54 protein-coding genes and 1 tRNA gene (2 of these 55 cut by a window edge) are annotated in these 57,671 nt (G+C 61.1%); 4 read left to right on the plus strand and 51 right to left on the minus strand.

Annotated features, from left to right (window positions below):
- From ABHU32_RS00990 to pyrR, 5 genes are all read right to left on the minus strand, one after another.
- Nucleotides 1-710 carry the 5' portion of a dihydroorotate dehydrogenase gene (locus ABHU32_RS00990; RefSeq protein WP_346978574.1) on the minus strand. 199 nt of this gene lie to the left of the window's left edge, so the window shows 710 of its 909 coding nt (coding positions 1-710); its start codon is at nt 708-710; its stop codon lies off the left edge, out of view.
- A 14-nt stretch (nt 711-724) separates the two neighbouring features.
- Entirely contained in the window at nt 725-1,492 is a 768-nt protein-coding gene (locus ABHU32_RS00995) for a dihydroorotate dehydrogenase electron transfer subunit (RefSeq protein WP_346978575.1), read from the minus strand.
- Nucleotides 1,493-1,608: 116 nt separating this feature from the next.
- Nucleotides 1,609-2,898, minus strand: a complete 1,290-nt coding sequence (locus ABHU32_RS01000) for a dihydroorotase (RefSeq protein WP_346978534.1) — start codon at nt 2,896-2,898, stop codon at nt 1,609-1,611.
- Nucleotides 2,882-3,826 carry an aspartate carbamoyltransferase catalytic subunit gene (locus ABHU32_RS01005; RefSeq protein WP_035138537.1) on the minus strand — a complete coding sequence of 315 codons (945 nt, stop codon included), beginning with the start codon at nt 3,824-3,826 and terminating at the stop codon, nt 2,882-2,884. Before ABHU32_RS01005 ends, ABHU32_RS01000 begins: the two co-directional genes overlap by 17 nt.
- A gap of 4 nt (nt 3,827-3,830) precedes the next feature.
- Nucleotides 3,831-4,415: a bifunctional pyr operon transcriptional regulator/uracil phosphoribosyltransferase PyrR gene (pyrR, locus tag ABHU32_RS01010; RefSeq protein ID WP_006236123.1), complete on the minus strand. Its 585-nt coding sequence runs from the start codon at nt 4,413-4,415 to the stop codon at nt 3,831-3,833.
- Nucleotides 4,416-4,866: 451 nt separating this feature from the next.
- Here pyrR and rpmB point away from each other — a divergent pair, with 451 nt between their 5' ends.
- Nucleotides 4,867-5,055 carry a 50S ribosomal protein L28 gene (gene rpmB, locus ABHU32_RS01015; protein WP_022094725.1) on the plus strand — a complete coding sequence of 63 codons (189 nt, stop codon included), beginning with the start codon at nt 4,867-4,869 and terminating at the stop codon, nt 5,053-5,055.
- Between the two features lie 186 nt (nt 5,056-5,241).
- Here the strand turns inward: rpmB and ABHU32_RS01020 are convergent, their stop codons facing one another.
- Entirely contained in the window at nt 5,242-5,679 is a 438-nt protein-coding gene (locus ABHU32_RS01020; RefSeq protein ID WP_346978535.1) for a hypothetical protein, read from the minus strand.
- 326 nt (nt 5,680-6,005) lie between these two features.
- Here ABHU32_RS01020 and adhE point away from each other — a divergent pair, with 326 nt between their 5' ends.
- Nucleotides 6,006-8,654 (plus strand): bifunctional acetaldehyde-CoA/alcohol dehydrogenase, encoded by a 2,649-nt coding sequence (adhE, locus tag ABHU32_RS01025; protein WP_346978536.1) that lies wholly within the window; start codon nt 6,006-6,008, stop codon nt 8,652-8,654.
- 88 nt (nt 8,655-8,742) lie between these two features.
- Entirely contained in the window at nt 8,743-9,507 is a 765-nt protein-coding gene (locus ABHU32_RS01030; protein ID WP_346978537.1) for a phosphotransferase, read from the plus strand.
- 178 nt (nt 9,508-9,685) lie between these two features.
- Here ABHU32_RS01030 and ABHU32_RS01035 read toward each other — a convergent pair whose 3' ends face one another.
- The 26 genes from ABHU32_RS01035 to rpsP all read right to left on the minus strand — a co-directional run bounded on the left by ABHU32_RS01035 (nt 9,686) and on the right by rpsP (nt 36,312).
- Nucleotides 9,686-11,407: a proline--tRNA ligase gene (locus ABHU32_RS01035; protein ID WP_346978538.1), complete on the minus strand. Its 1,722-nt coding sequence runs from the start codon at nt 11,405-11,407 to the stop codon at nt 9,686-9,688.
- Complete coding sequence (gene ispG / locus ABHU32_RS01040; RefSeq protein ID WP_346978539.1) at nt 11,408-12,490, minus strand: flavodoxin-dependent (E)-4-hydroxy-3-methylbut-2-enyl-diphosphate synthase; 1,083 nt, start codon at nt 12,488-12,490, stop codon at nt 11,408-11,410. It abuts the gene before it with no gap.
- A 13-nt stretch (nt 12,491-12,503) separates the two neighbouring features.
- Nucleotides 12,504-13,865, minus strand: a complete 1,362-nt coding sequence (locus ABHU32_RS01045; protein WP_346978540.1) for a M50 family metallopeptidase — start codon at nt 13,863-13,865, stop codon at nt 12,504-12,506.
- Nucleotides 13,866-13,890: 25 nt separating this feature from the next.
- Entirely contained in the window at nt 13,891-15,078 is a 1,188-nt protein-coding gene (gene dxr, locus ABHU32_RS01050; RefSeq protein WP_346978541.1) for a 1-deoxy-D-xylulose-5-phosphate reductoisomerase, read from the minus strand.
- Nucleotides 15,078-15,977 carry a phosphatidate cytidylyltransferase gene (locus ABHU32_RS01055; RefSeq protein WP_233504656.1) on the minus strand — a complete coding sequence of 300 codons (900 nt, stop codon included), beginning with the start codon at nt 15,975-15,977 and terminating at the stop codon, nt 15,078-15,080. The genes dxr and ABHU32_RS01055 overlap by 1 nt, the downstream gene beginning before the upstream one ends.
- 2 nt (nt 15,978-15,979) lie before the next feature.
- Nucleotides 15,980-16,774: an undecaprenyl pyrophosphate synthase gene (gene uppS / locus ABHU32_RS01060; protein ID WP_195520377.1), complete on the minus strand. Its 795-nt coding sequence runs from the start codon at nt 16,772-16,774 to the stop codon at nt 15,980-15,982.
- 1 nt (nt 16,775) lies between these two features.
- Entirely contained in the window at nt 16,776-17,312 is a 537-nt protein-coding gene (gene frr / locus ABHU32_RS01065) for a ribosome recycling factor (RefSeq protein WP_089573404.1), read from the minus strand.
- A 2-nt stretch (nt 17,313-17,314) separates the two neighbouring features.
- Nucleotides 17,315-18,037, minus strand: coding sequence for a UMP kinase (gene pyrH, locus ABHU32_RS01070; protein ID WP_035138557.1), 723 nt, complete (start codon nt 18,035-18,037; stop codon nt 17,315-17,317).
- Between the two features lie 117 nt (nt 18,038-18,154).
- Nucleotides 18,155-19,024, minus strand: a complete 870-nt coding sequence (gene tsf / locus ABHU32_RS01075; protein ID WP_022094736.1) for a translation elongation factor Ts — start codon at nt 19,022-19,024, stop codon at nt 18,155-18,157.
- 45 nt (nt 19,025-19,069) lie between these two features.
- Nucleotides 19,070-19,798 (minus strand): 30S ribosomal protein S2, encoded by a 729-nt coding sequence (gene rpsB, locus ABHU32_RS01080; RefSeq protein ID WP_006236109.1) that lies wholly within the window; start codon nt 19,796-19,798, stop codon nt 19,070-19,072.
- Nucleotides 19,799-20,017: 219 nt separating this feature from the next.
- A complete protein-coding gene (locus ABHU32_RS01085) occupies nt 20,018-20,938 on the minus strand; it encodes a tyrosine recombinase (protein ID WP_346978576.1) in 921 nt (306 codons plus the stop codon).
- A complete protein-coding gene (trmFO, locus tag ABHU32_RS01090; RefSeq protein WP_260698842.1) occupies nt 20,935-22,272 on the minus strand; it encodes a methylenetetrahydrofolate--tRNA-(uracil(54)-C(5))-methyltransferase (FADH(2)-oxidizing) TrmFO in 1,338 nt (445 codons plus the stop codon). The genes ABHU32_RS01085 and trmFO overlap by 4 nt, the downstream gene beginning before the upstream one ends.
- Nucleotides 22,273-22,286: 14 nt before the next feature.
- Nucleotides 22,287-23,222: a DNA-processing protein DprA gene (locus tag ABHU32_RS01095; RefSeq protein WP_346978542.1), complete on the minus strand. Its 936-nt coding sequence runs from the start codon at nt 23,220-23,222 to the stop codon at nt 22,287-22,289.
- A complete protein-coding gene (locus tag ABHU32_RS01100) occupies nt 23,219-24,742 on the minus strand; it encodes a YifB family Mg chelatase-like AAA ATPase (protein ID WP_346978543.1) in 1,524 nt (507 codons plus the stop codon). Before ABHU32_RS01100 ends, ABHU32_RS01095 begins: the two co-directional genes overlap by 4 nt.
- Nucleotides 24,742-25,227: a YraN family protein gene (locus ABHU32_RS01105; RefSeq protein WP_055285132.1), complete on the minus strand. Its 486-nt coding sequence runs from the start codon at nt 25,225-25,227 to the stop codon at nt 24,742-24,744. The genes ABHU32_RS01100 and ABHU32_RS01105 overlap by 1 nt, the downstream gene beginning before the upstream one ends.
- Before the next feature lie 189 nt (nt 25,228-25,416).
- Nucleotides 25,417-26,205 carry a ribonuclease HII gene (rnhB, locus tag ABHU32_RS01110; RefSeq protein WP_055250018.1) on the minus strand — a complete coding sequence of 263 codons (789 nt, stop codon included), beginning with the start codon at nt 26,203-26,205 and terminating at the stop codon, nt 25,417-25,419.
- 93 nt (nt 26,206-26,298) lie between these two features.
- Complete coding sequence (gene rplS / locus ABHU32_RS01115) at nt 26,299-26,640, minus strand: 50S ribosomal protein L19 (protein WP_006236098.1); 342 nt, start codon at nt 26,638-26,640, stop codon at nt 26,299-26,301.
- A gap of 209 nt (nt 26,641-26,849) precedes the next feature.
- Entirely contained in the window at nt 26,850-29,600 is a 2,751-nt protein-coding gene (gene ppdK, locus ABHU32_RS01120; protein ID WP_346978544.1) for a pyruvate, phosphate dikinase, read from the minus strand.
- A 249-nt stretch (nt 29,601-29,849) separates the two neighbouring features.
- The gene (locus tag ABHU32_RS01125; protein ID WP_161115629.1) at nt 29,850-30,716 is read right to left on the minus strand and encodes a pyruvate, water dikinase regulatory protein; all 867 of its coding nucleotides are present in this window, start codon (nt 30,714-30,716) and stop codon (nt 29,850-29,852) included.
- Nucleotides 30,717-30,750: 34 nt separating this feature from the next.
- Complete coding sequence (gene glyS, locus ABHU32_RS01130) at nt 30,751-32,847, minus strand: glycine--tRNA ligase subunit beta (protein ID WP_346978546.1); 2,097 nt, start codon at nt 32,845-32,847, stop codon at nt 30,751-30,753.
- 3 nt (nt 32,848-32,850) lie between these two features.
- Nucleotides 32,851-33,762 carry a glycine--tRNA ligase subunit alpha gene (locus ABHU32_RS01135; protein ID WP_006236091.1) on the minus strand — a complete coding sequence of 304 codons (912 nt, stop codon included), beginning with the start codon at nt 33,760-33,762 and terminating at the stop codon, nt 32,851-32,853.
- Nucleotides 33,763-33,821: 59 nt separating this feature from the next.
- Nucleotides 33,822-34,385, minus strand: coding sequence for a signal peptidase I (gene lepB, locus ABHU32_RS01140; RefSeq protein ID WP_035138578.1), 564 nt, complete (start codon nt 34,383-34,385; stop codon nt 33,822-33,824).
- Nucleotides 34,386-34,387: 2 nt separating this feature from the next.
- Nucleotides 34,388-35,146, minus strand: coding sequence for a tRNA (guanosine(37)-N1)-methyltransferase TrmD (trmD, locus tag ABHU32_RS01145; protein WP_055285126.1), 759 nt, complete (start codon nt 35,144-35,146; stop codon nt 34,388-34,390).
- 10 nt (nt 35,147-35,156) lie between these two features.
- Nucleotides 35,157-35,648, minus strand: coding sequence for a ribosome maturation factor RimM (gene rimM, locus ABHU32_RS01150; RefSeq protein ID WP_226812527.1), 492 nt, complete (start codon nt 35,646-35,648; stop codon nt 35,157-35,159).
- A 34-nt stretch (nt 35,649-35,682) separates the two neighbouring features.
- Nucleotides 35,683-35,928 (minus strand): KH domain-containing protein, encoded by a 246-nt coding sequence (locus ABHU32_RS01155; protein WP_171021534.1) that lies wholly within the window; start codon nt 35,926-35,928, stop codon nt 35,683-35,685.
- A gap of 42 nt (nt 35,929-35,970) precedes the next feature.
- Nucleotides 35,971-36,312, minus strand: coding sequence for a 30S ribosomal protein S16 (rpsP, locus tag ABHU32_RS01160; protein WP_022094749.1), 342 nt, complete (start codon nt 36,310-36,312; stop codon nt 35,971-35,973).
- A gap of 201 nt (nt 36,313-36,513) precedes the next feature.
- Here rpsP and dinB point away from each other — a divergent pair, with 201 nt between their 5' ends.
- On the plus strand, nt 36,514-37,767 hold the full coding sequence (gene dinB / locus ABHU32_RS01165) for a DNA polymerase IV (protein WP_346978547.1): 1,254 nt from the start codon (nt 36,514-36,516) through the stop codon (nt 37,765-37,767).
- 100 nt (nt 37,768-37,867) lie between these two features.
- Here dinB and rsfS read toward each other — a convergent pair whose 3' ends face one another.
- The 19 genes from rsfS to ABHU32_RS01260 form a co-directional block, all read right to left on the minus strand.
- The gene (gene rsfS / locus ABHU32_RS01170) at nt 37,868-38,323 is read right to left on the minus strand and encodes a ribosome silencing factor (protein WP_346978548.1); all 456 of its coding nucleotides are present in this window, start codon (nt 38,321-38,323) and stop codon (nt 37,868-37,870) included.
- A 27-nt stretch (nt 38,324-38,350) separates the two neighbouring features.
- Nucleotides 38,351-38,884 carry a bis(5'-nucleosyl)-tetraphosphatase (symmetrical) YqeK gene (yqeK, locus tag ABHU32_RS01175; protein WP_346978578.1) on the minus strand — a complete coding sequence of 178 codons (534 nt, stop codon included), beginning with the start codon at nt 38,882-38,884 and terminating at the stop codon, nt 38,351-38,353.
- An 87-nt stretch (nt 38,885-38,971) separates the two neighbouring features.
- A complete protein-coding gene (gene nadD, locus ABHU32_RS01180; RefSeq protein WP_346978549.1) occupies nt 38,972-39,649 on the minus strand; it encodes a nicotinate-nucleotide adenylyltransferase in 678 nt (225 codons plus the stop codon).
- 3 nt (nt 39,650-39,652) lie between these two features.
- On the minus strand, nt 39,653-41,110 hold the full coding sequence (obgE, locus tag ABHU32_RS01185) for a GTPase ObgE (protein ID WP_346978550.1): 1,458 nt from the start codon (nt 41,108-41,110) through the stop codon (nt 39,653-39,655).
- Between the two features lie 85 nt (nt 41,111-41,195).
- Nucleotides 41,196-41,453, minus strand: a complete 258-nt coding sequence (gene rpmA / locus ABHU32_RS01190; protein WP_089573443.1) for a 50S ribosomal protein L27 — start codon at nt 41,451-41,453, stop codon at nt 41,196-41,198.
- A gap of 33 nt (nt 41,454-41,486) precedes the next feature.
- Nucleotides 41,487-41,861 (minus strand): 50S ribosomal protein L21, encoded by a 375-nt coding sequence (rplU, locus tag ABHU32_RS01195; RefSeq protein ID WP_035138585.1) that lies wholly within the window; start codon nt 41,859-41,861, stop codon nt 41,487-41,489.
- Nucleotides 41,862-41,928: 67 nt separating this feature from the next.
- Nucleotides 41,929-42,741: a TIGR03936 family radical SAM-associated protein gene (locus ABHU32_RS01200; protein ID WP_346978552.1), complete on the minus strand. Its 813-nt coding sequence runs from the start codon at nt 42,739-42,741 to the stop codon at nt 41,929-41,931.
- On the minus strand, nt 42,738-44,615 hold the full coding sequence (locus tag ABHU32_RS01205; RefSeq protein ID WP_346978553.1) for a TIGR03960 family B12-binding radical SAM protein: 1,878 nt from the start codon (nt 44,613-44,615) through the stop codon (nt 42,738-42,740). The genes ABHU32_RS01200 and ABHU32_RS01205 overlap by 4 nt, the downstream gene beginning before the upstream one ends.
- A gap of 9 nt (nt 44,616-44,624) precedes the next feature.
- Nucleotides 44,625-45,554, minus strand: coding sequence for a YcjF family protein (locus ABHU32_RS01210; RefSeq protein WP_346978555.1), 930 nt, complete (start codon nt 45,552-45,554; stop codon nt 44,625-44,627).
- Nucleotides 45,555-45,572: 18 nt separating this feature from the next.
- On the minus strand, nt 45,573-46,799 hold the full coding sequence (locus ABHU32_RS01215; protein WP_346978557.1) for an FtsW/RodA/SpoVE family cell cycle protein: 1,227 nt from the start codon (nt 46,797-46,799) through the stop codon (nt 45,573-45,575).
- 9 nt (nt 46,800-46,808) lie between these two features.
- Nucleotides 46,809-48,878 carry a penicillin-binding protein 2 gene (gene mrdA, locus ABHU32_RS01220; protein ID WP_346978558.1) on the minus strand — a complete coding sequence of 690 codons (2,070 nt, stop codon included), beginning with the start codon at nt 48,876-48,878 and terminating at the stop codon, nt 46,809-46,811.
- A gap of 13 nt (nt 48,879-48,891) precedes the next feature.
- Nucleotides 48,892-49,458, minus strand: coding sequence for a rod shape-determining protein MreD (locus ABHU32_RS01225; RefSeq protein WP_343006990.1), 567 nt, complete (start codon nt 49,456-49,458; stop codon nt 48,892-48,894).
- Nucleotides 49,459-49,469: 11 nt separating this feature from the next.
- A complete protein-coding gene (mreC, locus tag ABHU32_RS01230; protein WP_346978579.1) occupies nt 49,470-50,411 on the minus strand; it encodes a rod shape-determining protein MreC in 942 nt (313 codons plus the stop codon).
- Nucleotides 50,412-50,489: 78 nt separating this feature from the next.
- The gene (gene mreB, locus ABHU32_RS01235) at nt 50,490-51,521 is read right to left on the minus strand and encodes a rod shape-determining protein (protein WP_006236061.1); all 1,032 of its coding nucleotides are present in this window, start codon (nt 51,519-51,521) and stop codon (nt 50,490-50,492) included.
- A 127-nt stretch (nt 51,522-51,648) separates the two neighbouring features.
- The gene (locus ABHU32_RS01240) at nt 51,649-52,944 is read right to left on the minus strand and encodes a tetratricopeptide repeat protein (protein ID WP_346978559.1); all 1,296 of its coding nucleotides are present in this window, start codon (nt 52,942-52,944) and stop codon (nt 51,649-51,651) included.
- Between the two features lie 11 nt (nt 52,945-52,955).
- On the minus strand, nt 52,956-53,498 hold the full coding sequence (locus tag ABHU32_RS01245; RefSeq protein ID WP_346978560.1) for a peptidylprolyl isomerase: 543 nt from the start codon (nt 53,496-53,498) through the stop codon (nt 52,956-52,958).
- A gap of 105 nt (nt 53,499-53,603) precedes the next feature.
- Nucleotides 53,604-54,758 carry a zinc ribbon domain-containing protein gene (locus ABHU32_RS01250; RefSeq protein ID WP_346978561.1) on the minus strand — a complete coding sequence of 385 codons (1,155 nt, stop codon included), beginning with the start codon at nt 54,756-54,758 and terminating at the stop codon, nt 53,604-53,606.
- 114 nt (nt 54,759-54,872) lie between these two features.
- A complete protein-coding gene (locus ABHU32_RS01255; RefSeq protein ID WP_346978562.1) occupies nt 54,873-57,593 on the minus strand; it encodes an HAD-IC family P-type ATPase in 2,721 nt (906 codons plus the stop codon).
- Between the two features lie 76 nt (nt 57,594-57,669).
- Nucleotides 57,670-57,671 (minus strand) — tRNA-Arg (locus ABHU32_RS01260) (it continues 75 nt past the right edge of the window).

Here is a 57,671-nt window from a genome sequence, read left to right on the forward strand (position 1 = left end):
GGGATATCGACGGCCTGGGCAACCTCCCAGACCATACGCACGGCGATGTGGTGGCACAGCGGGCCCGAGAGGCCGCCCTTGGGCTTGGCCACGCGGGACTTGCGGGTATGAACATCGATGGCCATGCCCTGGATGGAATTGATGACCGAAAGGCCGTCGGCTCCCGCGGCCTCAAGAGCCTTGGCAATCTCGGCGACGTTGACCGGAGCCATCTTTACGAACAGCGGCTTATCGGTCACCTTGCGGCAAGCAGCCATAACGGCAGAGGCGCCCTCGGGCGTGGAGCCCATGGCGGCACCGCCGGCGGCGATATTAGGGCAGCTCACGTTAATCTCGTAGCCGGCAGCCCAGGGGCACAGCTCGACATACATCTCGAGCGCGCGGACAAACTCCTCGACGGAGTGGCCGGCAACCTGACAGATGACCTGACAGCCGTCCTTGGACAGCTGTTCGAGCCACGGACCGGACTCGCGGGCAAAAGCGGCCACGCCGGGGTTCTGAAGGCCCACGGAGTTGATCATGCCGCCGGGAATCTCGGCCATGCGGGGCGCGGGGTTGCCGGGCCAGGGCTCGGCAGCGCAACCCTTGGTGGTGATGGCGCCCAGCTGGGAAACATCAAAGAAGTTCTGGAACTGCCAACCGTAGCCAAAGGTACCGGCTGCGGTGTTGATGGGGTTCTGCATCTTGACGCCGCCGAAATCGACGGCCATGTTCACGGTACCCACTAGAAGACCACCACCTTGGAAGCATCGAACACGGGGCCGCACATGCAAGCGCCCTTCATACCGTCGACCGTCTCGACATTGCAGGTGTTGCAGGCGCCAAAGCCACAGCTCATCATGCGCTCAAGCGACACCTCACAGTACGCACCGGCCTCGGCGGCAGCGGCGGCGACCTTCTTCATCATGACAGCGGGGCCACAGCTGGCCGCATAGTCGTAGCCGCCCTCGCCGAGCAGCTCAGCTGCCGGGTCGGTGCAAAAACCGTGCGTGCCCAGCGTGCCATCATCGGTGCACACGTTAACTGTAGCGCCCAGCGCGCGGAACTCATCGACACCCACGGCCTTGGAAGCGGTGCCAAAGCCCAAGCAAACGTCGACATCCACGCCCTGCTCGGCAAGCTTGCCGGCAAGGCACAGCACAGGCGGAACACCGATGCCACCCGCCACGAGCAGCGCCTTCCTGGTGCCATCGGGAACAAGCCAGCCGCGGCCGCCAGGGCCCAGCAGATTAGAGGTGGAACCGGGGGCCATCTGCGACAGGCGACGGGTGTCGTCGCCCACGACGGCGTACCACAGCTCGACGGTGCCGGCCTCGGCGTCGGCGCGGTAGTAGCTCAGGGGCACGCGAAGCAGCGAGGACGCATCGCCGGGCACGGCAATGTTCACAAACTGACCGGGCTTGAGCGCACTTGCAAGCTTGGGGGCCGAGATGACGAGCGAGAAGATGCCGTCGGCGATCTCCTGGTTCGATACGACCTCGAAGTCGTGCATGCGTGCAGTGGAAGGTGTGGGCATAGACGCTCCAATCCCCCATGCGGTTGCATGGTCAAAACGAACAGAAAGCGCGGCACCGCAAGGGCACCGCGCACAAAAACGATAAGGCTATGCTAGCAGATGCAGCCGTCGGCGAGCGTCTGCTTGCCGCCGACAAACACATCGGTGGCACGACCGGTGAGCGTGCGACCGGCAAAACCGGAGTTCTCGGCACGCGACTCGTAACCGTCCTCGCCGACCGTCCAGGTGGCAGCGGGATCGAACACGGTCAGGTCGGCAACGGAGCCCGCCTTGACCTGAACCTGATCGAGGCCCAGGATCTCACGCGGCTTGATGGCCATGAGCTCGACCATGCGGCCCACGCCCATCTTGCCCGTGTTGACCAGCTCGGTGAGCACGAGCGACAGCGAGGTCTCGAGGCCGATCATGCCAAAGGGCGCAAGCTCGAACTCGCGGGCCTTCTCCCACGGGGTGTGGGGAGCGTGATCGGTAACGATAACGTCGACGGTGCCGTCGATGACACCCTGACGGATAGCCTCGGCGTCCTCGTCGGTGCGCAGCGGCGGGTTGACCTTGAGCGAGGTGTTGTAGGTCTCGTCCAGGTCGTTCTCGGTCAGGAACATGTGGTGCGGGGTGGCCTCGCAGGTAACCTGAACGCCGGCGGCCTTGCCGGCACGCACGATCTCCAGGCCATGGGCGGTGGAGATGTGCTGGATGTGCAGCTTGGCACCGGTCAGCTTGGCGATCTCGATGTCGCGGGCGATCTGGAGCTCCTCGCCGGCAGCCGGCCAGCCCTCGAGAGCCAGACGGGTCGAGACCTTACCCTCGTTGATCTGGCCGTGGCCGACCAGATCCTCGTCCTGGCAGTGGCTCATAAAGACCTTGCCGAACATCTTACCGTAGTCCATGCAGCGACGGAGCATGCCCGCGCCCTGCACGCCGCGACCGTCGTCAGTGAAGGCGACGGCGCCGTGGGCGACCATATCGCCCATCTCGGACATGGCCTCGCCCTTAAGACCGCGGGTCATGGCGCCCGACGGATAGACACGGCAGTGACCGACCTCGGCAGCGCGGGACTTGACGAACTCCACGACGGTGCCGTTATCGGTAACGGGATCGGTGTTGGGCATGGCGCACACGCCGGTAAAGCCACCCTTGGCAGCTGCGCGGGTGCCGCTCTCGATGTCCTCTTTGACCTCGTAACCGGGCTCGCGAAGGTGAACGTGCATATCCACCAGGCCGGGGACGAGGTACTTGCCGGAAAGGTCGAGGACCTCGGCTCCCTCGACGGCGAGATTCTCGCCGACCTCGGCGATCTTGTCGCCGTCAATCAGGACGTCAACGACACCGTCAAGCTCGACGGACGGGTCGACGACGTGGGCATTCTTAAGAAGCAAGGCCATTATCGGCACCTCCAAGCAGCAGATACAGGATAGCCATACGCACGCAGATACCGGCGTAGACCTGCTCCAGGATGACGGAGCGTTGCGGGTGGTCGGCCATATAAGAGTCGAACTCGACGCCGCGGTTGATGGGGCCCGGGTGGCAGATGATCGCATCGGGCTTCATGAGCTTCTCGCGGTCCTTGGTCAGGCCGAAGAGCTTGTGGTACTCGCGAATGGTCGGGAACGGGGCACCCTCGAGGCGCTCCTGCTGCACGCGCAGCATGTAGACGACGTCCAGCTCGGGCAGGACGGAATCGAGGTCGCTCGTCACGTGGTCGCAGCCCAGGACCTCGGGCGCCGGCGGCAGCAGCGTGCCGGGGGCGACGGCGTAGGTCTCGCAGCCCATGATCTTAAGGGCGGGGATCAGCGAGCCGCACACACGGGAGTGCGCGATATCGCCGACGACGGCGACCTTCAGACCGTGGAAGTCACCCTTGTGCTCCCAGATGGTGTACAGGTCGAGAAGGGCCTGCGTGGGATGGTTGTGCTTGCCGTCACCGGCGCAGATGACGCTCGCGGGCGAGTTCTGCGTGACGATGTAGGGAGCGCCGGCGTGCTTATCGCGAACGACGATGCAGTCGATCTTATAGGCGTTGAGGGTCTCGACGGTGTCGACGAGGCTCTCGCCCTTAACCGTGGAGGTCGAGGAGCCACCAAAGTTAAGGCTGTCGGCCGAAAGACGCTTCTCGGCGAGCTCGAAGGAGCTGCGGGTGCGCGTCGAGGGCTCGTTGAACATGTTGACGATGGTCTTGCCCTTGAGCGTGGGGACCTTTTTGATCGCACGCTCGTTGACCTCGGAGAACGCCTTGGCGGTCTCGAGGATGAGCTTGATGTCCTCTTCGGAGTACTCGGTAATGTCGATCAGGTGCTTATGGTTGAACGCCACGGTACTACTCACCTCCCAGCGGCGCGGAGCCCACATGGGAACCCGGCGCGACGTCGTTAATCTCGACAGCGGTGTGGCCGTCGACTTCCTTCATATATAGGTGCACGTTCTCCTCATGCGACGAGGGAACGTTCTTGCCGACAAAGTCCGGCGAGATGGGGAGCTCGCGGTGGCCGCGGTCAACGAGGACTGCCAGCTCAATGCGGCTCGGACGGCCCAGGTCCATGACGGCGTCGAGAGCGGCGCGAATGGTACGGCCCGTATACAGGATGTCGTCCACCAGCACGACGCGCTTGCCGTCGACGCTAAAGGGAATGTTGGTGGCGTGGATCGCGGGAGCGAAATTGGTAGCGTAGTCATCGCGGTAGAAGCTGATGTCGAGGCTGCCGAGCGGAACGTCGACGCCCTCGATCTCCTTGATCTCCTCGGCAAGTTTCTTTGCCAGAAGGTCGCCGCGCGTGACGATGCCGACCAGAGCGAGGTCTTCACAGCCCTCGTTGCGCTCGAGAATCTCGTGCGCGATGCGGGTCATCGCTCGATTGACGGCGGTCTCGTCCATGATGACCGCCTTGGGGGAAGTCGTGCCCATCGATCTCCTTCCTCACATGTCTTGACTGCTGACACAGTCAAAAAAATAGATGCCCGACCGCTCAAAGCGGACCAGACACCCACAGGAAAGACTGCTCTTTGGCAGCTATGTAATTCCATGTGGGTATCTCGTACCCCTTTAATGGTCAACGGATAGTGTAGCCAACCTCGAGCTTAATTGCGAGCATAAATACAGAGCAATCCGTAAACGGAGCCCAATGCTCAATAAACCTATATATATTTGTGGGACGAGCTTGAAAACGCACGCACGAGCTGGCATAATCCCCTCTGCTGCACGCAAATCGGATCTACGTCCAGGGCCGTGGCGTGAGCACTATCGCCAAAAGAGGAATATCTCTGTGTAGATTACGCACAGGGAGCTGCTTCTGTGCTATAGTTCAGGCTTGTTTGTTAACGCGACATGTTCGTTTGTCGCCCAAGGAGGGTCAGTTATGTCCAAAGTTTGCGAAGTTTGCGGTAAGCACCCCGTTGCCGGTCGCTCCATCAGCCACTCTCACCGCGTCACCAACCGTAAGTTCCGCCCCAACATCCAGCGCGTCTACGTCGTCGTCGATGGCCACCGTCGCAAGATGAACGTTTGCTCCACCTGCCTCAAGTCCGGCAAGGTTGCGCGCTCCTAAATAAGGTCTTACCAACAAGTACCTCGGACTCTCCGGGTCAAAGACCTCGCGTTCACATAGAACTTACCAAAGGCGCCCTCCCCTACGGAGGGCGCCTTTTTGTACTCATTGGGGACAGACTTACATGAGTGCTTTCACGCATTTGGGACAGACATAACGCGTGCCGGCATCGGTTCGCCCCCTGCCTCACGCAGCCTCCTTCCAGCCTGTGGTGGCCTTGGTTACGCTTGAAGAGCCGATACCAGTGATACGGGCAATTTGCTTGACCGTGAGATGTGCCCGCCTAAGCCTCAGCAGACAGGCATCGCGTTCGGGGCGTGGCAAGGCCTTGAGCAGCGCAGGATCTATGCTGGGCAGGACTTCGCGCGCAACAGAAAGAGCATCCTCATCGGGGATCCGTCGGCGCGGAAGAATCTCCTCTGACCAGATGCGCCCGGCAACTTCCTCGATATGCTCGCAATAGCAACGGGAACCTCCGACAATATCGAGCATAGGGGCCGCATCACAAATATCAAAGGGATCGTAGCCCAGCTGATATGCCTTGTAACTTGACCAGCGGTACGCCTCAAGCGAGTCGAGCACACCTTTCACGGGATTGAGATGGATATAATCGAGCAGCTGCACTGCCTGCGTGTCCAACTCAACCGCGACCCGCGAATAGCGATTGTCGAAATGCCTGCAATCTATTTATAACCAATGAGCAATGAGCGGCAATAACAGGCCCAGAACGGCAAAATGGCAAATCGATGTCTGTCCCAAATGAGTGAAAGCACTCATGTAAGTCTGTCCCCAATGAGCGGGGCGATGCGCAGGGCAGATAGATTTAGTTGAAACGGTTCATTTGATTGAAGCGTTTTAGTTTGTCTTTTACGGGAATCTGCCCGTTCACCGAATTATTTCTTGCTATCATGCATCTTGTAGGGTAAATCTCCGATCGCAAGGAGACACAAATGGTGAAAAAGTCACCGGAAAACACTACTCCCGCCATCGTGGACAACGTGGAGGCGCTTGAGGCCAAACTCAAATCTATGCGTGAGGCCCAGGCTAAATTCGCTGAGTACACTCAGGAGCAGGTAGACAAGATCTTCTACGAGGCTGCTATGGCCGCCAACAAGGCTCGTATTCCTTTGGCCAAGCTCGCCATCGAGGAGACCGGCCGTGGCGTTCTCGAGGACAAGGTCATCAAGAACCACTACGCCGCTGAGTACATCTACAACGCTTACAAGAACACCAAGACCTGCGGTGTCATCGAGCGCGACGACGCTTACGGCATCACCAAGGTCGCCGAGCCGATCGGTATCGTTGGCGCAGTCATCCCGACCACCAACCCGACCTCCACGGCCATCTTCAAGACGCTCATCTGCCTGAAGACCCGTAACGCCATCATCATCTCCCCGCACCCGGCAGCCGCCAAGTGCACCATCGCCGCCGCCAAGCTCGTTCTCGACGCAGCTGTCAAGGCCGGTGCTCCTGAGGGCATCATCGGCTGGGTCGACAAGCCGTCCATCGAGCTGACCAACATGGTCATGCGCGACGTCGACATCATTCTCGCAACCGGTGGCCCGGGCATGGTCAAGGCTGCTTACTCCTCCGGTAAGCCCGCACTCGGCGTCGGCGCCGGCAACACCCCGGTCATCATCGACGATACCGCGGACATCAAGCTCGCCGTCAACTCCATCATCCACTCCAAGACGTTCGACAACGGCATGATCTGCGCTTCCGAGCAGTCCGTCACCGTCCTCGACTCCATCTACAAGGATGTCAAGGCTGAGTTCCAGCGTCGCGGCTGCTACTTCGTCAAGCAGGGTGCCGAGATGGAGGCCCTGCGTGCCGCCATGTTCAAGAACGGCGCACTCGACCACCGCATCCCGGGTATGGCTGCAGCAAAGATCGCTGAGCTCGCAGGCATCAAGGTCCCCGAGAAGACCAAGATCCTGATCGCCGAGGTCACCTCCACCAATCCCGAGAAGGAAGAGTTCTCCCACGAGAAGCTCTCCCCGGTCCTCGCTATGTATCACGCCAAGGACTTCCAGGAGGCCGTTGACAAGGCAGAGCACCTCGTCCTCGCAGGTGGCCCGGGCCACACCGCCTCTCTCTACGTGCACCCGGCACAGAGCGAGAAGATCGCTAAGTTCCAGCACGTCATGAAGGCCTGCCGCATCGTCATCAACACCCCGTCCTCGCACGGCGGCATCGGTGACCTCTACAACTTCGGCATGAAGCCGTCTCTAACCCTGGGCTGCGGCTCCTGGGGTGGCAACTCCGTCTCCGAGAACGTTGGGGTGAAGCACTTGATCAACGTCAAGACCGTGGCAGAGCGCCGCGAGAACATGCTGTGGTTCCGCGCACCCGAGAAGGTCTACTTCAAGAAGGGCTGCACGCCCGTCGCACTCGACGAGCTCGGCACCGTAATGGGCAAGAAGCGCGCCTTCATCGTTACCGACCAGTTCCTCTTCAAGAATGGCAACACGCGTGCCATCGAGGCCAAGCTCGATGAGATGGGCATCGCTCACGACTGCTTCTACGACGTTGAGCCCGATCCCTCCCTGCAGTGCGCACGTCGCGGCGCCAAGCAGATGACGCTCTTCGAGCCGGATGTCATCATCGCCGTCGGCGGCGGTTCCGCAATGGACGCCGGCAAGATCATGTGGATGATGTACGAGCACCCCGAGGCGAACTTCGAGGACATGGCCATGGACTTCATGGACATCCGCAAGCGTATCTTCACCTTCCCCGAGATGGGCAAGAAGGCTTACTTCGTCGCCGTCCCGACCTCTTCGGGCACTGGCTCCGAGTGCACGCCGTTCGCCATCATCACCGACAAGGAGACCGGCATCAAGTGGCCGCTCGCCGACTACGCGCTGCTCCCGAAGATGGCAATCGTCGACGCTGACAACTGCATGACCGCCCCGAAGGGCCTCACCGCAGCTTCCGGTATTGACGTCATGACCCACGCCATCGAGTCCTACGTCTCCATCATGGCTTCCGATTACACCAAGGGCCTCTCCGAGCGCGCCGCAAAGCTCGTCTTCGAGAACCTCCCGAGCTCCTTCACCAACGGTGCCAAGGATCCGCACGCTCGCGAGGAGATGCACAACGCATCCTGCATGGCCGGTATGGCATTCGGTAACGCCTTCCTGGGCCTCAACCACTCCATGGCCCACAAGCTCGGCGCTTTCCACCATCTGCCCCACGGCCTCGCAAACGCAGTCATCCTGACCCGCGTCATGCGTTACAACGCCGCCGAGGCTCCTGTCAAGATGGGAACCTTCTCTCAGTATCCTTACCCCAACGCGCTGCACAACTACGCCGAGATGGCTCGTTACTGCGGCATCGACGGCAAAGACGACCGTGAGGTCTTCGAGAACTTCATCACCAAGCTCACCGAGCTCTGCGACTTCATCGGCGTCAAGAAGACCATCGCCGACTACGGTGTCGACGAGAAGTACTTCCTCGACACCCTCGACGAGATGACCGAGCAGGCATTCAACGACCAGTGCACCGGCGCTAACCCGCGCTACCCGCTCATGAGCGAGATCAAGGAGCTCTACCTGGACGCCTACTACGGCCGCGAGCCTCAGGATTACGCCGTCTGCTAGTTTTAGCACGGTTTTTAACGGCGGGGGTGCACGGGTGTTTCACACACCCCCGCCGTCGCTTCTATCGCATCGTTGAAAGGATGCAACCATGCTGCTACCCGATTCCAAGACCGAGCTCGTCCGCCGTGGCAACAAGGTCGTTTACGACCTGGGCGACAAGATCGTCAAGGTCTTTAACGAGACCAAGCCCGTCTCCGACGTGTTCAACGAGGCTTTGAATCTTGCCCGCATCAATGAGTGCGGGATCCGCAGCCCCAAGGCTCTCGAGGTTTCCCAGCTCGAGAACGCCAACGGCTGGGCGCTCGTGACCGAGAAGGTTCCGGGCACTACCCTTGCCGAGAAGATGACTGCCGAGCCCCAGCGCTTTGGTGAGTACCTCGAGATGTTCGTCGACCTCCAGATTGAGATCCACGGCTACACCTCCCCGCTGCTTAACCGTCAGCGCGACAAGTTCGCCCGCATGATCGACAGCCTTGAACAGCTCAATGCCACCACGCGCTACAACCTTCAGGAGCGTCTGGACGGCATGACCAAGGAGTTCAAGGTCTGCCACGGCGACTTCAACCCCTCCAACGTCATCGTCGGCGACGACGGCCAGCTGTACGTCTGCGACTGGGCACACGCCACCCAGGGCTCTCCTGCTGCCGACGTTGCCACCACCTACCTGCTCTTTGCCCTCAACAGCAAGGATCAGGCCGAGGCCTACCTGGAGCTCTACTGCGACCGCGCCGACATGCCCATGCAGGTCGTGCGTCAGTGGACGAGCATCGTCGCCGCTTCTGAGCTCGCTCGTAAGCGCAACGTGAACGATGAGTTCCTGAAGAACTGGATCGACGTCGTCGATTATCAGTAATATCTGAGCGATTAATTTCGCATCGGAGGCACAAAGGAAAACCCCGCAGCTCATATGGGCTGTGGGGTTTTCCTTTGCTCGTTAAGCTGATTCACGCACCAAAAAGGACTGCCCCGCATCTCATCCTAAGAGAGATACGGGGCAGTCCTGCAATTACATCAAATAGCAGAAACGTCGATTAGCGACGTGCAGCCTTCACAAGCTCGGCGACCTTACCGACGATCTCATCAATCGCCACGTCTTCACGCTCACCGGTAGCACGATCCTTGAGCTCCACCGTGCCATTCTTGAGACCACGCTTACCCAGAACGACCTGATACGGGAAACCCATAAGGTCGTTGTCGGCAAACTTAAAGCCGGGACGCTCGTTGCGGTCATCCACGACGACCTCGATACCAACGGCGCACAAGCCCTCGACGATTTGGTCGCAGACGGTCGCGCACTCCTCCTTCTTGGGATCGAGCGGAATCACCGCCACCTCGTACGGAGCGACAGAGACCGGCCAGACGATGCCATGCTCGTCATTGTGCTGCTCCACGACGGCAGCAAGCGAGCGAGACACGCCCACGCCGTAGCAACCCATGATGAGCGGTTTTTCCTTGCCGTCCTCATCCATAAAGGTGGCACCCATGGCCTCGGAATACTTGGTACCCAGTTGGAAGACCTGAGAGACCTCGATGCCGCGGGCAGCAGAGAGCGGCTTGCCGCAGTGCGGGCAGGGATCGCCGGCAACGATGGTGACCAGGTCGGCCCACTCATCGACGGTAAAGTCGCGCTCGGGGCAGGCGCCGGTAAAGTGATAATCGACCTCGTTGGCACCGCAAGCCCACTGCTTGGACTCGCGCAGGCTCTCGTCGCAGACCAGACGAATGCCATCGGGCAGGTTAACCGGTCCGATAAAGCCCTTGTGCAGACCGTTCGCCTGAAGCTCCTCGTCGGTCATCATGCGATAGCCCTTGCCAAAGACGTGCTCGGCCTTGCAATCGTTGAGCTCGTGATCGCCCGGAACAATGGCCACGACCGGCTTGCCCTCGGCGTCGATGAGTGCCAGCGACTTGCGCGTGCCGTTCTCGGGGAACCCAAAGAACTTAGCAACTGCCTCAATGGTGCCCATGCCCGGAGTCTCAACCTTGGTGAGCGTACCGTCACCAGGACCCTCGGTCACGACGACCTTGGTGCTTGCAGCCTCGTCATCGGCAGCGAAGCCGCAATCGTCGCAGTAGACGAGCGAAGCCTCGCCGGCGTCAGCCAAAGCCATGTACTCGACGGAGGTATCGCCACCGATCTCGCCAGAATCGGCGACGACGGGCAGAGCCTTGATGTAGCAGCGCTCGCAGATATTGGCGTACGCCTGCTTCATCTTGTCGTACTCCTCCTGCAGGCTCTCCTGCGTGGCGGAGAAGCTGTAGGCGTCCTTCATGATGAACTCGCGACCGCGCATCAGGCCAAAGCGGGGGCGGAACTCGTCGCGGAACTTGTCCTGAATGTGGTACAGGTTGACGGGCAGCTGCTTGTAGGAGCGCAGCTCGTTGCGCACCAGGGCCGTGACGGTCTCCTCGTGCGTGGGGCCCAGGACGAACTCGCGACCATGACGGTCGTCAAAGCGCACAAGCTCCTTGCCATAGGCGTCGATGCGCCCGGACTCGCGCCACAACTCGGCGTCGACCATGATAGGCATCATAAGCTCCTGGGCGCCGGCAGCGTCCATCTCGTCGCGCACGATATTCTCGATCTTACGGATCGAGCGCCAAGCAAGCGGCAGGTAGGAATACAGGCCGGCGGCCTCCTTGCGGATCATGCCGGCACGGAGCAGCAGGCGGTGACTGGCGAGCTCAGCGTCCGCCGGATCCTCTTTAAGCGTCGGCGCATAGAGCTTAGACATGTACATTGCTCGGGTCATTTATTTCTCCTCAATAAGTTTGTCGACCTCGGCCATCAGCGCGTCGACAATTTGGTCCTCAGCTACTTTACCAATGATCTGGCCATGCGAAAAGAGCAAGGCCTGACCACGTCCGCAAGCAACGCCCAGGTCGGCATCAGAAGCCTCGCCGGGGCCATTAACGGCACATCCCATCACAGCGATCGAAAGCGGCGCGGAGTAGTTCTTAAGCCGCTCGGTAACCTCCTCGGCAATGGGAATAAGGTTAACCTGGCAGCGGGCGCATGTGGGGCACGAGACAATCTCGGGGCCACGGCGACGCAGGCCCAGCGACTGCAAAATCCCCCAGGCGACCGGCGGCTCCTCAACCGGATCAGCTGTGAGCGACACACGCATGGTGTCGCCAATGCCTTCGGAAAGCAAGATACCCAAGCCTACAGAGCTCTTGATGGTGCCCTGGAGCTTGGTCCCCGCCTCCGTCACGCCCAGGTGAAGCGGAACGTGTGGAATCTCACGCGACAGGGCTCGATAGGTATCGAGCGTCGTTTGCACGCTATGGGCCTTGGCCGAAAGCACAATGTTCTTAAAGCCGCGGTCCTCAAAGTGCTTGACGAAACGCTCGCTCGACATCACGAGCTTTTCGGGCTGCGTGAGGTCGTCGCGCTCGGCGATATCCTGCTCGAGCGAACCGGCATTGACGCCGATACGAATCGCGCACCCAGCGGCGCCCGCGGCATCGATCACGGCATCGACCTTAGCCCAATCGCCGATATTGCCGGGATTGATGCGAAGCTTGGCGGCACCAGCCTCGACGGCGCCGATGGCGAGCTTATGGTTAAAGTGAATATCGGCGACGATCGGCACCGGAGACTCGGCACAGATGATGCGGAAACCCTCAAGCGCGGCCTCGGTGGGCACGCTCACACGCACGATATCGCAGCCAGCCTGCGCCAACGCGCACACTTGCGCAAGCGTTGCCTGGGCGTCAGCGGTATCGGTGCAGGTCATGGATTGGACCACCACCGGCGCGCCGCCACCGATCTGCACACCGCCCACATGCACGGGGCGCGTCAACTCGCGAGGCAAAGGATGGGATAAAGACAATCCAAACACTCCCCTACAGGATAAATCGAAGGACGTCGGAACGAAGCATATAGACAAACAGCAGCGCAAAGAGCGCGATGCCCACATAGCTCACAATCGTCTGGACCTTGAGCGGAAGCTCGCGGCCAGCAATCTTTTGAATGATCTCGATGACCAGCTTGCCGCCATCGAGTGGTGGGATGGGCAGCAGGTTCATAAAGCCAAGCGAGAACGAAATGAGGGCGGCAAACGAAAGGAACGTGGCAGGGCCGGCAGCAGCAGCCTGTGAGGACATAACGCTAATGCCCACGATTGAAGAAGACTGATCGAGAATCTCCATCGTATGCTGCGGCTGGAGCAGGCGCATCACGCCCTCCGCTGTCTGCACGACATAAGAGAACGAAAGGCGAGCCGACGTAATGGGGTCTAAACGGACCACCTGCGTAGAGGCATACACACCTAGGCGCTCATCCTCTTTGAGCGCAACCGAGGTCGAATGCTGCTTGCCGTCGCGCTCATACTCAATGGCGATATCGTCCTTACCGGCGGCCTTGCCGATGGCATCGTAAACGTCCATCCAGGTAGAGCACGATACTCCGTCAACCGAAAGGATCGCGTCGCCGCCCTCGATACCCGCCTTGGCGGCAATAGACCCCTCGTCAACCTGACCGATCACGTTGGTATCCATCGGCACGGTGACACCCGCAATAGAGTAGATGCTCATAAGCAGCAAAAAGCCCGTCAGGATATTGACGAGAATGCCCGCGAGCAGCATAAAGGCGCGCTTGAGAAAACCCTGGCCCAGATAGGTATGCGAACGCTCTCGCGCAAGGAACTCGGCTTCGCCGCACGGCAGCTCCCACACATCGCCCTCGGTAGTCGCATGCTCTCGATCGAAACGGCGGCCGTCAAAGGTGGTGTAACCCGCCGCATCTCGTGGCAGCGTCTGATACTTGGTGGGATAGTAGCTCGGCGAGGGCTTCTCCCCTTCCTCATACCAAGGCGCGATAGAGCCCCAACCCAATAGCAAGGCGCATGCCTCGAGCACAACCTCCTCGGATAGCTCGAGCTCGGCGGCAAGGTCGGCCACGGTCACGCGACCATGACGATAGATAGCCGCGAGCACGCGATCGGCGCACGAGACGTCGGTCGGATCCATACCGCAGATGGCAGCGTAGCCACCCAGCAGCAGCGGGGTCACGCCAAACTTGGTTCCAATGCGACGTGACGTGTAATGGATGTCAAAGCGACACGGCAGGCCCAAAAAGAACTCGGTTACACGGACGCCGCAGGCACGCGCCGCCAAAAAGTGGCCGCCCTCGTGCAAAAACACAAGGACGGAAAGCATCAGCAGGCCCCAAAAGACCGATGAGAGAACGCTCAGAACAGTATCCATAAAACGAAAAAGCAATCCTTATGGGCTAGGAACGGGTTGCGGCGAGCACCTGCGCAGCCTTTTCACGCGCCCATGCATCGATGTCGCGAAGCTGCTCAAACGAATCGACCGCCTGCATATCGTGGGAATCCATGCAGGATTCCACAATGCGATCGATATCGGTAAAGCTGCAGCCATCGTGCAGGAAGGCATCGACGGCGACCTCGTTGGCGGCATTGAGCACGCACGGCATGGTGCCACCCGTCTTGCCGGCACGTTCGGCTAGTGCCAGACAGCGGAAGGTATCCATGTCGGCAGCATCAAACGTGAGCTGCCCCAGCTCGCGGAAATCGATACGAGGCGCCGGGGTATCCCAACGCTCGGGATACGAGAACGCAAACTGGATGGGAATACGCATGTCGGAAGCACCGAGATGCGCCATCACGGAGCCGTCGGCGAACTCGACCATAGAGTGAATCTTGGACTGACGCTGCACGACCACGTTAATGAAATCGAGGTCGCAGTTAAACAGATGCATGGCCTCAATGCGCTCCAGGCCCTTGTTCATGAGGGTGGCGGAGTCGATGGTGATCTTGGCACCCATGGCCCACGTGGGATGTGCGAGGGCATCGGCACGCGTCACGCGATTGAGCTCGTCGCGGGTGCGGCCAAAGAACGGACCGCCCGAGCAGGTGAGCCAAATACAATGAGCCTCGCGTGGGTTCTCCCCCAGATAGCACTGGTAGATGGCGGAGTGCTCAGAGTCGACTGGAATAAGCTGGCCCGGTTGCGCCAACGGCATAAGCAAGTCGCCGCCGACGACGAGGGACTCCTTGTTGGCAAGGGCAAGACGCTTATTCGAGGTCAAGGCCGCATGGCTCGCCTCGAGACCGGCGGCGCCCACAATAGCGACGAGCACGCAGTCGACATCGTCGCGACGCGCGAGCTCGCAAACCGCCTGCGCGCCAACGCCGAGCTTCGTTCCCTCGGGCAACTCCTGCAGCACGGCGTCATCGCCATGAGCGACATCGGCCACGGCAACCGCCGGAACCGAGAACTCGCGGGCAGCGGCAACGAGCTCGGAGGTACTGGAGTTAACGGACAGCGCCGTCACCTGCAGGCGATCGGCATGCTGGCGGCACACATCGAGCGCCTGGGTGCCGATAGAGCCCGTACAACCCAGGATGGCAACACGGAGACGTCCATCGGGGCCATACGTCGTCTGGAAGGACATTACAGCACGCCTCCGATCATCAAAAGCAGCTGCGCGGTAATGCAGCCAAAGATAAGCGAATCGCTACGATCGAGCATGCCGCCGTGGCCCGGGATAAGGTTACCGGAATCCTTAACGCCCACACCGCGCTTGATGCGCGACTCGATGAGGTCTCCGATAACGCCCAGGACGGACACGACCACGCCGCACAGCAGCGCATAGGGCAGGCTGAGCTTGTAGAAGTGCGTCGCCCACAGGATGAGCCAAATCAAAACCGAGCCCAGGATGCCGCCGACAAACCCCTCCCAGCTCTTTTTGGGAGAGATCTTGGGAACCATCTTGTGCTTGCCGATACGGCTACCCACGATGTAGGCAAACGAATCGGAGACCCAAAGGGACGCGCAAACGCCCACCGAAAGCAGGGCGCCGGCAAAACCGGGCACGGCATCGCGCAGCAGCACGATAGCCGACAGCATAAAGCCAGTGTAGATGGGACCCATGAGCGTCACGGCCACATCAGAGATGCGGGTACGCGGCGACCAAACATACCAAATGCCCACAGCGAGCATCAGGGCAAAAAGCAGGGCATTCAGCAACATCGAATCGCCCAACGCCGACAGCGGAAAGAGTACGGCGGCAGCGATACCCATGCGCTCGTTAGCCATCTTGCCATCGAGCCTCGTCATACGGAAAAACTCATAGCAGCACAGACCGCTCATGACAGAAACAAAGATGGCCGTGGGCACAATACCCAAAACCAGGCACAGGATAAAGACAACGGCATAGACGATACCGGCGGCGGCACGGGTGATAAAGCCGGCAAGCCACGAACCGGTGCCATTCTTCGCTGCGGGCGCTCCCGCAGCGACAGCCTTGCGCTCAGATGTCTTGGGAGCAATTGCCTTGGGACGATCGGACACGATTAAGCCTCCTCGGTCTTGCTCAGACCACCAAACCTACGGTCACGGCCCTGATAGGCCAAAATGGCGTCGACAAGACCCCAACGATCAAAGTCGGGCCAATAGGTATCGGTGACGTAGAATTCGGAATAAGCCACCTGCCACAGCAGATAGTTCGAAAGGCGCAGCTCACCAGAAGTGCGAATCACAAGCTCAGGATCGGGAAGGCCAGCGGTATAGAGGTGGGAAGCCACCATGTCGTCATCAATTGCGGCAGGATCGATCTTACCGGCGGCAGCGTCGAGTGCGATCTGACGGACAGCGCGGGTAATCTCGGCACGCGCGCCGTAGTTGACGGCAAGCGCCAGCGTCATGCCGGTGTGATTGGCGCACTCGGCAAGACCTCGCTCAAAGACATCGCGGGTCTTCTTAGGCAGTGCGGAAATATCGCCCAAAAAGACAACGCGAACGTTTTCGCGCTTAAGCAGCGGCAACTCATCGATAAACGTCTTAGCAAACAAATGCATCAAAACGTTGACCTCGTGCTGCGGACGATTCCAGTTTTCGGTGGAAAACGCATAGGCCGAAAGGACGTCGACACCCAAGCGCACGCATGCGGTAATGATCTCGCGCAGGGAGACGATACCCGCTTTGTGGCCCTCGGTGCGTGCAAGACCGCGCGACGTGGCCCAACGACCGTTACCGTCCATGATGCACGAGATATGGTGCGGAATGTTATTGAGGTCAAGGTCGGAAAAACCGACGCCCGCAGGGGCGTCGGCAAAGTACTCGACCAGTTTATGCTCGTCGTATTGCACCTTAGATCTCCATGACCTCGGCTTCTTTTTCCTTCAGAAGCTCCTCGACCTTGGCGACATACTCATCAGTGTGCTTCTGGACCTTGGCCTGCTCGCGACGGACATCGTCCTCGGTGAGCTCCTCATCGCGCTCGAGCTTGTTGTTGAAGTCGCGACGGATGTTACGGATAGACACCTTGGCCTGCTCGGCGTACTCACGGCACTCCTTGACGAGCTCGCGACGGCGCTCCTCGGTGGGAGCCGGGAACGGCAGACGAACGACGGTGCCATCGGAGTTGGGGGTAATACCCAGATCGGAAGCGCCGATGGCCTTGACGATAGCGTTGATAAGCGCCTTGTCCCACGGCTCGATGAGCAGCATGTGGGCCTCGGGGGTCTTGACGGCGGCAATCTGCGTGACCGGCGTGGGAACACCATAATAATCGACGGTGATGTCGGACAGAATGTTGGCATTGGCGCGGCCGGTACGGACCTTGGAGAAGTTATGCTTGAGGGACTCGAGCGACTTGTCCATATGGGCGGTGATGTTCTCTGCCATGCTTAATCCTCCTGATAGACGAGCGTGCCGACGGGCTCACCCGAAAGCGCGCGCTTGACGGTGTCCTCGCCATCGATGTTGAGGACCAAAATCGGCATACGGTTATCCTGGCACAGAGCCGTAGCCGTGGAATCCATAACCTGCAGGCCGCGGACGAGCACCTCGTGATAGGTAATCTTGTCAAAACGGACGGCATCGGCGCACTTGACGGGATCCTTGTCGTAGATGCCGTCAACCTTGGTGGCTTTAATCAGAATCTCGGCGCCGATCTCGCACGCACGAAGAGCCGCGGCGGTGTCGGTCGTAAAGTACGGATTGCCCGAACCGGCAGCGAAGATGACGACGTTGCCCTTGGATAGATGGTTGATAGCGCGGCGACGAATATAGGGCTCGCAGATCTCGTTCATCTGGATAGCGCTCATCACGCGGCAGGGAACATCGTTATGCTCGAAGGCATCCTGCAGGGCGAGCGCGTTCATAACGGTTGCCAACATGCCCATGTAGTCGGCCTGTGCACGCTCCATGCCACCGGCAGCGCCGGCCATGCCGCGGAAAATATTGCCGCCGCCGACAACGACGCCGACCTCATGGCCAACGGCGAGCAGCTCCTTGACCTGCTTGGCAAGATGGTCGGTAACCTTGGGGTCGATGCCATATTGGCCGTCGCCCATCAGTGCTTCGCCGGAAAGCTTAAGAAGCACGCGTTTATATCGGATGTCGGACAAAGCGATCCTCCTTTAATTAGACTCTCAATATGATATCAAAGGCTCTAAGAAGAGCCATGAAAAAGCAGGCTGTGAGTAAAACCCACAGCCTGCTCATTACCAGCTACAAGAGCTTATTTACTCGCCACGGACCAGACGGTCAAAGGCAACGACGGTAATGGTGTCGCCGAGCTCCTTGGAGACCTGCTCAGCGTACTTCTTGATGGTGAGGGAGCTGTCCTTGATGAACTCCTGCTCGGTGAGCACGGACTGCTTGTAGAACTTCTCCAGACGGCCGACAGCCATCTTCTCCTGGATAGCCTCGGGCTTACCGGACTCGGCAGCCTGAGCCATGTAGATCTGCTTCTCGTGCTCGACGGTCTCGGCCGGAACCTGATCGCGGGTAGCGCAGATCGGGGCGACGGCGGCAACCTGAAGGGCAACGTCGTGAGCGAAGGTCTTGAAGGACTCAGCCTGAGCGGTCTCGGCCTTCTCGAAGGCGAACTCGACGAGGACGCCGATCTTACCACCCATGTGGATGTAAGAAGCGAGCGCGCCGTTCTCAGCCTTACGGGCAGCGAAGCGGGAGATCTTCATGTTCTCGCCCATGATGTGAATCATCTCGGTGAGCTCGGAGGAAACGGTCTCCTCGCCCATCGGCTTCTCGAGCAGAGCGTCGACGTCAGCAGGCTCGGTGGTAGCGACAACCTCAGCGACCTTGGAAGCAAAGCCAGTGAACTTGGCGTTGGAGCCAACGAAGTCGGTCTCGCAGGAGAGCTCGAGCAGAGCGCCGGTCTTGCCATCCTCGGAGACGAACGCGGCGACAGCGCCCTCGTTGGTCTCACGGCCAGCCTTCTTGGCAGCCTTGGCAAGGCCGTTCTTACGCAGAACGTCGACAGCGGCGTCCATGTCGCCGTCAGCCTCGACGAGAGCCTTCTTGCACTCCATCATCGGGGAGTCGGTCATCTCGCGGAGCTGCTTGACCATAGCGGCGGTAATCTGGGCCATTGTGGTTCCTTTCAAAGAGATGAAAAAGAATTAACTAAGACTGATTTACTCGGCCTTGGGCTCAGCGGCCATCTCGGCCTCGGAGACCTGCTCCTTACCAGAGCCAGCGAGGCAGGCGTCAGCCATGAGCTCGCACATAAGGGTGACAGCGGAGATAGCGTCATCGTTGCAGGGGATGCCGTACTCGACCTCGTCGGGATCGGAGTTGGTGTCGATCAGGGCGACGACGGGGATGTTCAGGCGCTGAGCCTCCTTGATGGCGTTCTCCTCGCGCTTGGTGTCGATGACGAAGAGAGCCTGGGGCAGACCCTTCATGTCGCGGGCGCCACCGAGGTTGGTCTGGAGCTTAGTGAGCTCCTTGCCGAGAACAGCCTGCTCCTTCTTGGGCAGAACAGCCATGCGGCCGTCCTCGACCATGGCCTCGAGCTCCTCCATGCGGTTGATGCGGGAGCGGATGGTGACGAAGTTGGTCAGCATACCGCCGAGCCAACGCTGGTTGATGTAAGGCATGTTGGCGCGCTCAGCAGCGTTCTTGACGGCCTCCTGAGCCTGCTTCTTGGTGCCGACGAACAGCACGTTGCCACCCTTGGCGACGTTCTTGACGAAGGTGTAGGCCTGGTCGGCGTCGAGGATGGTCTGCTTGAGGTCGAGGATGTAGATGCCGTTGCGCTCACCGAAGATGAACGGCTTCATCTTGGGGTTCCAGCGACGGGTCTGGTGACCGAAGTGGCAGCCGGCCTCGAGCAGGGTGCGGATATTAATCTTGGTAGCCATGTTAAACCTCCTGTGGTTTGCCTCCGCGCGGGGTCATCCTCCAAAACCAACCCGGACATGTGCTACCAAAGCCCGGGCACCACGGTATGAAGTAGCCGCGCGTGCGTGATAAAAACATGTTGCCGTGAAGCAACCCGATGAATGATAGCAGGAATGCATCTTCCTGCCAACCCGCAATCAAAACCACACACCTGAGTGCGGCGCGGGACGTCCCAGCCACTATTCGCCGCGGGGATGGGCTTGAGCCACAGCCCGCTTAAGCCGATCGGGTGTGAGATGCGTGTAGATCTGCGTCGTGGACAGGCTCGCATGACCCAGCAGCTCTTGAACCGAGCGCAGGTCCGCACCGCCCTCGAGCAAGTCGGTCGCAAAGGTATGGCGCATCGCATGCGGGGCGATGTCGGCCGGAATGCCGGCGAGCGTCGCCAGCGTATGGAACCGCCGCCGGAGCATGGCGGCGCTCATGCGATTGCCGTGCGCCGATATAAGCAGCGGATGCGGCCCGGTAGCGAGGTCAAGGCGCTTTGCACGAGAGAGCAACTCCGGCCTCCCCTCCTCAATATAGAGACGCGTCACTTCGAGCGCACGACGATACAGAGGGACGATACGTTCCTTGCCCCCCTTGCCCCACAGGCGCAGCGTGCATTCGGACCAAGCGATGGACTCCACATTGAGTGCCGCGAGCTCAGAGATACGGGCGCCGGATGCATAGAGCAGCTCGAGCATCGCCGCATCGCGCAGTCCCGCGGGCGTCGAGGTATCAGGCGTCTTGAGCAGCGCCTCGACCTGCTGGGTCGTAAGGACGCCCGGCAGGTCACGCGGCAGCTTGGGCGATGCGATAGCCGAGACCGCATCACCCTCGACAATCCCCTCGGCAGCCATCCAGCGATAGAGAGATCGGATAGCCGACAGGTGCGCCGCAAGCGTTCGGGGAGCCACCTGCTCACGCGAAAGCTCGGCAAGATAGCGACGAATGGTGCGCACGTCGGCAGCGAAAGCATCAATATCCTCGCGCTCGCACCAGGCAGCAAAGCGCTCTAGCCTCGAGCCATAGGCCGTCACCGTGTTGGGAGAAAGCCCCTCGACGCGTGCGATATAGGCGATAAACGAGTCGACGGTGTCGTACAGGTCAAAGGCTATGACCGGTCGCCTCCAAACAAGTCGGAGCGCGTGGCCAAGTAGGCATCAAGGGCCTCGAGGGCGCGATCCGCATAAGCCTGATAGCGGTCGCGTTTGCTGCGGCGCTTACCATCCTCGAGTGGCGGCACCAGGCCAAAGTTGACATGCATAGGCTGATAGCCCACGGTGGCAGGATCGGTCGCATAGCCCACGAGCGCACCCAGGGCGCCCACACGCGGCAACTCGACGCCCGCGGCACCGATAGCCTCGGCATAGGTGTTGAGCGCCGCGAGCAGACCTGTCGCCACGGCTTCCATGTACCCCTCGGTGCCGGTGATCTGACCGGCCAGGCGCACGCCGGTACCGGGCACGGCAAAGGTGCCATCGAGCACGTGAGGGGCGTCGACAAAGGTATTGCGGTGCATGACACCGTAGCGGAAGAACTCAGCGTTCTCCAGGCCCGGCACCATATGGAAGACGCGCTTCTGCTCGCCAAAGGTCAAGTTGGTCTGGAAGCCCACCAGGTTATAGGCGGTCTTCTCCTTGTTCTCGGCACGCAGCTGAATCGCCGCCCAGGGGCGACGTCCGGTACGCGGGTCGGTGAGGCCGACGGGCTTCATGGCGCCAAAGCGAATGGCGTCCTTGCCGGTGCGCGCAACTTCCTCGGCAGGCTGGCAGGCCTGGAACAGATCGCCGCCCTCAAAGTCTTTGAGCACCACGCGGTCGGCCGTGGTAAGCGCCTCGATAAAGGCCTCGTACTCCTCCTTATTGAGCGGAGCGTTGAGATAGTCGCCGCTCCCCTGCTCCTCGTAGCGCGACTGCGAGAACAACACGTCCATATCGAGCGTGGAGGCATCGACGATCGGCGCCGCCGCATCAAAGAATGCCAGGGCATCGCCACCGACGAGCTTCATAACCTCTTCGCTCAGCGCCGGTGAACACAGCGGGCCCGCGGCAATGACCACGTGACCCTCGGGAATCTGCGTGACCTCGCCGTGCACGACCTCGATATTGGGACGAGCGGCAACCTCGGCCTCGACAAGCTCGGAAAACTTGACGCGGTCGACCGCCAAGGCGCCACCGGCGGGAACAGCCGCGCGATGGGCGCAATCGAGCAGGACTGAACCCATGCGCTCAAGCTCGGCCTTCAGCAAACCAGCCGCGGAATCCGGACGGGTCGACTTAAACGAATTGGAGCAGACGAGCTCTGCCAGATGATCGGTATGGTGGGCCGGGGAGCTCACCTGGGGGCGCATCTCGCACAGCTTTACGGCAAACCCGCGATCTGCCAGCTGGATCGCGCACTCCGAACCCGCCAGACCGCCACCGATAACCGTCACCTGATCGAACTGCATCTGCAAACACCTTTCTAATTGACACGTTTTCCATTGTGACCGAAGGGTGTCTGGGCGTGAAGGGCAAACTTGGAGGGCGCATACCTTCCATCCATCATGCGCTCGATAAGGCCCTCGAGTTCAAGCGAACCCAAGAGTTTGAGTACGCCGACAGCATCGAGCGAGACGAGCGCCGCGATGTCGTCGACCTTGAGTGGAGAGGCGATGAGCGCATGCATCACGGTCTGCTGCGTTGGATCCAGGTCGGCAATGCCGGGAGCATCGGGGCGCGAGTAGCGCAGGGTGCCGTAGATGCGTGAGATAGCCATCTCGATAGATTCCTCGTCGATGATGCAGCAGGCACCGTTCGCAATGAGGTAATTCGTGCCACGCGACTCGGGCGATAGGATCGACCCCGGCACGGCAAGAAGTTCGCGCCCCAAATCCATAGCAGCCTCGGCTGTAGAAAACGTGCCGGAAGGCATACCTGCCTCGGATACAAAGAGGGCTTGCGACAGGGCCGCGATCACGCGATTGCGGCGCGGAAAGGCGAACTTGCGCGGACCCATGCCCCACGGAGAGATCGACACGACCGCGCCGCCCGTATCAAGCGTGCGAGTAATAAGCCCCGCGCTCGAACGCGGGTAGACCACGTCGGCGCCCGTCCCCAGCACCACGACGTGTTTGCCGCCGGCGTTGACCGCAGCCCAACCCGAGGCCTGGTCACAACCGACCGCGCCGCCCGAAACAACCGTCACGCCCGCCTCGACCGCCACCTTCGCCGCAAGCTCTGCCACGGCAAGACCATACGGCGAGGCCTTTCGCGCACCGATGATGGAGAGCGCGGGCGTCGAAAGCGCCTCGGGGTTGCCGCGCACATAGAGCGTCTGAGGTACATCAGAAAGCTCCAAAACGGTCTCGGGATACAACGCGTCACCTGGATGCAGCTCGAAGGTCCCCTCAGCCATCATTGGTCCCTCCTTCCCTGGTACATCGCCGCCTCGAGCACGTGGTCCTGCGTCACCTGCTCGCTCTCGGCGACATCTGCGATCGTGCGCGCAATGCGAACAAGGCGCACGATGCCACGCCCTGTGAGATGTGTGCGCTTCGACAGGCCGAGCACACACTTCTCCGCCGCATCATCGAGCTCAAAGGTCGAAACGACGCCGTCAATGGACCGTGTCTCGTCATCCTCGGCCTCGGCATCCGCATCGTCCATACGGGACTCGCGCCAGGCGCGAAAGGCGCGACCGCGCACAACGTAGTCACGTAACTCGGCCGACGACATACCCTCCGCGCCCTCGATAATCACCTGAGGGTCGGGACGGGTCACATCGATCATCATGTCGATACGGTCGGCCAAAGGACCGCGCAGTTTAGACCGATAGCGCTCGACCATCGCCGCCGAGCAGCGACACGGTACCTCGCGATCGCCCAAAAAGCCGCAGGGGCAGGGATTGCTCGCAGCCAGCAGCTGAAAGCGCGACGGGAAGGAAAAAGCCCCGTCGACGCGTACGATCCTGACGTAGCCGCGTTCGATAGGCTGACGCAGCGTCTGCAGCACACCCGTGGGAAACTCGGCAAGCTCGTCCAAAAATAGCACGCCGCCATGAGCAAGGCTGATCTCACCCGGGTGCACCGGGCGTCCGCCGCCGATAAGGCCTGCGGTCGAAATACTGTGATGGGGACTGCGGAAGGGCCGGTGCCCCGCCAACAAGCCATCAATGTTCTCGCCCAAAACCGAATGGATGCACAGCGCCTCCTGTTGATCCTCGACGGAAAGCTCGGGCAGGATGCCGGTCATACGGCGTGCGAGCATCGTCTTGCCCGATCCCGGGGACCCAATCATGAGCAAGCCGAGTTCTCCTGCCGCCGCAAGCGCCATGCCGCGTTTAGCGACTTCCTGCCCCAGCACGTCTGCATAGTCGAGCTCGGGCTCAAAGGTCGCCTCGACACCCTCGGAATCCAAGTAGTGCCGTGCGGCATCGCCCATGCCGTGAGCAAGCTGAGACAGATGGTCGATAAAGCCGCAATCCACGCCCGCGAGTGGCACATGCTGGTCGGACCTGCCGGCGATAAAAGACAGCCCCATGTCGCGAGCCAATAGCTGAAACGCCACCTCGCCTTTGACAGGAAGCACCGTGCCGTCCAAGCCGAGCTCGCCGGCGATAAGACAACGATCGAGGTTGTCGCGGGGAATCTGACCATCGGCCGCTAGAACCGCGATGGCGATGGGCAGATCAAAGCCGCTACCGGTCTTGCGAATATCGCCGGGCGCCAGATTGACCGTAATGCCCGAGCGCGGGATCTCAAAGCCGGCCGAGCGCATCGCACAGCGAATACGACCACGTGACTCCATCACCTCCATACTCGGGATGCCGAGCATCTGAATGCCCGGAACGCCGCCGGCAAGCGAGACCTCGACCGTGACGTGAATCGCCTCGACACCGCGGATGCAGGCCGCGTGAACGGCAAACGTCTCGAACGCCATCACGACACCTGCCAATCGAACGCGTTGTACTGATGCTCGATCTCGGCGATATGCCCGCCGCGAATGGTGACACCCACTGCATCGAAGCGGATCGCCTTGAGCGGATAGTGCTCCATGAGATAGCAACTTGCGATACGGCGATACCGACGCTGCTTTTGGGCATCCACGGCCTCCTCGGGAAAGACCCGCGTGGTGCAATCCAGGGCGACGCGCCTGGTCTTGACCTCGGCCATCACCACGACATCGTCAAGCTCATCGAGCAGCACCAGATCGGCTTCGCCCTCGGTGCAACGATAACCCTGCTCCAGCAAGGTGTAGCCGCGCTCGTTAAAGTAGTCGATGGTGATCAGCTCGCCCAGCATGCCCAGCTCACGGGGACTGAGTCCCTTGATAAACTCGGGCGTCATCGCCCCGCAGTCGAGCTCGCCGTTTTCCCAACGCTCCTTGAGCTGCTGCGTCTTGCTCTTTTTGCTTGCGGCACTCATGGGGTCTCCTTTCCCGCACACTGCATTGCCCCGATGATGAGGGCACCTTTCATGCGGGTAAGTACAGGAAGCAAACCAAAAGCTGACCAAATGCCGTCAAAAAACGGGCCGTACGCAGCAATGGTGTTGCATACGGCCCGCTACCAGCAGGTTTATAAAACCCCAGAGGTCCCTGTCTCCACAATTGGCCTAGAAAAGGCGCTCAGTCTGCAGAAAGTTTCCGCAAAAGCTCACGCGGTGCAGCGGACAAAGTCCATGTTTGCGAATGGCCTCGATATGCTCGGGGCTTGCATAGCCCTTCGACTCGGCCAGATGGTACTCGGGGTACTCGGCGTCGTACTCGACCATCATCTCGTCACGCGTGACCTTGGCCATGATGGACGCCGCGGCGATGCAGGCGATCTTGGCATCGCCCTTCACCACATCGCGCTCGTTAGGAACGGCGCCCAAGGGGTTGCCATCCATAAGCACGCAATCGGGCTCGAGCCCTGTATCGGCCACGGCGCCTGCAACGGCGGTACGGATAGCACGGGCCATGCCCATCTCATCGATATCCTTAGGCGCGATATGGCAAAAACCGATCGCCGTCGCCACCTCGGCAATCTTCACTGAGAGCAACTCGCGGCGCGCCGGCGTGAGCTTTTTGGAATCGTTGATGCCCCAGACGCGCGGCTCCATAGGAAGGCAGACAGCGCATACCGTCAAAGGACCGGCCACCGATCCGCGACCCACCTCGTCGACACCAACGACCACCCCATCGCCGCCAAGCTCATGCATAAGCTCGTACATGTCATTGACGCGCTCGCGCTCGGCAAGCTCTTTGGCATGGCGTTTGAGGGCGCGTTCGCAAGCCTTGATCACCTGCTGGCGCGGATCCTCGCGATAATGCTCCACGAGGGCGGGAATCTCCTCAAACGTAGCGCTCGCCAGCTCGCCAGCAACTTGCGATGCCGAAACCGAGCTCGTCATATTGGCCATACCAGGCCCTCCTTGCATGCAAATCGGATAAAAAGAAGGGCCACCCGAAGGTGACCCTTACGTCCAAACGAGTGGACAGACGCTGCGATCTTCTTAGCGCTTCTCGGGGATGCGAGCAGCCTTGCCCACCTTGTCGCGGAGGTAGTACAGCTTGGCGCGACGGACGCGACCATGACGAACGACCTCGAGCTTGGCGATCTTGGGGCTGTGAAGCGGGAAGGTACGCTCAACACCGACACCGAAGGACATCTTGCGGACGGTGAAAGTCTCGCGGGCACCGGCGCCGGCCATGCGGATGACGTCGCCCTGGAAGACCTGGATGCGCTCGCGGTCGCCTTCCTTAATGCGGTAGTGAACCTTGACGTTGTCGGCGACGCGAACCTGAGGAATGTCCTCGCGGATCTGCTGACGCTCGATTGCGCGGATGTAATCCATGTGCAATTCCTTACTCTTCTAGAGGTGCCGTACCACCTTGGCCGGCACGTAGTTGAACAAACGTATTCGAGTATACACGCGCGGGTTTCTGCTGCAAGAACTATTTTTTACGCAGACAAAAAGACAAAACCCGCACATGATAACCGCCAGCCTCACGAATGAGACGGGCGGCATGAAGGGGGCTACGCTAGGCGTCTAAACCCAAAACGTTAGGCGGAACGCTTGCCCTCGAGCTTGGCCTGAGCGGCAGCCAGGCGTGCGAGGGGCACGCGGTAGGGCGAGCAGGACACGTAGTCCACGTCGGCCACGTTAAACAGGCCTTTGATGGACTTGGGGTCGCCGCCGTGCTCGCCGCACACGCCAAAGTGCATGTCGGGGTTGGTGGCGCGACCCTTCTCGACGGCCATACGCACCAGCTCGAGCACCGCTGTGTCGATGGTCTCGAAGGGATTGTCCTTCAAGATCTTCTTATGCATGTACAGCGGGATGAACTTAGCCTCGGCGTCATCACGCGAGAAACCGAAGGTCGTCTGGGTGAGGTCGTTGGTGCCAAAGCAGAAGAAGTCTGCGTGATGGGCGATCTCATCAGCGACCATGCAGGCGCGCGGCAGCTCGAGCATCGTGCCCACGGGAATATTGAGCTCGACGCCCTCTTCGTCGGAAACCTCGGCGATCACGCGCTCGATAACCTCGCGGGTCTGAACATGCTCGGCCGTAATGGAAACGAGCGGGACCATAATCTCGGGACGCGGATCGACGCCCTCCTTGATGAGGCGAGCGGCAGCCGTGGCGACGGAGCGGACCTGCATGAGCGGCAGATCGCTAAAGACGATGGACAGGCGCACGCCGCGTAGGCCGAGCATCGGGTTGGACTCGACCATGCCGTCGATACGACGCAGGCGGGCGCGCAGGACGGCAAGCTCTTCCTCGCTGGCGCCAGCGGCTTCCTTCTTGGTGATGGCGACCTCGAGCTCGCGAGGATTATCCAGGAACTCATGAAGCGGCGGATCGAGCAGGCGGACGACCACATCGCGACCGGACATGGTCTTGAACATCGCCAGGAAGTCCTCGGTCTGAACCTTGAGCAGGTCGGCCAGGGCCTGCTGCTTCACGGCCTCATCGTCAGACAGGATAAAGCTCTGGATGATGTTCTTGCGGTCGCCCAGGAACATGTGCTCGGTGCGGCACAGGCCGATGGCCTCGGCGCCAAACTCGAGCGCGAGCGCGGCATCCTCGGGGTTGTCGGCATTAACGCGCACATGGTTGGCATGGCCACCGGTCTCGTCCAGGCGAATCTCGTCGGCCCAGGATAGGATGGTGTCCAGATCGCCGGTGAGCTCGGCGGAGACCAGGTCAACGGCGCCGTCGACGACGATACCCTGGGTGCCGTCGATGGAGATAACGTCGCCCTCGTGCAGCACGCGGTCGCTGCCCTCGATGCGCACGACCTTCTCGGCGGCGTCGATATGGAAGCGCTCAACGCCACAGACGCAGGGCGTACCCATGCCGCGGGCGATAACGGCGGCATGGCTCGTCTTGCCACCGTGGCTGGTCAGGATGCCCTCGGCGGCTACCATGCCCTTCAGGTCATCGGGGTTGGTCTCCCAGCGAACCAGAATGACCTTGTGGCCCTCGTTGGCGCGCGCGACGGCGTCGTCGCTCGAGAACACGACCTCGCCCACGGCGGCACCGGGGCTGGCGTTCAGACCGCTGGCCAGCGTCTCGTACTTCTTGGAGGCGTCAAACTGCGGGTGCAGGAGTTGGTCGAGCTGCGCGGGATCGATGCGGCTCACGGCCTCCTCGCGGGTGATCAGGCCCTCCTCGACCATTTCGATAGCGATGCGCAGGGCGGCGGTGGCGGTGCGCTTGCCCACGCGGGTCTGGAGCATCCAGAGCTTGCCCTGCTCGATGGTGAACTCGATATCGCACATATCGCGATAATGATCCTCGAGCGTCAGGAACACGCGCTCGAGCTCCTCACCTGCGGACTCGAGGCCCGGGGTGGTCTTGAGGTCGGCGATGGGCTCGGTGTTGCGGATACCGGCGACGACGTCCTCGCCCTGAGCATTAACCAAAAAGTCACCGTAGAACTCCTTGGTGCCGTCGGCCGGATTACGCGTAAAGGCGACGCCTGTCGCAGAGGTCTCGCCCTTGTTGCCAAAGGCCATGGCCTGCACGTTGACGGCGGTGCCGAGGTCGTCGGAAATGCCATGCTGCTTGCGGTAGATGCAGGCACGCTCGTTCATCCAGCTGCCAAAGACGGCCTGAATTGCAAGGCGTAGCTGAAGCTCCGGGTCGTGCGGGAAAACGGGCTTGCCGTCAGCGACCTCGAGCTCGGGATACAGGGAGGCATCGACGTTCTCGGAGAAGATGCCCTTAAAGGTCTCGACGAGTTCCTGCAGGTCCTCGGCCGAAAGCTCGGAATCGATGCGAACGCCGGCGACCAGACGGGCCTGGGTCAGGGCGTTCTCGAACAGGTCGGCGTCAACGCCCATGACGACATTGGAAAACATCTGGATAAAGCGGCGGTAGCTATCCCAGGCAAAACGCGGGTTCTGCGTCTGCGCGATGAGGCCCTGGACGGAATCGTTATTGAGGCCCAAGTTGAGGACCGTGTCCATCATGCCGGGCATGGAGAACGGAGCGCCCGAACGAACCGACACGAGCAGCGGGTCGTTGGCGTCACCGAGCTTCTTGCCGCAGCGGGCCTCGAGGTCCGCCTCGGCAGCAACGATCTCATCGAGTGCGTCTTCGGGCCAGACGTTGCCGGCACCGGAGTACTCGACACAGGTCTGGCAGGTAATGGTAAAGCCACCGGGAACCGGCAGGCCGATACGACTCATCTCGGCAAGGTTAGCGCCCTTGCCACCAAGCACGAAGTTCATGGACTTGTCTCCCTCGGTGACACAGGTGCCCTGGGCGTCGGTTCCAAAACGGTAAACCCTCTTGCAATCGCTCACGATACTTCCCCTTCCATGCACTTACGCGCACGACCGTGGTAACGAATCGACCCGCCAGATGCGGGCCGTGAGGGAACTATACGGCGGGTTTTGAGCAGGCTTAAGCAGAGGATGCGCGGTTTGGTAAACGTGCTAAAACTGGCGGTAAACGGTAGGTAAAGGTGGTTACATTATGAAGATACCACTGTAAGAACGTGCAGGTCAGATGCGATATTTTTGCTAAATCGCTTTATCAAAATGCTGCTACTATTAGGCTCGACGGGCGGCGCGGCGGGCACGGGCTTCTTGGATTTCCTCCAAGTGGCTAATGATCTCGGCAGCGCTTTCTTCGATGGCCTTGCCGTCGGTACGCACCACAAAGCAGCCTAGGCGCTTCATGAGCGCACGGGCTTCCTCGAGCTCGCTGTGCACGCTCTCGGGCTCGGCATAGGAGCCGGCAACGGCACGAGCGTAGTCATCGCCCAAGCGGCTATCGCGAATTTCGGAAATCACATCGACGGTCGAAATCAGGCCGAACAGGCGCATCGGGTCGACCTCGTAAATCGACTTGGGCGGCTCCATGCCATGCGCCAGTGGGACATTGGCGACCTTGTAGCCCTGATAGGCCAAATACATCGACAGCGGCGTCTTGGACGTACGCGATACGCCCAGCAGCACGATATCGGCTCCCGACAGATCGTCGCAGCCGCGCCCGTCATCGTGCTCAACGAAATACTCCATGGCCTCGATGCGATGGAAATAGCGGTCATCGGTCTTGTGAATCACACCCGCGACGCCCTTGGGCGGCACACCGATGAGCGACGACAGCACGGCAAGCGTCGGGCCAATCAGGTCGACCGAACGAATATGCAGCATGCCCAGGTAATCGAGCACGCGGGCGCGAAGCGCCGGATCGACAATGGTGTGGAACACGGCAATATCGCGATGGTCGGCATCGACGCGCGGGCCCACAAACGACTCCACCTGCTCCACCGAGGTCACCTTGGGCAGGCGCAAGAGAAGAAAAGCCCCTTCATCAAATTGCCCGGACGCCGCAAGCACCACCTCACAAGCGGTATCACCGAGCGAGTCGGAGATAACGATAACGGTGGGACGAGCGGTGACCGGGCAATCCATGCGGGGCTCCTTTAGCGCTTATGCGCAGGCTGGCTTACTTTTTGCGGGCAAGCTCACCGATGTTGGCGATGCCGGAGAAAACGGCCTCGAAGCGGTTGAGCAGCTTAAGGCGATTATCGCGGAGCTGCTCGTCCTTGTCCATGACCATGACCTCATCGAAGAAGCGGTCGATGGGCGCGCGCAGGGCGGCAAGGGCGGCAAATGCGGCCGGGTAATCCTCGGCAGCAAGGGCGGCATCGACAGCGGTCTGAGCAGCCTCGGAGGCATCGGCAAGCGCGAGCTCGACCTCGCCCATCAGGCCGCGGTCGTACTCCGCACCCAGCTCGGGCTTGGAGATGTGTGCGGCGCGGGCATAGGCGGTCGCAAGGTTGTCGAACGTCTCGGCGTCGTTCTTGCGGGCCTCGTCGAGGGCGGCGCAGCGGGCGAAGAAGACGGACGGGGCGATGATGTGCACCGCGGAGACGGCGGCAACGGTATCGGCCGGGATCTTTTCGTCGCGGGCCATGCTCACCAGGCGGCCATGGAAGAAGTCGCGAACCTGCTGGGCGGCCTTGGCGGCGTCGAACTCAATGCCCAGCTCGCTATAGAGCTCGAGGGCGAAGTCGATGAGCGACGTGGGGTCGATCGGCAGACGGTCGCGCAGGATGTTGATGATGCCGATAGCGGCACGACGCAGCGCGTAGGGGTCGGAGGAGCCGGTCGGGGGCTCGCCAATGGCAAAGATACCGGCGATGGTATCGAGCTTGTCGGCGCAGGCCACGATGCAGCCAGCGGTGCCCTCGGGCAGCTCGTCACCGGCAAAGCGGGGACGATAATGATCGCGAATGGCGTGGGCAACCTCGTCGTTCTCCCCCATCGCGGTGGCGTAGTAACCGCCCATCACGCCCTGCTGGCTCGTGAACTCGACGACGGCGTTGGATACCAAGTCGGCCTTGCACAGGTGCGCGGCGCGAGCGGCATCGGCGGCCAGGTGGGCGCCCAGATGGGCCTCGCGAGCGATGGCAAGCGCGAGTTGCTCAATGCGCTCGGACTTGGCGAGCACGCTACCGAGCTTCTCCTGGAAGGCAACCTTGGCCAGACGCTCACGGAACTCGTCGAGGGAGATCTTCAGGTCCTCCTCGTAGAAGAACTTTGCGTCGTCCAGACGGGCGCGCACGACGCGCTCGTTGCCGTCGATCACGCGCTCGGCGTTCTCGGGCTTGCTGTTGGAGACGACCACGAACTCACGCGTGAGCTTGCCCTCGCCGTCATAGATCGGGAAGTAACGCTGGTTGGTGAGCATGGACTCGCAGATGATCTCGTGCGGGACCTTGAGGAACTCCTCATCGAAGGTACCGACGAGCACCGTCGGCCACTCGCAGAGGTTAATGACCTCCTCGAAGACCTTCTTGGGCGTGTCGACATGACAGCCGGGGCGAGCGGCCTCGACCTCGGCGATGCCGGCTAGGATGGCCTCGCGACGACGCTCGGCAGAAAGCACGCCGGCGTCCTCGAGCACCTGCTCATAAACAGCGGGGCTGGCAACAACATGGTCGCCAGGGCCAAGTACGCGATGACCGCGCGTGGTGTTGCCGCTCGTCACGTCGGCAAACGACACGGGCACAACATCCTCGCCCAAAAGGCAGCAGACCCAGCGGACCGGACGAACAAAGGTCGCATGCTCGTGACCCCAGCGCTGGCTGCGGTAGTTGGGCCACTGCAGGCCGGCGATGGTCTTCTCGCACAGAGCGGTCAGAATCGGCGTAGCCGGTGCGGAGGGAATGTTCTTCTCGGCGAACACATACTCGCGACCGTCAGTGTCCTCGCGACGGACCAGGTCCTCGGCAGCCACACCGCACTTGCGGGCAAAGCCCTGGGCGGCCTTGGTGGCGTTACCGTCAGCGTCGAAGGCAATGTTGGCCGCGGGGCCACGCTTGACCTCATGGACTTCATCGGTCGCGGTGGCGACGTTAGCCACGAGCGCAGCCAGGCGGCGCGGGCTCGAGATCACACGGACCTCGCCGTGGGCCAGACCGGCCTCGTCGAGACCCTTGGCAATCATGGAGCCAAGCTGCTTGACGGCATTGTTCAGCGGCGCGGAGGGCATCTCCTCCGTACCGATCTCAAACAGGAAATCCTTAGCGTCTGCCATGGCTTACGCCACCTCGCCTTCCTGGTCGGCATTCTCGTTGACTCCGGCGACCTCGGCCATGTAGGCCTCGCAGCACGCCTTGGCGACGGCGCGGACGCGCAGGATGTAGTTGGCACGCTCGACCGCGGACAGGGCGCCGCGAGCATCGAGCAGGTTGAAAGCGTGGCTGCACTTCATGACGCAGTCATATGCCGGCAGCGGCAGCTTGCGCTCCAGGCAGGAATGGCACTCGGCCTCGTAGTCGTCAAACTTCTGACGCATCATCTCGACGTTGGCGACCTCAAAGTTATAGGCACTGAACTCGCGCTCGTTCTCGAGGAACACGTCGCCGTAGGTCATGGGCGTGCCGTCGGGCAGGTAGCTCCACACCAGGTCGTAGACCGAGTTGACGCCCTGGGCGTACATGGCGATACGCTCCAGGCCGTAGGTAATCTCAACGGGCACGGGGTCGACCTCGATGCCTCCCACCTGCTGGAAGTACGTAAACTGCGTGACCTCCATGCCATTGAGCCAGACCTCCCAGCCAAGGCCCCAGGCGCCAAGGGTCGGGCTCTCCCAGTCATCCTCGACAAAGCGGACGTCATGGTCGTTGGGATCCAGACCGATAGCGGCAAGAGACCCCAGGTAGAGCTCCTGGGCGTTAACCGGAGAAGGCTTGATGAGCACCTGGAACTGATAGTAGTGCTGCATGCGGTTGGGGTTCTCGCCGTAGCGGCCGTCGGCGGGACGGCGGCAGGGCTGCGCATAGCAGGTGCGCCACTCGGCGGGACCGAGCGAGCGCAGCGTGGTCGCGGTATGGAAGGTACCGGCACCGACCTCGGAGTCATAGGGCTGCATAATGACGCAGCCCTGCTCGCCCCAGTACTGCTGGAGGCGCAGGATGATGTCTTGGAAGGAAAGCGATGAAGCGTTCATGCCTCTAATATCCCCTCGTCGAAACGATTACACGGTTAGGTACTGTACTATAGCGGTTTTTAGTCGATAGCGCCGATGCGGTTGAGCGGCCAGTAGCGCACAAGCGCCACAGCGATCAAATCAGAGCGATCGACGGGACCAAAGTAGCGTGAGTCGGCAGAGTTTTCGCGGTTGTCGCCCATCACCCACACGCACCCGTCGGGAACGGTGTAGGGATAGCTTACCTGAGCACCGGGCGCTTGGACCGAAAGTGGCCAGCTCATGCCCGTCGTATAGTCCTCGTCGAGCGCTTGGCCGTCAACGACCACCTTGCCATCCTGCAGGTCGACCGTCTGGCCGGCCGTGGCAATAACACGCTTGACAAGAACATCATGCTCGGAGGTGCCATCGGGGTTGTGAAACACCACGATATCGCCCTGCTTGACGGGCTGACCGAGCTCGAGGCTCACCTTTTGTGCCAGGATCTGGTCGCCAATCTCGATCGTGGACTCCATGGAGCCGGTGGGCACCACAAAGGGCTCGACCACAAACGAGCGAATCAAGAAGGTGGCGACCAGTGCGATCGCGATGACCGCGATCCACTCAAAAGCGCCCCTCAACGCGGAATGCTGCGATGGAACCATTCTCACTCCTCGCTCTGCGAATACGAAGCGTCCAGAATCTCCTGCGCGTAAGCACGCTCCTCGGGCGTGAGCCGCGCTGTCTCAATCAGATCGGGACGCCAACGACAGGTGCGCTCGATGGCGTTCTTACGACGCCAAGCGTCAACTTTGGCGTGATCGCCACTCACGAGCACAGGAGGCACGCCCTCGCCGTTGAACTCGGCAGGACGAGTGTACTGCGCGTACTCGAGCAGGCCTCCGTCCTCGGCGGTCGAGAACGACTCGTCCACGTTGCTCATCTCGTCGCCCAAGGCGCCGGGGATGAGGCGTACGACGGCATCGGCAACGACCATGGCAGGCAGCTCGCCGCCCGTAAGCACGTAGTCGCCGATCGACAGACGCTCATCGGCATACGCATACGCACGCTCGTCGACGCCCTCGTAGCGACTGCACACAAACAACAGGCGCTCACTTTTGAGCAGGCGCTCGGCCACATGCTGCGTAAAGGGCTCGCCACAGGGGGTAAAGAACACCACAGTAGGCTTGGGACCCTCTGCGCTAATGGCCTCGATGGCCTCTGCGATAGGCTCGACCTTCATGAGCATGCCCTGCCCGCCGCCGTACGGCTCGTCATCGACGGTACGATGGCGGTCGTGCGTCCAGTCGCGCAGGTTATACGCCTTAAAATCAAAAAGGCCGGCCTTGCGGGCGCGGCCCAAAATCGACGTGGACATGACGGGCTCAAACATCTCGGGAAAGACCGAAAGGGTCTCGATCAGCATGTTGTCCTCCCTACTTGTCCATATCGATCAGGCCGTCCATAACGTGGACGGAAATTGTTCCTGTGTCGGGAAGATCGAGCACGACCTGCTCGATCACGGGAATCAGTACCTCGCCGTACCGATCACCCTCGACAACCCAAACATCGTTAGCGGGCGTCGACATAATCTCGACGATCGTGCCGAGCGAACCGAAGCGCTCGTCGACCACCTCGCGACCCATCAGGTCGGTATAGGCAGCGTCGAGCGAATCGAGCTCAAAGTCGTCACGATTTGCCAGCACATAGCATCCCGTGATGCCCTCGGCGGCCGTCAAGTCGTCAATGCCCTCAAACGAGACCAGATCGCCATCGCCCGTATCGGTGACGGACACGACCGTGCAAAAGCGGTCGCGCTTGAGCGCCGGCGGCGTCAGGGCGACGCGCATACCCGGCTCTAATACAGAAGGAAGCCCCCGCAGCGGCTGCGCGAGGACCTCCCCCTTCCTTCCGTGCGGCTTGACCACACGGGCGATGTTTTTGTACTGGGACCTCAAGGTCCTAGCCCAGAACCTCTACCTCGACAGCAGTGTCGAGGCGAGCGGCCAGTGCACGGGCGAGCGTGCGAATGGCCTTGATGGTACGGCCACGACGGCCGATGACCTTAGCGACGTCATCCTCGGCGACCGAAACCTCAATCGTAGAGGCGTCGTCACCATCGATGACCTCAAGGCTCACGGAATCCGGGTCGTCGACGATCTGAACAACGAGATATTCGACGAGATCGGCGATGCGATCTGAGAGCATTGCCTCACCCTCGAGCTGTGCAGCGTCAACCTCAGGCACGATTTACTCCTCGGCGCCCTCAGCGGCCTCAGCGGCAGCCTTAGCGGCCTCGGCCTCTTTGGCGAGCTGCTTCTTGGACTTCTTGACGACGGTCTCGGTCTTCTCGCCCTCGTTGGCGGCCTTGACCAGAGCGGCGACGGCGTCGGTGAGCTGAGCGCCCTTGGACTGCCAGTCAGCGATCTTCTCGAGGTCGAGGTTGATGGTCTTGGGGGCGGTCATCGGGTTGTAGCGGCCAACCTCCTCGATGATACGACCGTCACGCGGGGCGCGGGAATCGGCGACGACGACACGGTAGTACGGACGCTTCTTAGCGCCGTGACGAGCAAGGCGAATCTTGACTGCCAAAGGAAACTCCTCCAACCAAGCAGCTTTAGGCTGCAACTACAAACAAACAGTTGAACATAATACGCCATCGACGCGGGCAGGTGAAGTCCGTGAGACCAACTTCTTCGGTGTAGTCGAGGGCAAATCCATATCTTAGACAAGAATTCGCGATTTGCAAGCGCATCCACGCACCCCACATGAGCTGCGCGGTATACTCATGACATGGAAAGACGCGAACATACATACGGTTATGAGGATGCTGCGGGCGTTACGCCGCCGCCCTGGACGGGTCCGGCGGTGGGCCTGATGGACCTCGATGCATTTTTTGCGAGCGTGGAGATGCTCGATCATCCCGAATGGCGCGGAAAGCCGCTCATCGTGGGCGGAGACGCCGAGTCGCGCGGCGTCGTGTCCACGTGTTCGTACGAGGCGCGTCGCTTTGGCGTGCATTCTGCCATGGCCTCGGCCGAGGCGCGGCGCCTGTGCCCGCAGGCCATTTGGACGCACGGACACTTTGATCGCTACCGCGAGGTGAGCGCGCAGGTCATGGCGATCCTTGCCGATGAGACACCGCGCGTGGAGCGTGTGTCCATCGACGAGGCCTTTATCGATATCACACCGGGTCGCTTTGCGCCCGAAGACCCGCTGCTGGTTGCGCGGCGTATAAGCGACCGCGTGGCAGCGCTGGGAGTGACCTGCTCCATTGGCGTGGGCTGCAACAAGACGGTCGCAAAGATCGCAAGCGAGCGGGATAAGCCGTTTGGGCTGACCATCGTGCGCCCCGGAACCGAGCAGCGCTTTTTGGCCGCGCTGCCGGTATCTGCCATGAGCGGCATCGGGCGCTCGGCCGAGGAGCGACTGCGCCGCATGCGCATCTACACCCTCGGCGAGCTATCACGTGCACCGGAATCCACCTTGGCCTCTATTTTTGGCGTCAACGGCGAACGCATGCGCCAGCGTGCGCTGGGACTCGAAATCTCCGAAGTCACGAGTCTCGATGAAGAGCGCGAGGTCAAGTCGGTCAGCAATGAACGCACCTTTGCTAAAGATTTGACTGAGCGTGGGGATATCGAGGCGGCGATTGCGCTGCTGGGCGAGTCGGTTGGGCGCCGCCTGCGCCGTCAGGGGCTGACGGGCGCCACGGTGACGCTCAAGCTCAAATACTCTTACGGCAGCGGACACACGGCACAGCGCCGCTTGCCCCACCCCACCGACGACGAAAATATCTTTGTGGCCGTAGCGCTCGAGCTGCTCGACAAGATCTGGCAGAAAGGTATGCACGTGCGTCTGGCGGGTATCGGCATGAGCGACTTCAACCACCAAGGCGGTATCCAAACTGACCTGTTCTGCGAGATTGATGACCGCGGAGCCCAATCCAGCGACCGCCGCGACCTCTCCGTCGCCATCGACGCCGTCCGAGACAAATTCGGCGACACCGCCCTATCCTTCGGCCGCCAATCCCGCTTCAACGATTAACCGCCTTTGGGCAAAAAGAAAGCCGGGCAGCTGCAGGTAGTGCAACTGCCCGGCGAACGGTAAAGGGTAGTTCAAGAGAGGCCCCGGCCCAAATAAGGTCCTAGAGGAGGTTGAGGGGGAGCTGGGGAGCGTCGCCCCAGAGCTTCTCGAGACGATAGAAGTCGCGTGTCTCGGGGGTGAAGACGTGGACGACGACCGAGCCGTAGTCCATGAGCATCCAGGTCTTCTGCTCGCGACCCTCGATGGAGAACGGGTGCTCACCGCAAGCCTCGGCGACCTTCTCCTCGATCTCATCAACGATAGAATCGACCTGACGGTTATTGGTACCGGTGGCGAGCACAAAGTAGTCGCACACGTCGGAGAGCTCGGTCAGATCGAGCACCTGCACGTCCTCGCCCTTCTTGTCGTAGGCGGCCTGCGCGGCGGCGCGGGCGACATCCTCGGCTGCGACACCGCTCGCGGACAGCGAAGCGGCGGTACGGTCGGACGTGGCAACGAAGCTCTTGTGCTCCACACCTTCAAGAATCTGCTCGTCGGTCATGGTCTCGTCGGCCATGGAATACCTCTTTCTAGACAGCCCGAGCTAGCGCAGCTGGGCGTAATGGTTGTAAATCGTAATAGCCGTGGGATAAAGATAGCGCCCGGACTGGATCACGTAGACCAGACCCTGCGCAAAACAGGAGAAGAACAACTCGTCAAGTGTCGACTCCCCAACCATCTTGCGCAGCGCGTGGGCATAATCACCATGGCGGTTGGGCTCGATGGCATCGGCCACAAAGACCACCATATCGAGCGGCGTCATGTCGCAGGCGCCCACGGTGTGACGGTCGACAGCCTGAAAGACCGCCGGCGACAGCTCGGGAAATAGCTGCGGAAGCTCATAGGCGGCGACCGGGCCATGCAAAAGCGGCGTCGCGGCAGACGGAGAGCCGGCAATCTTAATGCCGTAATGCAGAGCGCGCGTGACCAGCTCGTCGTCGGAGAGTACCTTGTCCCAGTCGTGAATCAGGCCGGCGGCGGCGGCATCAAAGCGGTCGACACCGTATACCTCGGCTAGGCGCAGCGCAGTCTCGGCAACCCCGAGCGAATGAACGTAGCGCTTGCGTTTATCCTTCATGCGCACATCGAGCAGCTCTTGAATGCGCTTGAGCAGCGCGCGCTCATCGCCCTCAAACTGATCCTCTACCGACAACGTAGACCCCCATCACTCAAAATCTTCTTGACCCAGATCGGCATACAGCCCGCGTTTGCGAATATAGCCAAGCACGGACTCGCTCGTAAGATAGCGCACGCTCATGCCACGGGCAACTCGCTTACGAATGTTGGTCGAACTAATCGCCAGCGCCGGAATCTGGATATAGCGCACGTCGAATGGCAGCCCCGATTCCTTAATCCGTGCCCGGGCCGTATCGATGTCAAAGCCGGGACGCGTCGCCGCAATAAACGTGGCAAGCTCGGCGATTCGGTTCGCATCATGCCAGGTCACAATATCGATAATCGCATCGGCACCCGTAATAAAGTAGAGCTTTACCTGTGGCGGGTAAAAGTCGCGAAGGGCATGAAGCGTATCGGCCGTATAGGTCACGCCCGGACGATCGATCTCGAAACGGCTCGCCAAAAAAGCCGGATTCGCAGCGGTGGCGAGGACCGTCATGGCATAACGGTCCTCGGCGGGCGTCACCGGTTTGTCGAGCTTAAAGGCGGGAGAGCCGGCCGGCATAAAGAGCACGGCGTCCAAGTCGAGCGACTCGCGCGCCTGCTCGGCGGTAACCAAGTGCCCGTAATGTATCGGGTCGAAGGTGCCACCCATAATGCCAAGCCGAAACTCCTGCCCATCCTTGATAGGCAGCTCAGGCAGACCAATTCCACCGCGCAGCGACATGACTTACTCGCCCTCCGGGGTCTCGACATCGTCCGCGACTTCTGCCGCATCGACAATCTCAACGCCATCGTCCGCAACATCGGCTACGTCAATAACCTCAACGTCTGCTTCCTCGAGATCCTCCTCGTACTCCGAGAAGTCCTCGGCGCCCTCAAAGTCAAAGGCGCGCTGGCAAATGCGTACCTCGTCGCCCGCACGGCAGCCGGCCTTCTCGAGCGCGTCGTCAACACCCATGCGCGCAAACTTATGCTGCAGGTAGATGACGGCTTCCTCGTTTTCCCAGTCGGTCTGGATGACCATACGCTCGATGGCGCGACCGACCACGCGGAAGGCATGGGGCTCTTCTTGAACAATGCGGAAACGCTTCTCACGCTGCAGGCGGCGGCGCTCCCACTCATCGTCGCGCAGATCGACCGGCTCATCGGAGACAGCCAACTCGGCGCGTAGCTTAGCTACCTGCTCGCCCACGGCAAGCATCAGCGTGTTGAGGCCGGCGCCCGTCACAGCAGACACGGCAAAGAACATATGTCCATCGTCGAGCGCGGCGCGTTTGAGATCGGCAATCTTGTCAGCCGTGCCCGGCGCATCGCACTTGTTGGCGACAACGATCTGCGGACGCTCCGAAAGCTCGGCGCCATATTGCTCGAGCTCGCGGTTAATGATGCGATAGTCCTCGACCGGATCGCGATCCTCAAAACCGCCCGTCATATCGACGACATGCATGATGAGTGCCGTGCGCTCGATGTGGCGCAGGAACTGATGGCCCAGGCCCTTGCCCTCGCTCGCACCCTCGATAAGGCCGGGGACGTCGGCAACGACATAGGAGTACTCGCCGGCACGCACCATACCCAGGTTGGGCACGAGCGTGGTAAACGGATAGTCGGCGATCTTGGGTCGGGCGGCACTCATACGCGCGATAAGCGAGGATTTGCCCACCGAGGGGAAGCCGACGAGCGCGGCATCGGCCATGAGCTTCATCTCGAGCTCAATCCAGTGCTCCTCGGCCGGCTCACCCAGCTGGGCGAACGCGGGCGCGCGGCGCACCGACGTCACAAAGTGCGTATTGCCAAGACCACCGGCGCCACCAGGGGCCACGACAACGCGCTCGCCATCATGCACCAAGTCGGCAATCTCGAACATCGGGGTCTGCGTCTCGGGGTCGAGCTCGCGTACCACGGTGCCCATGGGAACCTTAAGAATCAGGTCCTCGCCGCTCTTGCCGTTGCGGCGGGCACCCTGACCGTGCGTTCCACGCTCGGCACGAAAGTGATGCTTAAAGCGGTAGTCGATCAGCGAAGACAGCTGAGCATCGGCCTGGATGACGACATTGCCGCCACGACCGCCGTCGCCGCCATCGGGGCCACCCTTGGGGACAAAGGCCTCGCGCCTAAACGACATGCATCCGGCACCGCCGTCGCCGCCGCACACGTTAATGCGGCTGATATCGGTGAACTGTGACAACAGAATCGCCTCCTACAAAAAAGAGGGAGACCCTTGAATCCTAAAACTCAAGTGCCTCCCACATATGTGCTCTATGAAGGGTGAATTACGCGTTCGCGAGCGGGCGTACGCTGACCCTGTGCTTGATACCCTTGTGGAACTCAACGGTACCGTCGACCAGCGCGAACAGCGTGTCGTCCTTGCCACGGCCAACGTTCTCACCCGGGTGGATGTGCGTGCCGTGCTGACGGACGAGAATCGTGCCCGTGGTTACCGTCTGGCCGGCGAAGCGCTTCGTGCCAAGGCGCTGACCGCGGGAGTCACGGCCATTACGGGAGGAACCGAGTCCTTTTTTGTGTGCCATTGTGTATACCTACTCTTTCGTTACGAGTGTAATCTACTCGGCGACGGGAGCCTCGGCAACAGCCTCGGCCTCTGCCTTGACAGCCTTCTTGGCGCGGGACGTAGCCTGGACCTTCACGATCTTCAGCTTGGTGAGCTGCTGACGGTGACCCTTCAGACGACGATAGCGCTTACGCTTGTGGAACTTGAAGACCAGCTGCTTCTCGCCCTTGAACTGCTCAACGATCTGAGCGGTAACCTTGGCCTTGGCCAGCTTGTCGGGATCGGTGACGATCTTCTTACCATCGTTGAGGAAGATGACCGGCAGGGTGACCTTGTCGCCCTCATTGCCCTCGATCTTCTCGACGGTGATGACATCGTCGGTGGCGACCTTGTACTGCTTGCCGCCCGTGTTAACGATTGCGTACATGTTTACTTGCCCTTCATGCATCAGTTAGTGCAACAGCCGAATATAGTAGCAGGCGATAATACCCCCGTCAACGAGTATGTGGAGCAAATCCACAAGTTCGCACAGGTATGGGGCTGACGAGTCGGCCCTCGTCGTCCTCGCATGCTTGATTCTGACGCTCGACATCGTAGGAGCAGATGGTCACGAGGTCTTGCATACCGGTGGAAACAATAGGTGCATCGACGCCCGGGGTCAAGCCCTGCAACAAAACATCAGCAGCAGAAAGCAAAATCTCCGGTCGCATGGAGCCCTCGTTGTCGGCATGGGTGTCGAGCATGAGCACCAGATGGTCCTCACACTCCCCCGCCGCGAGCTCATAGCCAACGAGCGTATGGTCCAAATCAAGACGCTTGCTCTTTTTACCACGCGCGTAGTCGATGCCATGACCCGCGCGCAGCGTGTCGATCGCAGCGCGAACCTCGTCGGCGCTCACGGGGGCCTCGGGGTCCAGGTGCAAGTCGATGCGGTACGACAGACGCGTAAGCTGGGCTGTCAGCGCCGGCGTGCGCACGTCGATGTAGGCGGCCTCGATAGGCGCCAGATCGGCAGGCGACGCAGACGCCAGGCGCTCAAAGGCCTCGTCAAGCGCGACGAACTCGGTCATAAACAGGTCATACCACTCGCAGGTCGACGACGTGCCCACGGGCAGCGCCGACGAAAAGCCCACGCGCATATGCGGCGAGAAACCCTGCGTCACAGCATAAGGTAGGCCCGCACGGCGCACGATACGCTCAATGGTATGGATTAGTTCCAGATGGCCCAGGTACTTAAGGCGATCACGCTTGCCGTAGCGAACGCGCAACCTAAAGAGCGTGGGATTGTCGGTCAAGCGCTCACTCATGCGCGATCACCCATCAATACGTTCTTGGCGTGGAGCGTGGGACAGATTCCGCAGCCGGTGCACGACGTGCGGGTGCAATCGGGCGTTGTGACGCCCTCGAGCGAACGGCGGTACTCGCGCTCGAGGAAGCCGCGCGAGCAGCCGGGACTCACGTGCTCCCAGGGCAGGCGCCAGTCCAGCTCGTAGGGCAGGTGCACCAGCTCGTTAAGGTCGATGCCGTTTTTGGCAGCGGCCTCCTTCCAGTTGTCGAGCGAGAAGTGCTCCACCCAGGCGTCGAAGCGCGAGCCCGCACGCCAGGCATCGATGATGACCGGTGTCATATCGCGACCGGCACGGGAGAGCGCAGCCTCGATCAGCGAGGTCTCCGCATCGTGGTAGTGTACGCGAACGGCGCGGTTGCGCACGCTCGTGATGAGCAGCTTCTGGCGGCGCTTGACGTCGTCGTAATCGAGCTGCGGGCACCACTGGAAGGGTGTTGCCGCCTTGGGGATGAACACCGAAACAGAGATAGACACCGAGATAGACCCGCGCCGCGCCTTGGGCACCACGGAGCGGCCGAGCTCCAGCACGTGATCGGCCAGGTTGGCGATAGCCACGATGTCCTCGTCGCGCTCGCCGGGAAGGCCCATCATGAAGTAGAGCTTCATGCGGTTCCAGCCGGCCTCGAAGGCTGCCTTGGCCGCGCGATCCAAGTCCTCCTCAGTCACATTCTTGTTGATGATGTCGCGCATACGCTGGCTGCCCGCCTCGGGCGCGAACGTCAGGCCGCCCTTCTTTTCGCCAGCGACCGACTCGGCCATATCAACGCCAAATGAATCCAGGCGCTGCGAGGGAATGGACACGCGAATGCCCGTGTCCTCCAGACGACGGTTAAGCCTGCCGAGCACGTCGCGGATACAGGAGTGGTCGGTCGTCGAAAGCGAGGTAAGCGACACCTCGTCATAGCCAGTCTTTTCCAAGCCCTGAATCACCGATGACACGATCTGGTCGGCCGAGCGCTCGCGTACCGGACGATACGTCATGCCTGCCTGGCAAAAACGGCAGCCGCGGGCGCAGCCACGCAGGATCTCGATAGACAGGCGATCATGGACGAGCTGCGCATACGGCACGCACGACTGAGAAAGCGGATTGGTGGCACCAAAGTCCTCGACGACGCGCTTATAGACAACCGGCGGGACGTCCTTGCCCTCGCGCGGCACGGTGTAGCCATGCGGCGAGCAGGGCTCGTCATGACGCACCTCATACAGGGACGGCACATAGGTACCGGAGACCGTCGCGAGCTGCTCGACAATCTGAGCGCGCGAGACGCCCTCGTCGCGCAAGCGGCGATGCAGCTGGCAGATCTCGAGCAGCGACTCCTCGCCCTCGCCAATGAGGATGGCATCGAAGAATGCCGCGTACGGCTCGGGGTTATACACCGAGGGACCACCGGCGACGATGATGGGGTCGTCCTCGGTACGGTCGGCAGCCAACAGCGGAATGCCGGCGAGATCGAGCGCTTCGAGGAAGTTCGTCACAGCCATCTCGTGCGGCACGTGCATGCCGACAATGTCGAACGAGGCCACAGGCGCTGCACCCTCGAGCGACAACAGCGGAATCCCCGCCTCGCGCATGGCATCGCCCATATCGGGCCACGGCACGTAGCCGCGCTCACAGGAAATGCCCTCGGCCTGATTAAGGATGTTATAGAGAATGGCGATGCCCTGGTTGGGCAGACCGACCTCATACACGTCCGGATAGATCATGCAGCATCGATAGTCGGCATCGGCCTTTGACAGCGTGCCCCACTCGTGGTCGATATAGCGACTCGGCTTTTCGACCTTGGCGAGCAGCGGCTCGATCAGATGAAAACAGTCTTGGTATGGAACGCGCAAAAGAAACCCCTAAGCAGCGAGATCGGATGCGTCTTGGTAGGACGCCATAGGACGGGTAGCGCCGGCGACCGTGGTCACCAGGTCGCGAACGCGCGAGAACGTGGCAGCAGCGACCTCGTTGGCGCGGCTGTAGTCCACATCGCGCTCGTAGAGCGACACGAGCGCGCGGCCCATGCCATAGGTACCCGCGGCTGCGGTAAGCGCCTTAACGGCAAAGCCGATGTGCGGCGTCTGCTTCACCAATGCGCGGGTGACGGCGCGAATCACCAGACCACCGGCGAGCACGCCCGCGACCTCGTAGCCGCGCTCGGGCTTTATGCCGCGTCCAAAGATGGCCGCCAGCTCAAAGAGCATGCCCACCTGCGCCAGCGCCATCACGGGATAGTCGGCACCCGGCAAAAACACCAAGGCGCCCGTCGCCATGTTGGTGAGCGCGCACGAGGTAATGATGCGATTTGCCGCCGCGATGCGCATAAAAGCAAAGTTGGCGGCAAAAGCCGTCTCCTTGTCCGTACGATCGAGGATCCAGCGGGCAAGCGTCTCGAGCAGATAGGTCTTATCGGTCGCCGCCACCACGCCGAGCATAGGCGTAGATTCCTCAACGAACGGCACCTCGACGGCGGACTCGGCAAGCACGCACACGGGCGCGCCGGCAATCACGAGCTCCTGCACAGCACTCTCCAGGCGGTCGGATCCGCACGAGAGGACCAACACCACGTCGGTATCGGCCTTGGGAACGATACGGTCCTCCCCCAGGCGATCAACACGCACAATGCCCGAAGTCGTCTGCGGCACAAAGGCATCGCGCACCGTCTCGACCAAAAAGGGAGACGCGGTCGAATCAAGGTAAACCGAGACACGCACCGGTGTATCGGAATCCTTCTTAACAGACGCGCCCATCTTAAAAGCGCTGGTCAACTTATCTACGGGAATCTTCATGGCAAACCCCTCCAGCGGTTACGCGGCGCCCGAACGATGCCGCCATATGGATTGTACGATACCCACCGTCAGCAACTGAATCATCATCGACGACGAACCAAAACTAATAAACGGCAGCGGAATACCGGTAATCGGCATCATGCCAATGCACATGCCGATATTCTCGAAGGTCTGGAACGCCCACATGCCGACGATACCCACGCACGACAGGCGCAAGAACAGTGACTCGCACTTAAAGGCGACGCGAATCGTCGAGAAGATCAGCAGCACGTAGAGGCACAGGAGCAAAAAGGAGCCGCAGAAGCCGAACGTCTCGGACAGGAAGGCGAAGACGAAGTCGGTGTGGAACTCGGGTAGAAAGCCACCGGCCGACTGAGTCGCGTGGCCCAGGCCCTTACCAAAGAAGCCACCCGAGCCGACGGCAATGAGCGACTGCTGCAGGTTGTAGGCATCATCCGAATCGGCTTTGTCGGGGTCGATGAAGACTGTCAGACGATTCATCTGATACTGCTTGATAAGCACGTCGTGTCCAAGGAGCGAATCAAAGACCGAGTCGAGCGCCAAGATGAGCGCAATCAAACCAACCAGCAGGGCCAAGGTCGACAGCACCCATTCGCGGCGTGCACCGCTCATGCAGATGACGATGGCACCCGAGACCAGCACGACCAGGCCCGAGCCCAGGTCGCCCATGGCGACGACGGCCAAGAACGGAATGGACAGCATACCGCAGAGCTTAATGTAGTCGCGAACGGTATCGATGCGGCCGTTGTATTGCGAGCCAAGCGTGGCCATAAAGAAAATGGTGATGAGCTTGGCAAGCTCAACGGGCTGGAAGGTCAGGCCGATACCGGGAATCTTGATCCAACCCGTCATTCCCAAGCCGCCCGTGTAGGACAGGCCCGGAATCTTAGGCGAGAAGATCACGATGAGATCGACGACGAGCAGAGCCGTCGAAAAGTTGGAAATGCCACGCAGGTCGGTGCGCCAAACGAGCACCGCCAGCACCGCGCCAATGCCAATGCCCAGCAGGTGGCGCGAGAACGAGGCATCGGCCTTAAACTGCGACGCCGACCAAATAATGATGGCGCCATAGGCAACGAGCGCGACGGCAGCCAGCAGCACGCCGATGTGTACCTTCTGGCGGAACGTGCCGCGCGAGGCCGAGAGCTGCTTGTTAACGCGGTCCAGGCTGCTGCGAGAGCCGGTTTTGGTTGAGCGGAACAGGTCCGCCGGCGAAAAGTCCATCGCAACCTCCTATCGAACCGAGGAATCGCCCGTGGCCGTCGACGTGTCGGGCTCGTCATAAATCGCACCGAGGACATCGCGCACGACGTGCAACGCGGTATCGGAGCCGCCACCGCCCTGCTCCAAGATAGTGGCAATCACGTACTTAGGGTCATCGGCCGGCGCGTAGGCGCAAAACCACGCGTAATCGTCCTCGCCGCTCTTCTCGCCCGTGCCGGACTTGCCGTAGACCGTAGGGGTCAGGGAGTTAAAGTGCGCGGCGGTCGAAGTCGACGCGGAGTAAATCACATCGTGCATGCCGTTGCGGACAAGAGCCAAATCAGAATCGCTGTTGATCTTGGCCTCCAGGCGCTTCTTCTTGCCCTTGCCGTTGTATTTATAGGCATCGCCGTCGCCATCGCGCGACACGGCTGACAAAAACACGTGAGGCACGTACTGTTTGCCGCCGTTGGCAAGACCCATATAGGCGCACGCCATCTGCAGGGGCGTCACCAGGATGTCGCCCTGGCCGATGGCAATGTTGGTCATATCGCCGGCATTCCACTTGCGGTCCTCGGCAGATGCGTCGGTAAAGTAAGACTCTTTCCACTCGGCATCGGGAATACGGCCCGTGCCCTCACTCGGCAGGTCGATGCCGCAGGTCTTGCCCAGGCCCCAGCGACGAAAGACCTCCTGCAGGCCCTCGGGATGTTGCTCGTCATAAAAGAACGCCTTGCCCATGTCGTAGAACACGGGGTCGCAGGAATTGGCGATACCGGACTGCAGCGTCATGACACCATGTCCGGATTGAAGCCAGCAACGCTTGCCCCACGACTTGCCCAGACCCGTCCAATAGCCGGTGCAGTTGGTTGTCTGCGTTGAAGTGTAGGTTCCAAACTCAAGACCAGCCAGCGCCGAGAGCGGCTTAATGGTCGAAGCCGACATGTACTGGCCGCTAATGGCGCGGTTGAGCAGCGGATGCGAACCCTCGTCATCGTTGAGCTCGGTCCAAACATCGTTGGAGACGCCGCCGATAAACACCGAAGGATCGAACTTGGGCTCGCTGGCCATGCCCAGAATCTCGCCGTTATTGGGGTCGAGGCACACCACGGCACCGTTGCCGGCGTCGCTGTGGCCTGTGGTCTTAGCGAGCTCAATGGCACTTGCAAGCGCCGTCTCGCAGGCTTGCTGAATCTTGAGGTCAAGCGTGAGCTTGATGTCGGAGCCGGCCTTGGCGGGCACGGCGCCGGCCTGACCGGTCACATTGCCCGAGGCATCGACCTTCACCGTCTGCTCGCCACGAATTCCCTGCAGCAAGTTCTCGTAGTAGCTCTCGACGCCCGCCTGGCCCACGATATCACCCGACTGGTATGTAATCTGACCGGCGGCGCTATCGTTATCGCCCGAAGCTTTCTTGTTCTGCGCCTCGAGCTGCTCGGAGGTAATGGTGCCGGTATAGCCCAAAATGTGACAGGCCGTCTCGCCGTACGGGTACTGGCGCTCGGTGCGCTCGGCGATCTTCACACCCGGGAACTCGCCGGCATGCTCCTTGATATAGGCAACCGTGGAGCGGCGCACGTCCGTCGCGATGGTATGCAGGCTCTGGGCGCCCTCGGAATTGTCCTGAATGTTGCGCAAAACCGCGACGTAGGGCATGCCGAGCACATTCGCGAGGTGATGCACCAGCACGGTGTCGTCGGCCAGGTCGCGATAGGCGACAACGGCAAGTGACGGACGGTTTTGCACAAGTGCCACGCCATTGCGATCAAGGATTCGCCCGCGCACAGCCGGCGTAGTGACAGTACGCGTCTGGTTGCTCTTGGCCTGCTTGTCGTAGTAGTCCGACGAGACCATCTGCATGCCCCACAGCTTGACGGCGAGCGCGGCAAACATCGCGCCCACGCCGGCGGTGAGGATGGAGAAGCGACCCTTGAAGGCGGTCGCGGCGGTATTCCCCTCGCCCTCGGTGGCGCGCGGGGCCGTTCCATGCTGCGTATCGTAGGTAAAACGGGAATCGCCGCGGCGCATGATGACCAGCGCGACCACAATGGCCACGACCAGCACGATACCGGCGATGATAACCGTCATCTGGGAAGACATCTTTGAGCCTCCCCTATTTGAGTTTGCGGGTCTTGGGCTTAAAGCGCATGCCCGTCTGATGACCACCGCGTGCGGAAAATCCGTAACCGGACTGCGGCACGACACCGGACATCAAAAACGGAATGGCAACCAGACCCGTCAGGATCGAAGACGGCAGCGCATGGCCAAAAACAGCCACCACAAAGCTCGTCTCCAGACCCATAAACAGCAAGATGATGCTGTAGACCACGTTGATGGCAAGCGCGAAGGCGCCCACGGTAATACCGCGTGCGCTCGGGGAGCCGCCTGTCTGACCGGCCGCGCTATGCACCAGGGCAAAACTGCCCACCGTCAGCAGCAGCGACATAACGCCCACCGGAACGGCGGCGGAAAGATCATAGAACAGGCCGCTGCAAAAACCGCAGACGACAGCCCGCGTGGGATCGCCCGAGAACACACTCAGACACACCAGGATGATCATAAAGTTGACGCGACCGCCCGCGATGGAAATCTGCGGCGCCAGGCCTGCCTGCAGCAGCACGCACACAATGGCGGCGATTACAAACGTGCGGGAGCTCGCCCCCTGCTCGTGTAGATCCATGGACATGCCCCCTATTCGCTCGAGCCGGAATCGGTCGTCTCGGACGTGTCGGAACTGTCATCCGAACTCTCGTCCTTCGTCTTGGTCGCAGCATCGCGCGACGTTCCCTGCGGCGTGCTGTTGGCCGTGCTCACGTCCTCGTCCGAGGCCGACTGCTCGTCGGTCAACGAGGTAATGACGAGCACTTCCTCGTTGTTCTCGGCCGTGGTCTGAGCGCGCACCACGATGGTGTAATACACATCGTTGGCCGACTTCTCCACCGAAGAAACAGTGCCGAGCGGCAGGCCCTTGGGGAACACGCCGCCAATGCCAGAGGTCACGATGATGTCGCCAACTTTGACGTCGGAGTCAACACTCACGTACTCAAGGCGCAAGGAACCATCGGGCTGGCCCTGCAGCATACCCTGGGCGCGCGTATCCTGCACCATGGCGGACACGCCCGAGTTCTCGTCGCCAATCAGGCGCACGGTAGAGGTCTTGGCCGATACCTCGATAATCTGGCCGATAACACCGGCAGAACTCGTCACGGGCATGTTGATGGTAAGGCCGTCGGCAGAGCCTTTGTCGATGGTAACGGTCGAGGTCCAGGCATCGCCCGACGCACCGACAATACGAGCGGCGGTCGACTTAAGGTTGTAGGTCGATTGCAGCCCGACCAGGCCCTCCAGGCGCTCGGCAGTCTTTTGAGCCTCGGAAAGCTCGGCGACCTTAGAGGTCAGCACCTCGTTTTGTTTCTTGAGGTCATCGAGCGACTCCTGCGAAGCCGTGAGGTTGGAGAACACGTTGCCGATCGCGTTGAAGGGAGCCGCCACAGCCGAGCCCAAAAAGCGTACCGGCGAGGTAATCGTTGTCACACCCGAGCGCACGGCATGAATCGGCCCGGCCTCGCCCTCACGGATATAAAACGTGAGCAGCAACACCGAAATCAGGCTGAAAACAATCAACGGGCGCATACCCGTTGATTGTCGCTTGGTATTCAGATTTGAAGAGAAACCCGAAGATCGTGCCAAATGGAATCCACCTTTTGGAAATTAAGCATTGGTTTGGACGAAACCACCGTCAAAGGCGTTGGCCTCGAGCACGCGGGCGCAGCCGTTTACGACATTATCGAGCGCCGTGGGGCTGACGTTGACCGAAACGCCGGTCTCGTCGCGCAGGCGCACGTCGAGGCCACGCAGCAGCGCGCCGCCGCCGGTCAGCAGAATGCCGTAGTACATAAGGTCCGAGGCAAGATCGGGCGGCGTGGCGTCCAGAGCGTCCTTAACGGCCTTGGCCATCTCGTCGAGCGGCTTGTTAAGCGCGCGACGAATCTCCTCGCTCTCGATGCGCACGGTCTTAGGCAGGCCCGTGATAACGTCGCGTCCGTTGACCTCGACGTCGAGCTCATCCTTGAGCGGCACGGCGGAGCCGACCTTGATCTTGATGTCCTCGGCCGTGCGCTCGCCGATAGCCAGGTTGTAGGCATCGCGAACATGGGTGAGGATAGCCTGGTCGAACTCGTCGCCGGCAATGCGGATGGACTGCGACACGACAATACCGCCCATAGCGATAACGGCGACCTCGGTGGTGCCGCCGCCGATATCGATGACCATGGAGCCCGTGGGCTCCTCGACGGGCAGGTCGGCGCCGATGGCAGCCGCCATAGGCTCCTCGATCAGATAGGCCTGGCGAGCGCCTGCCTGGATCGTAGCCTCAAAGACGGCGCGCTTCTCGACCGATGTGACGCCGGAGGGAACGCAGACGACGACGCGCGGACGCGGAGTCCACGGATAGCGCTTCTCGGAAGCCTTGTCGATAAAGTAGCGAAGCATGGCCTCGGTGACATCGAAGTCGGCGATAACGCCGTCCTTAAGGGGACGAACGGCCACGATGTTGCCGGGCGTGCGGCCGAGCATACGCTTGGCCTCGATGCCGACTGCCAGGATGCGCTCGTCGTTCTTGTCGATAGCGACAACGGAGGGCTCGCGGATGACGATGCCCTTGCCGCGCACGGAGACGAGCGTATTGGCGGTGCCGAGGTCGATGGCGAGATCGCCCGCATAGCTACCGAAGAACATATCCATCAAAGAAAACAACGCAACTCCTGATGTGTTGGATGATTGCTGGAAAACTACTAGCCCATCATACTAGCGCAAGCCCGGCACCTCACTTGCGGTGAAGCGCCGGGCAGAGCCAAATCTCATAAGGTCACTACTGGTTGTCAGCGGCCGAGAAATCGATATCGAAGGAGGAAACGGCCCAACCGATATGGTTGTCGGAGCGCACGAATTTAACGGTGTACTCCTGCTCGCCGCCCTTGGAAAGCGAAGCCTTCACCTTGGCGGTGGTCTCGGTCATGGACTGATCCATACCCTCAATGGAGACGGTGGCGCCCTGCGGGATCGAGGAGATGATCATCGCCTTGGCGTCCTCGGACAGGCTTGAGGCCAGGCAGGACTCGGCCTTGGCGGTATCGCCGTCACCGGCAGCCTGGAACAAGTCGGTGATGACGGACTCCTGCGAGGGATAGCCCATGCCGCGCGTATAAGCATAGCCAAGACCGCCGGCAGCGATCACGATAAGCAAAAGCAGCACCAGGAAGATCTTAAGACCCGTGTGGCGGTGGCGACGACGAACCTTGGCCTGCCTGCGGTCCTGCTGGACCATCTCGGACTCGGACAGCGTAAAGAAGCCAGTGTCAGAGGGGTCGGGCATAAACTGACCGGTCGCGCCCGTGGGATCGAGCGGGTCGACAGCGGGAGCGTCCATCGCGGGAGCCGGGGCCGTGGACATGGCCGTCTGGGCCGAAAGCGCGGCGAGCGAGTCGTGCACGCGGGCAAGCTCGTCGGCCTGCTCGGGCGTGAGCTGGTAGATGCCGTCGGCCGTAGCGGCGTTAAAGGCATCGAGCGCATCGGAGGGACGGCCGGCGGCGGAAAGCGCTTGGCCCATGCCGGCGTTGAGGGCGCGCGTATCGTCGCGCGGGCCGGCAAAGTCGATAGCCGTACGGTAGGTCTCAACGGCGTCCGCGGGGCGGCCGAGCTTGATGAAGCAGCGACCCAGATCGCCAAGGGCGGCGGCAGGAGCCGGGTTGGCGCCGTCGATGGCAGCCTGACGGAAGGCGGTGCCGGCGTTGGCATAGTCGCCCGACTGGAACAGCGCGTTGCCCAGACCCAGGTAGGCCTTAAACGGCGTGGCGTAGGAAGCATCCTGGGTAGCTGCAGAGAACGCCTGGGCAGCCGTGGTGTAGTCGCCCACCGCGGCGAGCGCCTTGCCGCGGTTGGTGAGCAGGGCGCCGCGCTTGCCATAGGTGCCGTCGTTGAGCGCGGCGGCGTAGGCCTCGGCGGCCTCGGCGTACATGCCCAGATGCATCAGGGCGTTGCCGCGCAGGTGGTCGGCCTCACCCATGATCTCGTTGGGAGTCTTTGCCGCACCAAGCATCTGGGCGGCAGCGGAAAAATCACCCGCGCGATAAGCGGCGCGGCCCTGTTGGATCAGCTGGCTATTCAAGGAAGTCCCCTTTACTCGTGAACGATCTCGACATGAACGATCTCGTCGCCGGCGCGCAGCTGCGAGATGACGTCGAGGCCCTCGATCGTGGTGCCAAAGACGGTATAGCCCGAATCGAGGTTGTGCTGGGCACCCAGGCAGAAGTAGAACTGCGAGCCCGCGGAATCGGGATCCATGGAACGGGCCATGGCAAGTGCGCCGTCAACATGGCTATTACGCGGATTGGTGGCAAACTCGCCCTTGATGCAGTAGCCGGGGCCGCCGGTACCGGGCATGCCGTCGGGGCCCTCAAGGCCGGCAGCGACGTCGGCGCCGGACATATCGCGGGTATTGGGGTCGCCGCCCTGGATCACAAAGCCGGGCACGTAGCGATGGAACTTAAGGCCGTCATAGAAGCCCATAGTGGAAAGCTCGCAGAAGTTCGCCACATGGATGGGGGCGCCCTCACCGTCAAACTTGACCTTGATGGTACCCTTCGACGTCTCGATCACCGCGCACTCGTCACCGACGAGCTGGTACTCGGGCGTATAGAGCTCTTTCTTAAAACCAAACATGTGGTTCCTTCCTCGTGCGTTTAAAGCATATTTGTACGAATTGTAGCAATAAGCACGGGCTTCCATCAATTGCGCACGCAGGTTATGCCGCCGGAGGGCAACAAATTACGAACGTTGCTGCGGCCTCCATGCACTCACGTTGGCGTCGTACTGGTTAAGCGCGCTGTTGCCGCCTTGTGCGATGGGCGCCAGGATCTCGCTCTGACGAGCGCTTAGCGACTCGCCGTCGGGAATGGACAGCGAGATATCCCAGCTCTGGCAGATCACGTCGACACGCTCGTACATCCACTGGGCAAGTTGCTTTAGATGATCGATGTCCTCAGCATAGACCGTGTCGTCCTGAACCTTGAGGTTGTTGAGCTCATCCTGGGTCTTTTTAATCTGATCGCGCAGAGCATAGGCGCTCTGCGACAGCTCCTGGCGGGTGGAGAGCGGTGTGCGCAGATAGCCGTTATTAAACGAATCGATGACCTCGCCAATCTGATCCTCGTCGCTGTACGACACGATGGTCTGGTACAGGCCGTCGAGCCTGGTGTAGAGCTGGTCGTCGGTTAAGACGGTCTCCTCCTGAACGACCTCGGACGCATCCTCTTGCTTGGACTCTTTCTCGGTGGCCTCGCCCTTTTGGCGCGACGGGAAGGTGGTCTTGGCGGCCTGGCCAAACTGGTCGTAGAAGCCGGGCATGACGCCCATGGGATCGGCAGTCACAAACCAATACGCACCACCGCACACGGCGGCGAGCACCGCGATAATGATGAGCGGTTTGGGGATATGGCGCTTGTGCTTGTGATAGGCATCCTCGTCGGGGTGGACCTTGCGCTTGGGCTTTTGCTTTTTGGGCTGGGCATCATCGCGCAGGGACACCGGCGTGGGGATATCGACCTTGGGGATACCAAAGTCCTTATCGAAGGCAGGCAGCACGCAGGTCTCGTTGGGGTCGGCTGCGTCGGAGAGCACCGCGGCGGCAGATGCCGGCGCGTGGGGCACCTCGGTATCGATCTGCTCCTGCGTCAGGCGCGGAAAGCCGGCCGTGCGCCCTGCGGCCAGGTCGGATGCGGCCGCGTCCTCGGAAAGGATGCCTGGCGCGGGGCGTCCACACTTGGGACAGGTACGGTCATGCGGGGACAGACGGGCGCCGCAGCCGTCGCAGAACACGAACTCGGTATGCTCGGGTCCATCGCCCGGACCAACGTATGCGTTGCAATAGGGGCAGAACGAGGCGCCGTCCTCGATGGTCTTTAGGCAATGCGGGCAGATCACGGCATCCTCTTTCCGAAGCAATTCAAACAATTGAGGTTAGAGCATAACATCGACACGGCCCCACAAGCGCAAGGCACCAATTCAACATCGCAGGACATCCCCGAAAGCCGCGGACTACTTCTTTTTCTTGGGCATCGAGACTTTGATGCCCTGGGCCGATTTGGTCACGCGGGAGCGCTTGGCACCGGCACTCTTCTTTTTCTTGGGCTGGGTCTGGGCCACGCCCTCGAGTGCGTGTGCCTCGGCCTCGCGAGCAGTACGGCTCTCACGGCGCTGCGCCATATCGGCGGCAACGCGCTTGGCAAAACGCTCGGCGGTCGATCCCGTCGAGCTCACCTTGCCGCCGCCGCGGCCCAGGCGAACGCGCACGCCACGGCCAAAGCCGGTAGCCGCATGACGGCGAGGGGGCTTAAGCGAGTCCATCATCGTGGCAAGCTTAAAGAACACCGCACAGGTAAAGACGATGATAACCGCCAAGATGACCATCTGGCCCATCGACAGGTTGGCGATGGACAGCAGCTCCGGGAACCCGATAACGCCCGTCAAAATACCGGCGACGACAAACACGAAAAGCACCACGCGCAAGGGCGTGAGCGGCTGCGAGATGCGCCAGATCAGGCTGACACTCGCCGCGCACGACGTGAGCAGGCACATGGTCGAAAGCGTAAGCTGGCTAAAGCCAAATACGCGCGCCACAAAGATATCGAGCGCCGCGGCCAAAATGACCGCAATCGACGCCGGCAGCGCACGCTTAAGCACGTTGGTCAAGAACGACCCCTTCACGCGGGCGTTGTTAGGCTCCAGGCCCAGCACAAAGCCCGGCGCGCCGATGCAGAAGAAGTTGATGAGCGTCATCTGAATGGGCTCGAAGGGATACGGCGGCAGCGCGATGCACAGCGCCGCCAGGCCCATCGAGAAAAGCGTCTTGGTCAGAAAGAGCGCGGCAGAGCGCTGCAGGTTATTGATGGAACGACGGCCCTCGGCCACCACAGCGGGCATCGAGGCAAAGTCGTTATCGACGAGCACGATCTCGGCCACATTGCGCGCGGCATCGGAGCCGGCGGCCATCGCCACGGAGCAGTCTGCCTCCTTGAGCGCCAGCACGTCGTTGACGCCGTCGCCCGTCATGGCCACGGTGTGCCCGCGGCGCTTAAGTGCCTGTACGAGCTCACGCTTCTGCTGCGGCGTCACGCGCCCAAAGACGTGATAGCGGTCCACCGCCGCGTCGAGCTTGGACGGCGTATCGAGTGTCGTGGCGTCCACGTAGGCGTCGGCACCCGGCACGCCCACCACGCGCGCGATCGAAGACACCGTACGCGGGTCGTCGCCGCTGATCACGTTGAGGGTCACGCCCTGCTCGTTAAAGTAGCCGATAGTCTCGGCTGCCGAGGTGCGAATCTCATCGCGGATGGTCACAAAGCCCACGGGATCGGCCTCACCCACCATATCGCCGTCGGGCGTAAAGCCGTCCACGCGCGCCACCACGAGCACGCGGCAGGTATCGGCAAGCTCGGCCACACGATTCTCGACCTGCGCAAATGTGCGATCAGAGAGCACAAACTGCGCGGCGCCCATCACATAGGAGCCCTGAGCAAACGAAGCGCCGCTCCACTTTTTGGACGACGAGAACGGAATGACCGACAGCGGCTCGGAGACCTCGACCGGACGATCGGCGTAGTAGTTGAGCAGCGCCTGGCAGGTCTCGTTGGCATCCGCCGAGGTCGCACGCGCCACGTTGGCAAGCGCAAAGTCGAGCACCGTGGTCTCGACGGGGACAGACGCCTCGTCCGAGTCCGTGCCAAAGCCAACACCCTCAACAGGCAGCGGGTAGGTGCCCTCGACCTCCATACGGCCCGAGGTAATGGTGCCCGTCTTGTCCAGGCACAGCACATCGACACGCGCAAGCGTCTCGATGCAGTAGAGCTGCTGTGCCAGCACCTTACGACGCGCCAGGCGCACCGTGGCGATCGCGAGCACCGACGAGGTCAGCAGCACCAGGCCCTGCGGAATCATGCCCAGCAGGGCACCCACCGTGGACAGCAGCGCCGAAGAAGGCACTCGACCGGCCAGCAGCTCGGAGAAGCACCAGGAAAGCGCGCTATCGCCCGGGGTTCCCGCGGCATCCCACAGCTCGCTCACACTCGAGGTAAAGAGCGCCAGACCAAGCGGAATCATGATAATGCTCGCGAACCGCACGATGGCGTTCAGCGCGTTCATGATCTCGGAATTGACCTTTTTGACGTACTTGGCCTCGTTGTTGATCTTTGCCACGTAGTTATCGGCGCCGACATGGATCACGCGGGCGCGCAGCAGGCCCGAGTCGATAAAGCTGCCGCTCATGAGCTCGGAACCGGGCTGCTTCTTAATAAGGTCGCTCTCGCCCGTCAGCAGGCTCTCGTTCACGAGCGCCTCGCCGGAAACCACCACGGCGTCAGCGGGAATCTGGTCGCCGCGCCCCAGGCGGATAATGTCGTCGAGCACGATCTGGTCCAAGTCGAGCTCCACCTCGGAACCGTCGCGCACCGCGATGGCCTTCTTAGAGGTCAGCAGCGTGAGCTTATCGACCATCTTCTTGGACCGCATGGACTGGATGACGCCAATAGCGGTATTGAGGAACACCACAAACAGGAACGTCAGGTTCTTAAACGAACCGGTCAAAATGACCAGGAACGCCAAGATCACGTTGATCAAATTGAACAGCGTGCAGAGGTTCTCGATGATGAGCTCTTTGACCGACTTGGTCTTGAGCTCCATGTTGCGGTTGATCTTACCGGCGGCGATGCGCTCCTCGACCTCGGCGGTCGAGAGTCCGCGCTCGATATCCGTTGCTGCCATACCACGTCCCATCACGTCGCGTCGGTATAAGAAAAACCGTCCGGACCATGCGAGGTTCGGACGGTCTTACGTTCGATG

Source organism: Collinsella aerofaciens, assembly GCF_039758965.1.
Lineage (GTDB): Bacteria > Actinomycetota > Coriobacteriia > Coriobacteriales > Coriobacteriaceae > Collinsella > Collinsella aerofaciens_BR.

Excerpts from the sequence above, each read along its gene's own strand:
- ABHU32_RS00995 (WP_346978575.1), bottom strand. The coding sequence starts at position 1,492 with ATGCACGACTTCGAGGTCGTATCGAACCAGGAGATCGCCGACGGCATC.
- ABHU32_RS01000 (WP_346978534.1), bottom strand. The coding sequence starts at position 2,898 with ATGGCCTTGCTTCTTAAGAATGCCCACGTCGTCGACCCGTCCGTCGAG.
- pyrR (WP_006236123.1), bottom strand. The coding sequence starts at position 4,415 with ATGGGCACGACTTCCCCCAAGGCGGTCATCATGGACGAGACCGCCGTC.
- rpmB (WP_022094725.1), top strand. The coding sequence starts at position 4,867 with ATGTCCAAAGTTTGCGAAGTTTGCGGTAAGCACCCCGTTGCCGGTCGC.
- adhE (WP_346978536.1), top strand. The coding sequence starts at position 6,006 with ATGGTGAAAAAGTCACCGGAAAACACTACTCCCGCCATCGTGGACAAC.
- ABHU32_RS01030 (WP_346978537.1), top strand. The coding sequence starts at position 8,743 with ATGCTGCTACCCGATTCCAAGACCGAGCTCGTCCGCCGTGGCAACAAG.
- ABHU32_RS01035 (WP_346978538.1), bottom strand. The coding sequence starts at position 11,407 with ATGACCCGAGCAATGTACATGTCTAAGCTCTATGCGCCGACGCTTAAA.
- ABHU32_RS01045 (WP_346978540.1), bottom strand. The coding sequence starts at position 13,865 with ATGGATACTGTTCTGAGCGTTCTCTCATCGGTCTTTTGGGGCCTGCTG.
- dxr (WP_346978541.1), bottom strand. The coding sequence starts at position 15,078 with ATGTCCTTCCAGACGACGTATGGCCCCGATGGACGTCTCCGTGTTGCC.
- frr (WP_089573404.1), bottom strand. The coding sequence starts at position 17,312 with ATGGCAGAGAACATCACCGCCCATATGGACAAGTCGCTCGAGTCCCTC.
- tsf (WP_022094736.1), bottom strand. The coding sequence starts at position 19,024 with ATGGCCCAGATTACCGCCGCTATGGTCAAGCAGCTCCGCGAGATGACC.
- rpsB (WP_006236109.1), bottom strand. The coding sequence starts at position 19,798 with ATGGCTACCAAGATTAATATCCGCACCCTGCTCGAGGCCGGCTGCCAC.
- trmFO (WP_260698842.1), bottom strand. The coding sequence starts at position 22,272 with ATGCAGTTCGATCAGGTGACGGTTATCGGTGGCGGTCTGGCGGGTTCG.
- ABHU32_RS01095 (WP_346978542.1), bottom strand. The coding sequence starts at position 23,222 with ATGATGGCTGAGGGGACCTTCGAGCTGCATCCAGGTGACGCGTTGTAT.
- ABHU32_RS01100 (WP_346978543.1), bottom strand. The coding sequence starts at position 24,742 with ATGGCGTTCGAGACGTTTGCCGTTCACGCGGCCTGCATCCGCGGTGTC.
- ABHU32_RS01105 (WP_055285132.1), bottom strand. The coding sequence starts at position 25,227 with ATGAGTGCCGCAAGCAAAAAGAGCAAGACGCAGCAGCTCAAGGAGCGT.
- rnhB (WP_055250018.1), bottom strand. The coding sequence starts at position 26,205 with ATGGCCAATATGACGAGCTCGGTTTCGGCATCGCAAGTTGCTGGCGAG.
- rplS (WP_006236098.1), bottom strand. The coding sequence starts at position 26,640 with ATGGATTACATCCGCGCAATCGAGCGTCAGCAGATCCGCGAGGACATT.
- ABHU32_RS01125 (WP_161115629.1), bottom strand. The coding sequence starts at position 30,716 with ATGGATTGCCCGGTCACCGCTCGTCCCACCGTTATCGTTATCTCCGAC.
- glyS (WP_346978546.1), bottom strand. The coding sequence starts at position 32,847 with ATGGCAGACGCTAAGGATTTCCTGTTTGAGATCGGTACGGAGGAGATG.
- ABHU32_RS01135 (WP_006236091.1), bottom strand. The coding sequence starts at position 33,762 with ATGAACGCTTCATCGCTTTCCTTCCAAGACATCATCCTGCGCCTCCAG.
- lepB (WP_035138578.1), bottom strand. The coding sequence starts at position 34,385 with ATGGTTCCATCGCAGCATTCCGCGTTGAGGGGCGCTTTTGAGTGGATC.
- trmD (WP_055285126.1), bottom strand. The coding sequence starts at position 35,146 with ATGCTGATCGAGACCCTTTCGGTCTTTCCCGAGATGTTTGAGCCCGTC.
- ABHU32_RS01155 (WP_171021534.1), bottom strand. The coding sequence starts at position 35,928 with ATGCTCTCAGATCGCATCGCCGATCTCGTCGAATATCTCGTTGTTCAG.
- dinB (WP_346978547.1), top strand. The coding sequence starts at position 36,514 with ATGGAAAGACGCGAACATACATACGGTTATGAGGATGCTGCGGGCGTT.
- rsfS (WP_346978548.1), bottom strand. The coding sequence starts at position 38,323 with ATGGCCGACGAGACCATGACCGACGAGCAGATTCTTGAAGGTGTGGAG.
- yqeK (WP_346978578.1), bottom strand. The coding sequence starts at position 38,884 with ATGAAGGATAAACGCAAGCGCTACGTTCATTCGCTCGGGGTTGCCGAG.
- nadD (WP_346978549.1), bottom strand. The coding sequence starts at position 39,649 with ATGTCGCTGCGCGGTGGAATTGGTCTGCCTGAGCTGCCTATCAAGGAT.
- rpmA (WP_089573443.1), bottom strand. The coding sequence starts at position 41,453 with ATGGCACACAAAAAAGGACTCGGTTCCTCCCGTAATGGCCGTGACTCC.
- rplU (WP_035138585.1), bottom strand. The coding sequence starts at position 41,861 with ATGTACGCAATCGTTAACACGGGCGGCAAGCAGTACAAGGTCGCCACC.
- ABHU32_RS01200 (WP_346978552.1), bottom strand. The coding sequence starts at position 42,741 with ATGAGTGAGCGCTTGACCGACAATCCCACGCTCTTTAGGTTGCGCGTT.
- ABHU32_RS01210 (WP_346978555.1), bottom strand. The coding sequence starts at position 45,554 with ATGAAGATTCCCGTAGATAAGTTGACCAGCGCTTTTAAGATGGGCGCG.
- ABHU32_RS01215 (WP_346978557.1), bottom strand. The coding sequence starts at position 46,799 with ATGGACTTTTCGCCGGCGGACCTGTTCCGCTCAACCAAAACCGGCTCT.
- mrdA (WP_346978558.1), bottom strand. The coding sequence starts at position 48,878 with ATGTCTTCCCAGATGACGGTTATCATCGCCGGTATCGTGCTGGTCGTG.
- ABHU32_RS01225 (WP_343006990.1), bottom strand. The coding sequence starts at position 49,458 with ATGGATCTACACGAGCAGGGGGCGAGCTCCCGCACGTTTGTAATCGCC.
- mreC (WP_346978579.1), bottom strand. The coding sequence starts at position 50,411 with ATGCGCCCGTTGATTGTTTTCAGCCTGATTTCGGTGTTGCTGCTCACG.
- mreB (WP_006236061.1), bottom strand. The coding sequence starts at position 51,521 with ATGGATATGTTCTTCGGTAGCTATGCGGGCGATCTCGCCATCGACCTC.
- ABHU32_RS01245 (WP_346978560.1), bottom strand. The coding sequence starts at position 53,498 with ATGTTTGGTTTTAAGAAAGAGCTCTATACGCCCGAGTACCAGCTCGTC.
- ABHU32_RS01255 (WP_346978562.1), bottom strand. The coding sequence starts at position 57,593 with ATGGCAGCAACGGATATCGAGCGCGGACTCTCGACCGCCGAGGTCGAG.